General features: G+C 65.1%; 52 protein-coding genes and 5 tRNA genes (1 of these 57 running past the window's edge). 27 read left to right on the top strand and 30 right to left on the bottom strand.

Annotated elements, in window-relative coordinates; translation table 11 throughout:
• From dbpA to AC56LU_RS17685, 3 genes are all read left to right on the top strand, one after another.
• A protein-coding gene (gene dbpA / locus AC56LU_RS17695; RefSeq protein WP_497176932.1) for an ATP-dependent RNA helicase DbpA crosses the window boundary here: on the top strand, positions 1–1088 show its 3' portion. It extends 322 nt beyond the left edge of the window; only the last 1088 of its 1410 coding nucleotides appear in the window; the start codon falls outside the window, past its left edge; it ends in the stop codon at positions 1086–1088.
• 175 nt (positions 1089–1263) lie between these two features.
• Complete coding sequence (locus AC56LU_RS17690) at positions 1264–2400, top strand: serine/threonine-protein kinase (RefSeq protein WP_497176931.1); 1137 nt, start codon at positions 1264–1266, stop codon at positions 2398–2400.
• Positions 2397–2921 (top strand): TssQ family T6SS-associated lipoprotein, encoded by a 525-nt coding sequence (locus tag AC56LU_RS17685; RefSeq protein WP_497176930.1) that lies wholly within the window; start codon positions 2397–2399, stop codon positions 2919–2921. The genes AC56LU_RS17690 and AC56LU_RS17685 overlap by 4 nt, the downstream gene beginning before the upstream one ends.
• 12 nt (positions 2922–2933) lie before the next feature.
• Here AC56LU_RS17685 and AC56LU_RS17680 read toward each other — a convergent pair whose 3' ends face one another.
• Complete coding sequence (locus AC56LU_RS17680; RefSeq protein WP_497176929.1) at positions 2934–4544, bottom strand: amidase; 1611 nt, start codon at positions 4542–4544, stop codon at positions 2934–2936.
• 378 nt (positions 4545–4922) lie between these two features.
• On the opposite strand from AC56LU_RS17680, the gene AC56LU_RS17675 reads away from it, so the two are divergent.
• A complete protein-coding gene (locus AC56LU_RS17675; protein ID WP_497176928.1) occupies positions 4923–5540 on the top strand; it encodes a TetR/AcrR family transcriptional regulator in 618 nt (205 codons plus the stop codon).
• 80 nt (positions 5541–5620) lie between these two features.
• Here AC56LU_RS17675 and AC56LU_RS17670 read toward each other — a convergent pair whose 3' ends face one another.
• The 10 genes from AC56LU_RS17670 to AC56LU_RS17625 all read right to left on the bottom strand — a co-directional run bounded on the left by AC56LU_RS17670 (position 5621) and on the right by AC56LU_RS17625 (position 13706).
• Entirely contained in the window at positions 5621–6196 is a 576-nt protein-coding gene (locus AC56LU_RS17670; RefSeq protein WP_497176927.1) for an elongation factor P, read from the bottom strand.
• Positions 6197–6307: 111 nt separating this feature from the next.
• The gene (gene earP, locus AC56LU_RS17665) at positions 6308–7495 is read right to left on the bottom strand and encodes an elongation factor P maturation arginine rhamnosyltransferase EarP (protein WP_497176926.1); all 1188 of its coding nucleotides are present in this window, start codon (positions 7493–7495) and stop codon (positions 6308–6310) included.
• An 83-nt stretch (positions 7496–7578) separates the two neighbouring features.
• A tRNA-Glu gene (locus AC56LU_RS17660) sits at positions 7579–7654 on the bottom strand.
• A 49-nt stretch (positions 7655–7703) separates the two neighbouring features.
• Positions 7704–7779, bottom strand: a tRNA-Glu gene (locus AC56LU_RS17655).
• A 30-nt stretch (positions 7780–7809) separates the two neighbouring features.
• Positions 7810–7885 (bottom strand) — tRNA-Ala (locus AC56LU_RS17650).
• A gap of 76 nt (positions 7886–7961) precedes the next feature.
• Positions 7962–8037, bottom strand: a tRNA-Glu gene (locus tag AC56LU_RS17645).
• A 29-nt stretch (positions 8038–8066) separates the two neighbouring features.
• Positions 8067–8142 (bottom strand) — tRNA-Ala (locus AC56LU_RS17640).
• 99 nt (positions 8143–8241) lie between these two features.
• On the bottom strand, positions 8242–9645 hold the full coding sequence (gene gltX, locus AC56LU_RS17635; protein WP_497176925.1) for a glutamate--tRNA ligase: 1404 nt from the start codon (positions 9643–9645) through the stop codon (positions 8242–8244).
• A 72-nt stretch (positions 9646–9717) separates the two neighbouring features.
• Positions 9718–11073: an aminotransferase class I/II-fold pyridoxal phosphate-dependent enzyme gene (locus AC56LU_RS17630; RefSeq protein WP_497176924.1), complete on the bottom strand. Its 1356-nt coding sequence runs from the start codon at positions 11071–11073 to the stop codon at positions 9718–9720.
• A gap of 53 nt (positions 11074–11126) precedes the next feature.
• A complete protein-coding gene (locus AC56LU_RS17625; protein WP_497176923.1) occupies positions 11127–13706 on the bottom strand; it encodes a putative bifunctional diguanylate cyclase/phosphodiesterase in 2580 nt (859 codons plus the stop codon).
• Between the two features lie 182 nt (positions 13707–13888).
• Here AC56LU_RS17625 and AC56LU_RS17620 point away from each other — a divergent pair, with 182 nt between their 5' ends.
• The gene (locus tag AC56LU_RS17620) at positions 13889–15073 is read left to right on the top strand and encodes a sensor domain-containing phosphodiesterase (RefSeq protein ID WP_497176922.1); all 1185 of its coding nucleotides are present in this window, start codon (positions 13889–13891) and stop codon (positions 15071–15073) included.
• A 41-nt stretch (positions 15074–15114) separates the two neighbouring features.
• On the opposite strand, the gene apbC is transcribed toward AC56LU_RS17620, so the two are convergent.
• Positions 15115–16203, bottom strand: a complete 1089-nt coding sequence (gene apbC / locus AC56LU_RS17615; RefSeq protein WP_497176921.1) for an iron-sulfur cluster carrier protein ApbC — start codon at positions 16201–16203, stop codon at positions 15115–15117.
• A 146-nt stretch (positions 16204–16349) separates the two neighbouring features.
• On the opposite strand from apbC, the gene metG reads away from it, so the two are divergent.
• The 6 genes from metG (at position 16350) to AC56LU_RS17585 (ending at position 22976) form a co-directional block, all read left to right on the top strand.
• Entirely contained in the window at positions 16350–18530 is a 2181-nt protein-coding gene (metG, locus tag AC56LU_RS17610; protein WP_497176920.1) for a methionine--tRNA ligase, read from the top strand.
• Positions 18531–18744: 214 nt separating this feature from the next.
• Positions 18745–20061 (top strand): enoyl ACP reductase FabMG family protein, encoded by a 1317-nt coding sequence (locus AC56LU_RS17605; protein ID WP_497176919.1) that lies wholly within the window; start codon positions 18745–18747, stop codon positions 20059–20061.
• A 67-nt stretch (positions 20062–20128) separates the two neighbouring features.
• Positions 20129–20338 (top strand): DUF3460 family protein, encoded by a 210-nt coding sequence (locus tag AC56LU_RS17600; RefSeq protein ID WP_497176918.1) that lies wholly within the window; start codon positions 20129–20131, stop codon positions 20336–20338.
• Positions 20339–20356: 18 nt separating this feature from the next.
• Complete coding sequence (locus AC56LU_RS17595; protein ID WP_497176917.1) at positions 20357–21235, top strand: segregation and condensation protein A; 879 nt, start codon at positions 20357–20359, stop codon at positions 21233–21235.
• Positions 21236–21273: 38 nt separating this feature from the next.
• On the top strand, positions 21274–22113 hold the full coding sequence (gene panC, locus AC56LU_RS17590; protein WP_497176916.1) for a pantoate--beta-alanine ligase: 840 nt from the start codon (positions 21274–21276) through the stop codon (positions 22111–22113).
• Between the two features lie 92 nt (positions 22114–22205).
• Positions 22206–22976, top strand: coding sequence for a PilZ domain-containing protein (locus AC56LU_RS17585; RefSeq protein ID WP_497176915.1), 771 nt, complete (start codon positions 22206–22208; stop codon positions 22974–22976).
• Between the two features lie 74 nt (positions 22977–23050).
• Here AC56LU_RS17585 and AC56LU_RS17580 read toward each other — a convergent pair whose 3' ends face one another.
• From AC56LU_RS17580 to flhD, 15 genes are all read right to left on the bottom strand, one after another.
• Positions 23051–24256: an EAL and HDOD domain-containing protein gene (locus AC56LU_RS17580; protein ID WP_497176914.1), complete on the bottom strand. Its 1206-nt coding sequence runs from the start codon at positions 24254–24256 to the stop codon at positions 23051–23053.
• Positions 24257–24304: 48 nt separating this feature from the next.
• Positions 24305–24943 (bottom strand): protein phosphatase CheZ, encoded by a 639-nt coding sequence (gene cheZ / locus AC56LU_RS17575; RefSeq protein ID WP_497176913.1) that lies wholly within the window; start codon positions 24941–24943, stop codon positions 24305–24307.
• 1 nt (position 24944) lies between these two features.
• The gene (gene cheY / locus AC56LU_RS17570; protein ID WP_171081109.1) at positions 24945–25340 is read right to left on the bottom strand and encodes a chemotaxis response regulator CheY; all 396 of its coding nucleotides are present in this window, start codon (positions 25338–25340) and stop codon (positions 24945–24947) included.
• A gap of 121 nt (positions 25341–25461) precedes the next feature.
• Complete coding sequence (locus AC56LU_RS17565) at positions 25462–26523, bottom strand: protein-glutamate methylesterase/protein-glutamine glutaminase (RefSeq protein ID WP_497176912.1); 1062 nt, start codon at positions 26521–26523, stop codon at positions 25462–25464.
• A gap of 32 nt (positions 26524–26555) precedes the next feature.
• A complete protein-coding gene (gene cheD / locus AC56LU_RS17560; protein ID WP_497176911.1) occupies positions 26556–27152 on the bottom strand; it encodes a chemoreceptor glutamine deamidase CheD in 597 nt (198 codons plus the stop codon).
• A gap of 10 nt (positions 27153–27162) precedes the next feature.
• Positions 27163–28020 (bottom strand): CheR family methyltransferase, encoded by an 858-nt coding sequence (locus tag AC56LU_RS17555; protein WP_497176910.1) that lies wholly within the window; start codon positions 28018–28020, stop codon positions 27163–27165.
• 86 nt (positions 28021–28106) lie between these two features.
• Positions 28107–28592, bottom strand: a complete 486-nt coding sequence (locus AC56LU_RS17550) for a chemotaxis protein CheW (protein ID WP_497176909.1) — start codon at positions 28590–28592, stop codon at positions 28107–28109.
• Between the two features lie 27 nt (positions 28593–28619).
• The gene (gene cheA / locus AC56LU_RS17545) at positions 28620–30800 is read right to left on the bottom strand and encodes a chemotaxis protein CheA (RefSeq protein WP_497176908.1); all 2181 of its coding nucleotides are present in this window, start codon (positions 30798–30800) and stop codon (positions 28620–28622) included.
• Between the two features lie 157 nt (positions 30801–30957).
• The gene (locus tag AC56LU_RS17540; RefSeq protein ID WP_497176907.1) at positions 30958–31323 is read right to left on the bottom strand and encodes a response regulator; all 366 of its coding nucleotides are present in this window, start codon (positions 31321–31323) and stop codon (positions 30958–30960) included.
• A gap of 67 nt (positions 31324–31390) precedes the next feature.
• Positions 31391–31939: a chemotaxis protein gene (locus tag AC56LU_RS17535; protein ID WP_497176906.1), complete on the bottom strand. Its 549-nt coding sequence runs from the start codon at positions 31937–31939 to the stop codon at positions 31391–31393.
• A 19-nt stretch (positions 31940–31958) separates the two neighbouring features.
• Positions 31959–32903 (bottom strand): flagellar motor protein MotB, encoded by a 945-nt coding sequence (motB, locus tag AC56LU_RS17530; RefSeq protein WP_497176905.1) that lies wholly within the window; start codon positions 32901–32903, stop codon positions 31959–31961.
• Between the two features lie 52 nt (positions 32904–32955).
• A complete protein-coding gene (gene motA, locus AC56LU_RS17525; RefSeq protein ID WP_497176904.1) occupies positions 32956–33810 on the bottom strand; it encodes a flagellar motor stator protein MotA in 855 nt (284 codons plus the stop codon).
• A gap of 135 nt (positions 33811–33945) precedes the next feature.
• Positions 33946–34701 carry a class I SAM-dependent methyltransferase gene (locus tag AC56LU_RS17520; RefSeq protein ID WP_497176903.1) on the bottom strand — a complete coding sequence of 252 codons (756 nt, stop codon included), beginning with the start codon at positions 34699–34701 and terminating at the stop codon, positions 33946–33948.
• Positions 34698–35273: a flagellar transcriptional regulator FlhC gene (gene flhC / locus AC56LU_RS17515; RefSeq protein ID WP_497176902.1), complete on the bottom strand. Its 576-nt coding sequence runs from the start codon at positions 35271–35273 to the stop codon at positions 34698–34700. Before flhC ends, AC56LU_RS17520 begins: the two co-directional genes overlap by 4 nt.
• A gap of 57 nt (positions 35274–35330) precedes the next feature.
• Positions 35331–35648, bottom strand: coding sequence for a flagellar transcriptional regulator FlhD (flhD, locus tag AC56LU_RS17510; protein WP_497176901.1), 318 nt, complete (start codon positions 35646–35648; stop codon positions 35331–35333).
• Positions 35649–36174: 526 nt separating this feature from the next.
• On the opposite strand from flhD, the gene kynB reads away from it, so the two are divergent.
• The 4 genes from kynB (at position 36175) to AC56LU_RS17490 (ending at position 39665) form a co-directional block, all read left to right on the top strand.
• Positions 36175–36834 carry an arylformamidase gene (gene kynB, locus AC56LU_RS17505; protein WP_497176900.1) on the top strand — a complete coding sequence of 220 codons (660 nt, stop codon included), beginning with the start codon at positions 36175–36177 and terminating at the stop codon, positions 36832–36834.
• On the top strand, positions 36831–38096 hold the full coding sequence (gene kynU, locus AC56LU_RS17500) for a kynureninase (RefSeq protein WP_497176899.1): 1266 nt from the start codon (positions 36831–36833) through the stop codon (positions 38094–38096). Before kynB ends, kynU begins: the two co-directional genes overlap by 4 nt.
• A gap of 10 nt (positions 38097–38106) precedes the next feature.
• Positions 38107–38949 (top strand): tryptophan 2,3-dioxygenase, encoded by an 843-nt coding sequence (gene kynA / locus AC56LU_RS17495; protein WP_497176898.1) that lies wholly within the window; start codon positions 38107–38109, stop codon positions 38947–38949.
• Between the two features lie 158 nt (positions 38950–39107).
• Positions 39108–39665 carry an RBBP9/YdeN family alpha/beta hydrolase gene (locus AC56LU_RS17490; RefSeq protein ID WP_497176897.1) on the top strand — a complete coding sequence of 186 codons (558 nt, stop codon included), beginning with the start codon at positions 39108–39110 and terminating at the stop codon, positions 39663–39665.
• Between the two features lie 241 nt (positions 39666–39906).
• On the opposite strand, the gene htpG is transcribed toward AC56LU_RS17490, so the two are convergent.
• Positions 39907–41826, bottom strand: a complete 1920-nt coding sequence (gene htpG, locus AC56LU_RS17485) for a molecular chaperone HtpG (RefSeq protein ID WP_497176896.1) — start codon at positions 41824–41826, stop codon at positions 39907–39909.
• Positions 41827–41909: 83 nt separating this feature from the next.
• Positions 41910–42761, bottom strand: coding sequence for a 3-keto-disaccharide hydrolase (locus tag AC56LU_RS17480; RefSeq protein WP_497176895.1), 852 nt, complete (start codon positions 42759–42761; stop codon positions 41910–41912).
• 233 nt (positions 42762–42994) lie between these two features.
• Between AC56LU_RS17480 and AC56LU_RS17475 the strand changes: the two genes are divergently transcribed.
• The 10 genes from AC56LU_RS17475 to AC56LU_RS17430 all read left to right on the top strand — a co-directional run bounded on the left by AC56LU_RS17475 (position 42995) and on the right by AC56LU_RS17430 (position 53723).
• Positions 42995–43900, top strand: a complete 906-nt coding sequence (locus AC56LU_RS17475) for an AraC family transcriptional regulator (protein WP_497176894.1) — start codon at positions 42995–42997, stop codon at positions 43898–43900.
• A gap of 23 nt (positions 43901–43923) precedes the next feature.
• Entirely contained in the window at positions 43924–44532 is a 609-nt protein-coding gene (locus AC56LU_RS17470; protein ID WP_497176893.1) for a gluconate 2-dehydrogenase subunit 3 family protein, read from the top strand.
• A 12-nt stretch (positions 44533–44544) separates the two neighbouring features.
• Complete coding sequence (locus AC56LU_RS17465) at positions 44545–46284, top strand: GMC oxidoreductase (protein WP_497176892.1); 1740 nt, start codon at positions 44545–44547, stop codon at positions 46282–46284.
• Positions 46285–46312: 28 nt separating this feature from the next.
• Positions 46313–47167: a sugar phosphate isomerase/epimerase family protein gene (locus tag AC56LU_RS17460; protein ID WP_497176891.1), complete on the top strand. Its 855-nt coding sequence runs from the start codon at positions 46313–46315 to the stop codon at positions 47165–47167.
• Position 47168: 1 nt separating this feature from the next.
• Positions 47169–48668 (top strand): sugar ABC transporter ATP-binding protein, encoded by a 1500-nt coding sequence (locus AC56LU_RS17455; RefSeq protein ID WP_497176890.1) that lies wholly within the window; start codon positions 47169–47171, stop codon positions 48666–48668.
• Positions 48637–49659: an ABC transporter permease gene (locus AC56LU_RS17450; protein ID WP_497176889.1), complete on the top strand. Its 1023-nt coding sequence runs from the start codon at positions 48637–48639 to the stop codon at positions 49657–49659. The genes AC56LU_RS17455 and AC56LU_RS17450 overlap by 32 nt, the downstream gene beginning before the upstream one ends.
• A gap of 34 nt (positions 49660–49693) precedes the next feature.
• Positions 49694–50656: a substrate-binding domain-containing protein gene (locus tag AC56LU_RS17445; RefSeq protein ID WP_497176888.1), complete on the top strand. Its 963-nt coding sequence runs from the start codon at positions 49694–49696 to the stop codon at positions 50654–50656.
• 13 nt (positions 50657–50669) lie between these two features.
• Positions 50670–51722 (top strand): sugar phosphate isomerase/epimerase family protein, encoded by a 1053-nt coding sequence (locus AC56LU_RS17440; RefSeq protein WP_497176887.1) that lies wholly within the window; start codon positions 50670–50672, stop codon positions 51720–51722.
• Positions 51723–51735: 13 nt separating this feature from the next.
• Positions 51736–52932, top strand: coding sequence for a Gfo/Idh/MocA family protein (locus tag AC56LU_RS17435; protein WP_497176886.1), 1197 nt, complete (start codon positions 51736–51738; stop codon positions 52930–52932).
• A 308-nt stretch (positions 52933–53240) separates the two neighbouring features.
• Positions 53241–53723, top strand: a complete 483-nt coding sequence (locus AC56LU_RS17430; protein WP_497176885.1) for a VOC family protein — start codon at positions 53241–53243, stop codon at positions 53721–53723.
• 79 nt (positions 53724–53802) lie between these two features.
• Here AC56LU_RS17430 and AC56LU_RS17425 read toward each other — a convergent pair whose 3' ends face one another.
• Entirely contained in the window at positions 53803–54981 is a 1179-nt protein-coding gene (locus tag AC56LU_RS17425) for a Gfo/Idh/MocA family protein (RefSeq protein WP_497176884.1), read from the bottom strand.
• A 560-nt stretch (positions 54982–55541) separates the two neighbouring features.
• On the opposite strand from AC56LU_RS17425, the gene AC56LU_RS17420 reads away from it, so the two are divergent.
• Positions 55542–56165: an IS607 family transposase gene (locus AC56LU_RS17420; protein ID WP_497176883.1), complete on the top strand. Its 624-nt coding sequence runs from the start codon at positions 55542–55544 to the stop codon at positions 56163–56165.
• Positions 56159–57029: RNA-guided endonuclease InsQ/TnpB family protein (locus AC56LU_RS17415; RefSeq protein WP_497176882.1), on the top strand; the 871-nt coding region annotated here is incomplete at its 3' end. The genes AC56LU_RS17420 and AC56LU_RS17415, both read left to right, overlap by 7 nt.

Genomic DNA, 57029 nt, shown 5'->3' with positions numbered 1-57029 from the left:
CCGGCGGCGTGGCCATGCGCCCGCAGATCGCTTCGCTCGAGCACGGCGCCCACATCGTGGTCGGCACCCCGGGCCGCATCCGCGACCACCTCGGCCGCGCCACGCTGGACCTGTCGAAGGTACAGACCCTGGTGCTGGACGAAGCCGACCGCATGACCGACATGGGCTTCTTCGACGAGATCGCGGGCATCGTGTCGGCCTGCCCGCAGCATCGCCAGACCCTGCTGTTCTCGGCCACCTACCCGGACGACATCCGCTTCGCCACCGCCGCCTTCCTGCGCGATCCGCTCGAAGTCGCGGTCGAAAGCCAGCACAGCGCTGAAAAGATCGAACAGCGCTTCTACGAGATCGGCTTCGAGGAACGCGATGAAGCGGTGGCGCGCCTGCTCAAGCATTACCAGCCGGTCTCCACCCTCGCCTTCTGCAACACCAAGGCCCACTGCCGCGAACTGGCCGAACACCTGCGCGCGCAGGGCTTCTCGGCGCTGGCGCTGTACGGCGAGCTGGAACAATGGGAACGCGACGAGATCCTGGTGCTGTTCTCCAACCGCAGCTGCTCGGTGCTGGTGGCCACCGACGTCGCCGCGCGCGGCCTCGACATCCCCAATCTCGACACCGTGATCAATGCCGACGTATCGAAAGATCCGGAAGTGCATGTGCACCGCATTGGCCGCACCGGGCGCGCCGGCGAGAGCGGGCTGGCGCTGACCCTGGCCGCGCCGAACGAAAAGAAATGGGTGCGCCTGGTCGAGGAATACCAGGACGCACCGGCCGAGTGGCACAAGCTCGACGAACTGGGCGAACACCTTGAGGCGGCCGCGCCGGCGCCGATGCTGACGCTGCACATCGCCGGTGGCAAGAAGGCCAAGCTGCGTCCCGGCGACATCCTCGGCGCCCTGTGCGGCGAAGCCGGCCTGGGCAAGGAACAGGTCGGCAAGATCAACGTGGGCGAGTTCGCCAGCTATGTCGCCCTCGACCGCCATATCGCCCACGCCGCGGTCGCCAAACTCAGCGACCGCAAGGCGCCGGGACCGGAATTCGGCGCCATCAAGGGCCGTTATTTCAAGATGCGTTTCCTGGATGTCTGAGTCCCCGTTTCAGAATTTGTAGCAAGATGTAACAGCTGCGCACGGTTGGCTCAGCAACGCCGCCGGCGCGGCAAATCTGGCATTATTTGTCAAAATACAAATACCGTGCTTGTGACACATTCTGGACAGCTTCCAGAGACGTTTACCCTGTGTCGCGGCGCGGCTCGACGCCATGATGACCAGCACACCCGTAACCCAGCAACAGCAGACCGACGGCAGGACCGTGCGCGAAGTTGTCGAGTTCAACCAGGAACTCGTCAACGAGGTCTGGTGCCGGCGCATTTTCCGCCAGATACTGCAGTCGCTCGAACTGCAGTACGCGATGCAGATGCCGCACCGCCCCATCAGTCCCGACACCGTGCTGGTGCTCGACTCCGGCGACCCGATGCTCCTGCCCTCCCCGGATGTCGGCACGGCATGGTCTGAAGCGGGTGACATGCATGACCTGGCCGCGGTGGTCCATTACGCCATCACCCGTGAATACCCGCCGGTGGGGCCGCTGCAGGGACGCCTGGGTCCCGCCCAGAGCAACAATGGCAACGACTACAGCGACAGCTTCATCACCGCCGTCGACCGCTGCCTCTCGCCCGACCCGCAACAGCGCCCGCGCACCATCGACGCGCTGCGCAACCTGCTCGGGATCGTGCCGCTCGGCCCCGCCGTCCCGACCCAGCCCCTGTCCCCGCAGCCGGATCCGGCAGTGTCCTTCCACAAGGAACCGGCGCCCGTTACCGAAACGGGCGGCATGAAGCGCTGGCTCATGCTCGCCGGCGCGGCTACCGTACTCATGGTTGCGCTCGGCGCCCTGTTTGCCTTGCTGCACGGGGCGGATACGCGCGATAACGTCGTCCTGGCCTTGCCGGGCGACGCCGGGCCAGCGACCGAATCCCAGGACGTCACCGCTACGCCCCAGCCGATGACGCCGGCAGCAGGAAGCACCGACCCCGCGATCCTCGCCGCCACCGACCTGTCCGCCTTGCCCGCCACCACGTCGCCCGCCGATCCGTACACCGCCACGATCCCGCCGGCCGCGGCGGTGCCGGCGGCGCCCGGCCAGCCGGCGGCGAACCGCCGCTTGCCCGCCGGGGACGCGGCGTCGTACAAGCTGGTGATCAAACCCTGGGGCATGGTGCAGGTCAACGGCGTCGACTACGGCGCCAGCCCGCCGCTCAAGCGCCTGAACCTGGCGCCGGGGCAGCACACGATCCGCATCGTCAACCCGAATTTCCCCGAGCACAGCATCACGGTCAACGCCGTCAAGGGCGCTTCCTCGGTGATCGAAATGGACTTTACCGAAGAGGAGGTCGAGTGATCCCACGCATCCGGCAAACTGGCCTGCGCGCCTGCCTGCTCGGCGCGGTGCTGCTGCTGGGCGGCTGCGCCGAACTGAATTCGCAGCTCAATTCCATCCTGGGCAAGAATGAACCGCGGCCCCACTCGCGCGGCGACGATCGTCCGCGCCCGCGCACCGAGCGCGCAGAGCGCAACGAGCGGCCCGCCCCGCGCCCGGAGCGCCCGGCCGCCGACCGCGACGACAACGCCCTGCGCGATGGCATCGCCCTGTACCACGACGGCGACTTCAACGGCGCGATCAAGCGCCTGAACTCCGGCGACATGAACGGCGGCTCGCTGCGCAACCGCGTCAGCGCGCTCAAGTACACCGCGTTCAGCTATTGCGTCACCAACCGGCCGGGCCCGTGCCGGCAAGCCTTCGAACGCGCATTGCGCCTGGATCCCTCCTTCGACCTGGCGCCTGGCGAGCAGGGCCATCCGCTGTGGGGGCCGCAATTCGCCAAGGCGCGCCAGGGCGGCGCGCGCGAAGCGTCGCGCTGAACGGACAGCCTATTACAGTTTCGGATTGATCGTGGCCGGATACACCGGCGCACGACGGCGCTTCGACGCCTGTTCGTAGGCATAGGCCATGCCGATCAAGGAAGCCTCGCTCCAGGCGCCGCCCACGAACGACATCCCGACCGGCAGCCCACGCGTAAAACCGGCCGGCACCGTGATGTGGGGATAGCCCGCCACCGCGGCCGGGGTCGAGAAACTGCCACCGTAGTGGTCGCCATTGATGTAGTCGGTAAGCCAGGCCGGGCCGCCGGTGGGCGCCACCAGCGCGTCCAGCTTGTGCTCCTTCATGACCTGGTCGATGCCTTCGTCGCGCGAATAGCGCAGGTCATTGGCCAGGGCTTCGCGGTATTCGCGCGCATCCAGTCCCGGCTTGGCCGCGGCGGCCACCAGGTGTTCCTGCTTGAAGTAAGGCATTTCGCGGGCCGCGTTCTTTTCGTTGAACGCGATCACATCACCCATGTTCTTGACCGGCGCATGTGGCGCGTAGTTCTTCAGGTACGCTTGCAGGCCCGGCGCGAATTCGTACAGCAGCACCTGCAGTTCGCTGTCGTTGTACTTGTCGACATTCGGCACTTTCACGTCCACCAGGATCGCGCCCTGGGCCTTCAGTACTGCCAGTTCCTTCTCGATGATCGCGTCGACCGCATCATTGCTGCCGAAGAAATTGCGTGCGACACCGATGCGCTTGCCCTGCAGGCCATCAAGACGCAAGGCCGCCGCATAGTCGGCGAGGTGGTCCTTGCTGTCGGCGGTCGCCTTGTCGTCGGCATCCGGGCCGGCCATGGCGGCCAGCATCAGCGCCGCGTCCGCCACGCTGCGCGTCATCGGGCCGGCCGTGTCCTGCGAATGGGCGATCGGGATGATGCCGCTGCGGCTCAGCAGCCCCAGGGTCGGCTTGAAGCCGACGATGCCGCACGAGGAAGACGGCGAAACGATCGAGCCGTCGGTCTCGGTGCCCACGGTCAGCGTCGCCAGGCTCGCCGCCGCCGCCGCGCCCGAACCCGAGCTGGAACCGCTGGTGTTGCGGTCGAGCGCGTACGGATTCCTGGTTTGCCCGCCGCGGCCGCTCCAGCCGCTGGTCGACCGGGTCGAGCGCATGTTCGCCCATTCGGACAAATTGGTCTTGCCGATGATGACGGCGCCGGCATTGCGCAGCAGCGTGACGATGTGCGCATCCTTGACCGCACGCACGCCGTCGAGGGCCAGGGAACCCGCGCTGGTGCTCATGCGGTCGGCGGTGGCGATGTTGTCTTTCAACAGAACGGGGATGCCGTGCAGCGGTCCGCGCAGCTTGCCGGCGGCGCGTTCGCGGTCCATCTCGGCTGCAATGGCGAGCGCGTCGGGATTGGTTTCGATGACCGCGTTCAGGCGCGGACCGGCCTTGTCCACGGCGGCGATGCGCGCCAGGTATTGCTGCACCAGCGATGTCGAGCTCAGCTTGCCGGCGGCCATCTGGGCGCCCTGCTCGCGCACGCCGGCGTCGAGGACGCCGGCGGCGCCCGCGCCCGGCGCCCTGGCGGCAAAAGCGGTCTGCATTATCCCGGCGCTTGCCCCGACCACTACCCCCGCACCTGCTCCGAGCCGAACGAAATCCCTGCGCTTCATACAAGCCTCCGTGTCAAATAATGCATGAGCATAGCAGCAAAAGTTACTCATGTGACACGTTGCGCCGCTAGCTGCGTGGCCGGTCTTCGAAGGCCGGAGAGCGTCGACGGCCGGACATTGTCTGCTGCGGCGCAGGAGCAGTGTTGCCGGCCCGTTCCATTGTTCCGGAAGCTTTGTTCTGATGCGGGCAAGAAGTTTCCCGATCAGGTGTTCTCCTGTAGCGGCAGAACATGCATACTTGCGAGCTGGGCATGGCGACTCCTTTCGTCTATCTGGAACCGTGCCCACCCGACAGTCGCAAGACCTGATACCATGCACAAAGCGGAACACGATTCCGTATTATAATCGGAACCGCGTTCCGTTTAATAGATATTTTTTATGGATACCACACCCAAGCAAGAAGAAACCGCAGCCTCCGTGGACGGGCCAGCAGGTCGCTCCAAGCGAGTCGATGCCCAGCGCAACCTGCATTCGCTGCTGGAAGCAGCCATGGCGGTGTTCGCGCAATCGGGTGTCGATGCCCCCGTGCGGGAGATCGCCGATCGCGCGGGCGTGGGCGTCGGCACGCTCTACCGCCATTTCCCCCAACGGGCTGACCTGATCATTGCGGTCATGAAATCGCAGATCGATGCCTGTGCCGATGCCGCCGCCGTCTACGCTGCCGCGCATCCACCGGGTGAGGCGTTGGCTCGCTGGATGCAGCGCTACGTCGACTTCATCGTGACCAAACGCGGATTGTCGGGCGCCCTGCAGTCGGACAATGCCGCGTACGCGGCACTGCCCGATTATTTCTACAGCCGCCTGCGCCCTGCCCTTTCCGGCCTGCTGCAAACGGCGGTCGAGCAGGACGTGATACGGCCGGGTTTCGAGGCGGACGAGTTGTTGCGGGCAGTGGCGACGCTGTGCAAGGCGAATCCCGAGGAGGACACGGCAGCGACCAGGAAGATGGTGGGGCTGATGGTGGATGGCCTGCGCTGCCGGCCCGGAGACCGATAGCCGGGTTCGGTGAACGATGAACGAAAAAAAAACGCTGCCGAGGCAGCGTTTTTCTTGTCCAGCAGTCGTTCGCGTGAAGCTTAGTTGCGCACGACTTTCTTGTATTCGTTGGTACGGGTGTCGATTTCGATGACGTCGTCGGTGCTGACGAACAGCGGCACCATCACGATGTGCTGCTTGGCTTCGATGGCGTTCTCGATCTTGGCTTCCTTCAGGACGTTACCCGAAGTGTTGCCCTTGACGGCCGGCTCCGAGTACACCACCAGGCGTGCGATGGTGGTCGGCAGTTCGACCGAGATCGCCTTGCCGTCGTAGAACACCGCTTCGCATTCCATACCGTCTTTCAGGTAGTTGATGGCGTCGCCCATGTTCTCTTCTTCGATTTCGTACTGGTTGTACTCTTCATCCATGAAGACGTACAGCGGGTCGGCGAAGTACGAGTAGGTGACCGGCTTCTTGTCCAGCACGACCACGTCGAACTTGTCGTCGCCGCGGAACACGTTTTCCAGCGGTGCGTTGGTCAGAAGATTCTTCATCTTCCACTTGTAGGTGAAGCCCGTGCGGCTCGAGCCGTTCACGTCGGAACGCAGCACGATGAACGGCTTGTCTTCGACCATAATGATGTTGCCAACACGGATTTCTTTAGCGAATTTCATAGTAATTTTGCGTAAAAAGTAAGTTGCATTAAATCAGCGGTGGCCAGTGAGCGAAGAAAGCCTTAAAGCCTACGTTTGATCCTGTGTATTTCGTTACAGACTAACCGCGCATTATACCGGATTTTCCGCGGCCAACCTCAGGGCGCGGGCAAAATCCAGCAGGTTCGTCGCCAAATCGCCATGGGCCAGTACTTGCTGCTGCCATTCTTCCGTACGAACGGCAAGGCAGGGCAAGGCGGCTTGCAAGTCCTGCCAGGCCGCCGGCATCGAGGCGATCTCGAACGCGCCATTCCAGCCAAGCGAAAAGCGCTCGAGCGCAGCCAGATCGGCGCTGCCGGCATAGCGGCCGAGGAAAGCGCGCAGTTTCTTGTGATGCAGGTTCTCGTCCTGCGGATAGATGTGCCAGACGAAAGGCCGCCCCGCCCACTGGGCGCGCACGAAGGAATCTTCACCGCGCACGAAATTCAGGTCGCAGGCCCACAGCAGCCGGTCGTAGTCGGGTTGCGGCACGAAAGGCAGCACGCGCACAGTGAGTGCACCCCGGGTCGCGCTATCGCCCGCACGGGCCGCACTCCCCAGAAAGGCCCCGACCGCCTGTGCCGCCACACCCTCCGGCACCAGGCAGGTCAGCGGGCGACTGCCCGCCGCCCAGGCGTCCAGCAGTTCGCCGACCGGCGCGTGCGGATAACAGAACAGCGATACCTTCAGCGCATCCATCTCGCCCGCCTCGAGGCCGAAACCGGATAGAAAGCGCGCCATTGCCGCGCGGTCGGCCTGGAAGGCGCGGCGCTGCGCGTCGAGGCCCGCTTCGTGCAACAGTCCGCCGGTTTTTTCGGTGAAGCCGGGGAAGAAAAAATGCTTGGTCAGTTTCAGGCGCGGATGCATGGACGGCAGGCGGTGGCAGCCTTCCACCCACGCTTCCGCCGTCAAGCCTTCGAGGTTGAACCATACCGGACGCGGCGTGCGCTGCGCCATGGCCGCGACGTACGCAGGAGGAATGTCCACCGCGAAAAACTCGATCACGATGTCGGCGATCTCGTTCGGCGTGAAACGACCATCCTGGTCGCGCCAGTGGCGCACCAGCACTTCTTCGACCACCTGCGTGTCGGCAGTGGTGTCGACCGCGGGGCAGATGCGGCGGAAGCTGGCCAGGTCGTCGACCCACAGGGTCACGCCCACGCCATGCTCGCGCCACAGCTGGCGCGCCAGGCGCCAGCAGATGCCGATGTCGCCATAGTTGTCGACGACCTTACAAAAGATCGCGAGGGTCGGTGCTGGATTGACTGGATTGGATGGCATGTCGATCACGCAAAAGCGATGGACAAAAAGAAAAACCGGAGCACCTCTCCGCGCAAGCGCGTTGGTCTACTCCGGTCTTATACTGGCGTCCCCACGGGGATTCGAACCCCGGTACTCACCGTGAAAGGGTGATGTCCTAGGCCTCTAGACGATGGGGACCTAAAACTGATTTTACTACCGATTTTTGCTACAGCTGCTGCCGAATTCTTGGCGTCCCCACGGGGATTCGAACCCCGGTACTCACCGTGAAAGGGTGATGTCCTAGGCCTCTAGACGATGGGGACCCGGACTATAGAACTATTGTTTTTCCAACGTGGTGGAGGTAAGCGGGATCGAACCGCTGACCTCTTGCATGCCATGCAAGCGCTCTCCCAGCTGAGCTATACCCCCTACGGGAAAACAATATTCTAACATACTGCTAATGCATCTACTACTCGCTTACTACCGCGTGCCGCTGGTTGCACGCTGGCGTCCCCACGGGGATTCGAACCCCGGTACTCACCGTGAAAGGGTGATGTCCTAGGCCTCTAGACGATGGGGACCTGGAACTACCGTACTACACTTCAGAGTTTGGTGGAGGTAAGCGGGATCGAACCGCTGACCTCTTGCATGCCATGCAAGCGCTCTCCCAGCTGAGCTATACCCCCTCTTCACTGTACTGACTACCTACTGCTTCGTACCGTGTGCTGCTGAAGTGCGAGCATTATAGCGGGGGTTCTTGCATTACGCAAATAGCGATTTGCGAATCACAAAGCCTTGCCGATACGCGCCAGTACGGTCTCGCGCCCGAACAGTTCCAGCACCGCATCGATGGCCGGCGTCTGCAACTGGCCGGTCACGATCAGGCGCAGCGGCATGGCGATCTGCGGCATCTTGAGGCCGTGCGCGGCCAGCACTTCCTTGAACATGGCGGCAATCGCCGCCTTGTTCCACTCCACGTCCTTGCAGCGCTCGGCAAACGCAGCCAGCGCCGGGCGCACGGCGTCGGTCAGGTGCTGGGCCAGCAGTGCGGCCTCCGGCTGCGGTTCGCGGTAGAACAGCATCGCGGTGTCGGCCAGCTCGTTGATGGTGTTGGTGCGGTCCTTCACCAGCGCAATCACGGTCGGCAGCGCCGGGGCGCCGTCGAAACGCGCACCTTCGCGCTCCAGTACCGGACGGGCCAGCGCAGCCAGGCGTTCGTTGTCGGCCGCCTTGATGTAATGGTTGTTCAGCCAGGCCAGCTTTTCCGGATTGAACTGCGCCGCCGATGCGGTCAGGTGCTCCAGGTTGAACCACTCGGTGAACTGCTCCATCGAGAAGATCTCGTCGTCGCCGTGGCTCCAGCCCAGGCGCGCCAGGTAGTTCAGCATCGCTTCCGGCAGGTAGCCCTGCTCCGGGTACTGCATGACGCTGACCGCGCCATGGCGCTTCGAGAGCTTCTGGCCGTCCGCGCCCAGGATCATCGGCAGGTGGCCGTACTGCGGCAGTTCGGCGCCGAGCGCGCGCAGGATGTTGATCTGGCGCGGCGTGTTGTTCACGTGGTCGTCGCCGCGCAGCACGTGGGTGATCTTCATGTCCCAGTCATCCACCGACACGCAGAAGTTGTAGGTCGGGGTGCCGTCCGGACGCGCGATGATGAGGTCGTCGAGCTCCTTGTTGGCGATGGTGATCGGGCCCTTGACCACATCGTTCCAGGTGACTTCGCCGTCCAGCGGATTCTTGAAGCGCACCACAGGCTTGACACCCTCCGGCACGCTTGGAAGGGTCTTGCCCGGCTCCGGGCGCCAGGTGCCGTCGTAGCGCGGCTTCTCGCCGCTTGCCCGCATGCGCTCGCGCATCGCCTCGACTTCCTCCGGCGAGCAGTAGCACAGGTAGGCAGTGCCCTGCTCCAGCATCGACGCCACCACCTCGCGGTAGCGGTCCATGCGCTGCATCTGGTAGAACGGGCCTTCGTCGTGCGACAGGCCGAGCCACTGCATGCCGTCCAGGATGGCCTGCACGGCTTCCGGCGTCGAGCGCTCGAGGTCGGTGTCCTCGATGCGCAGGATGAAGGTGCCGCCGAAATGGCGGGCATAGGCCCAGGAATACAGCGCGGTGCGGGCGCCGCCCAGGTGGAGGTAGCCGGTCGGGCTGGGTGCGAAGCGGGTGCGGACAGGGGTGCGGGCGGTCATGGCGGGATGCAAAAGAGGTAAAGGAGCTATTTTACCTCGCCCGCGCCCGCCTTTGCCTCCCCTGCGCCTCCCCTACTCGGCCCCGGATGGCTTGATCAGCGGTCGCGGCGCATCGAGCGCACGCCGCACCGCGCCGGCCAGCTGCGGTGCCGCGCGCCGGATCTGGGCCGGCGTATGCCGGGCCATCAACTGCAGCCGCAGGCGCGCCGCGCCCAGTGGCACGCCCGGGAATTCCATCGGATTGACGAACACCTGCTCGCGCGCCAGCAGCATGCCGGCAATCCGCGTGGCCGACTCGCAACCCAGCATCAGCGGGACGATCGGCGACGGGTTGCCGATGCAGCGCATGCCGTCGTCGTGCAGCAGCGCGCGCAGCTCGACGGCGTTGCGCATCACGTCCGCGCGCAGGCGCTCGCCCTCGTCGCCGGCGGCGATGCGCAGGCATTCCAGCACCGTGGCCGCCTGTACCGGCGACAGCGCATTGGAGAACATGTGCGGCCCGGCGAACAGCTGCAACTGGCGCCGCACGCTGCGCTCCGAACAGGCGACGAAGCCGCCGTTCGAGGCGAAGGTCTTGGAAAAGGCGCCCATCACCACGTCGATCTTGCCCAGCATGCCCTGGGCGCCGATCACACCGGTGCCGCCCGGCCCCATCGCGCCAAGGTCGTGCGCCACGTCCACCAGCAGCGTGGCGCCGTATTCGCGGCACAGGTACTGCATCAGCGGCAGGTCGGGGCTGTCCGCATCCATGCTGAACAGGCCTTCGGTGACCACCAGGATCGCGCTGCCGGCATCCACCGCGCGGATCCCGGCCAGCAGTTCGCGCAGGTGGTCGCAATCGAGGTGACGGAACACCGAGACGTTGCGGGTGGCCGCGGCCGCGCCCTGGCGCAGCGAGGCGTGCGCGAGGGCGTCGATCAGCACATGGTCGCCGGCGTGCACCAGCGCCGTGACCGCGCCGAAGGCGGCGCCCCAACCGGTCGGGAACAGCACCACCTGCTGGCAGTGCAGCAGCCTGCCGATGGCCTGTTCCAGCGCGTTCGAATAACGGCTGTTCCCGAGCAGGATGGCCGAGCCGGCGCTGTGCGGGCCGCATTCGGCCAGCACGCGCATGGCGGCGTCGATGACATCGGGGTGGGCGCTCAGGGACAGGTAATCCTGCGACGCGAAATTGATGCCCTGCTGCGCCGCCAGGCCATCGCCCTCGACGGTGGCCAGCGGCGCCGGCGGCCCCTCGAGCGTGCGGCCGTAGGGCCAGACCCCGTGGCGGGCGCGCAGCGCGCACCATTCGTCGAGCGGCGCGGCGCGGCGCATCAGGTCGCGGCCGCGCGGCTGGCGGAACAGGGCGACGTTGCCGCCCAGCGCGCCAGAGGCGGCAAGCGCGTCCAGGTCGTGGGCGGGATCAAGGGGAATCGGTTCATTCAGCACGGCATCCTCCGGCATGAAAACACACATGGGAACAGGGAAAAGGGGAACAGGAATCAGGCTGGCACCAGCGGTAACGGGGGCGATGGCGGCGAAGGCGGCGCCGCCTCGGCCTGGCGCGCCAGCAGCGCCTCGACCCCGCTTGGCGGCAGCGGCCGGGCGAAGAAGTAGCCCTGGGCGGCGTCGCAACCCATCGCGCACAGGTCGGCCAGCTGCTCGGGTGTCTCGACCGCTTCGGCGATCACGCTCAGGCCGAGACGGTGCGCCATCGCCACGATCGCCTCGGCGATCGCAAAGGAGCGGCCGCCGGGCTTGCCATCGCTTGTGGCCGCGCCAAGCCGGCGCACGAACAGGCCATCCATCTTCAGGATGTCGATCGGCAGCTCGGACAGGTAGTTCAGGCTCGAATAACCGGTGCCGAAATCATCGATCGACACCAGCACGCCGGCCTGGCGCAGCCCGCTCATCAGGGCGCAATTACCGGCCAGGTCTTCGATCAGCATCCCTTCGGTGATTTCCAGGTCGAGGCAGCGCGCCGGCATGCCGGTTTCGCCGAGGATCGCCAGCACCCGCGCCGGCAAGTTCGGCTCCTTCAGTTGGCGCGCCGACAGGTTCACCGCGGTCTTGATCTCGGGGAGGCCGGCGGCGCGCCAGGCGCGGTTCTGCAGGCAGGCGGTGCGCAGCGCCCAGTCGCCGATCGGGACGATCATGCCGGTCTCCTCGGCCAGCGGGATGAAGCGGCTCGGCGCGACGCAGCCGTACACCGGATGCTGCCAGCGCAGCAGGGCCTCGACGCCGAGCACCTGCCTGCTGGCCAGGTCGATCTGCGGCTGGTACTCGAGGAACAGCTGGCCCTGCGTGAGGGCGTCGCGCAGGCCATTTTTCAGGGCCAGGCGCTCGCTCTGCGGCTGCACCGTATCGCCGGAGTAGACCTGCACGCCGTTCTCGCCCCAGCGCTTGGCGCCGCGCATGGCGATGTCGGCGCGCTTGAGCAACGCATCGAGGTCGCAATCGGCCGCCGGGTACAGGGCCACGCCCACCGCCAGCGTCACGAAGCATTCGCGCCCCGCCACCGTCAAGGGCAGGCCGAAGCGGTCGAGGACCTTCTCGGCCACCACCTGGGCGTCCGACTCGAAGCTCAGGTCTTCCAGCAGCGCGATGAATTCGTCGCCGCCCCAGCGCGCCACCGTGTCGGCGTCGCGCAGGCAGCGCCGGATCGCGGTCCCGGCCTGGCTCAGCAAATCGTCCCCGGCCTCGTAGCCGAATTCGTCGTTGATCTCCTTGAAGCCGTTGATATTCAGGAGCAGCAGGGCCACCAGCCGCCGGTTGCGGTTGGCGCGGGCCATCGCGTGGCGCAGGCGGTCGCGCAGCAGGTTGCGGTTCAGCAGCCCGGTGAGCTGGTCGCGCTGGGCGCCGTGGAGCCGCCGCGGCGCCCCCGCTCCGCCGGCGGCGTCGCCCTCACCTTCCCCGCTCTCCTGCGCCACCGGTAGGTGTTCGTCCTCGTCGTGGCACTGTACCCGGTTGCGCCCGAGCGACTTGGCCGCGTACAGCGCCTCGTCGGCGCGGGCGATCGCCTGCGCGACGGCTTCGCCCGGGCGGTACTCGGCCACGCCCACCGAGACCGTGAGGCTGATCTCGGCGCCGTTGTCAAGGCAGCGCAGGTCGGCGACAACGCGCCGCACCCGTTCGGCCAGCACCACCGCGTCCGGCGCCGGGGTCTCCGGCAGCATCAATAGGAACTCCTCGCCGCCATAGCGCCCGAAGGCGTCGCTGCCGCGGATCTGGTCCTGCACCGCCTCGGCGAAGCTGCGCAGCACCGCATCGCCCGCCGCATGGCCGTAGGTGTCGTTGATGCGCTTGAAGAAATCGAGGTCGAAAAGACACAGGCAGAACGGGCGGCCGTTGCGGTCGCTGCGCTCCTTTTCGCGGTCGATCAGGCCGAGCAGGAAGCGCCGGTTATGGCTGCCGGTTAGCTCGTCGCGGATCGCCAGCTCGTTGATGGTGGACAGTGCACGCTGCAGCTTGACGAAGCCGGCGGTCTTGGTCAGCTCGAACAGCAGCACGAACACCAGCACAACCACGTACAGGCCCAGGTTGCAGATCAGCTGCAGCAGCGGCATGTCGAGGCTTGGGGCGACTGGTGCGGCCAGGCCTAAGGCCGGCAGGGCCCAGATCGTGGCGGCGGCGACGCAGCTCACCGCCAGCCAGAACACGCCGCTGGCCACGCCGCCGAGGAACATCGACACCACCGGGGCGGTGATCAGCCAGCTGGCCGTGGGCGCATGGATGCCGCCCAGGTGCCAGGTCAGCCAGGTGAAGTTGAAGAACAGGGCGCACAGGAACAGCTCGCGCGCCAGCGCGATGCTGCCGGTCAGGCGCAGCACGGGCGGCGCCATCAGCATCAGCAGGCAGCAGGCCAGGATCTCGACCGCCGCCAGTTCCAGCCCGAGCAGCCAGTAGGCCAGCGCGTACAGCGGGCCGGCAGTGGCCGCCATCAGCGCCGCGTTGACCACGTTCTCCGCACGCGCCAGCACGGCGGCATCGTGCCGCAAGCTGCCGGGGACGAACAGATGGACGGCGTCGAGATAACGCCCGCGCCACCGCTGCGTGCTGCGCTGTGTGCCTTCCTCGCTCATTGGAATCCCATGGGCCACGCTCTAAATGTTGAGTGTAGGCACGGAATTTTGAGGTAATCTTATTTTTAAGCAGAAAGTTCGCCGAAATCTCGGCGCCCTGGAAAAGCGATCCGGGGTTGGCGACGTTGATGGGGGCGCGCACGAGCGCTAGAATTCAGTTCAACAAGGGGGGGGCGGCAGGCATGCCGGATGGAGAACACAAGCAAACATCGCTGGCGACGCTCGACGACATCATTCACTCGGCCGTCGACCTCGCACGCATCTGTCTCGGCATGGACGTCGCCTTCGTGTCCGAATTCAAGGACGGACGCCGGATCTTCCGCCATCTCGTCGCGCGCGACGGCGTCCTTCCGGTCCATGAAGGCCATTCCGACCCGCTCGACGAAAGTTATTGCCAGCATGTGGTGAATGGCACGATCCCCGCCATCGTCGACGACAGCCACATTTTTCCGATCCTGAAACGGCTCGACTGTACCGAGGCGCTGAAGATCCGCGCCCATCTGGGCGTGCCGATCCGCCTGTCGGACGGCTCGGTATTCGGAACCTTTTGCTGCTACAGCCGCAGTCCGTCCAGCAACTTGCGCGAGGTCGACGTGCGGGCCATGTCGCAGTTCGCCACCCTGATCGCCACCATGCTCGAAACCCGGGTGCTGGCCGAGCGGGCGGTCGAAAGTTCCTGCGCCCGCCTTGCCGAAGTCATGCGGGAGCGCAGCTTCCACATGCTGTACCAGCCCATCGTCGACCTGGAAAGCGGCCGCGTCGCCGGTTACGAGGCGCTGGCCCGGTTCCCCGTGCCGCCGGCGCGTGCGCCCGACAAGTGGTTCGAGGAAGCCCACCTGGTGTCGAAAGGAACGCAGCTCGAGCTGCTGGCCATCGAGATGGCCCTGGCCGGCATGGCGCAGTTGCCGCCCGAGGCCTACCTGGCATTGAATGTATCGCCCGCGACGATCCTGAGCGGCGCGCTGGACGCCTGCCTGCACGGCGCACCGCTCGACAGGCTGGTACTGGAACTGACCGAGCACGCGCCCATCGACGAATACGGCAGCCTCGCCGCGGCGCTGGAAGGCTTGCGGCAGGCCGGCCTGAAACTGGCGATCGACGACGCCGGCTCGGGCTACGCGAGTTTCCGCCACATCCTGCTGCTGCGACCCGAGATCATCAAGCTCGACCAGAGCCTGATTCGCGACATCGACCTCGACCCGGGACGCCGCGCGCTGGCCGCGGCACTCACGGGTTTCGCCAGGGACACCGGCAGTAAAGTGGTAGCGGAAGGCATCGAGACGGAACAGGAACTGGCGGTCCTGCGCTCGCTGGGAGTGCAGGCCGGTCAGGGTTACCTGCTGGGCCACCCCGGGGCGATCGCCTGACGCCGGGGGCTGGCCGGATTTTTACCGCTTGGTAAAAAACCTCAGTCGTTCTTGACCACGATGCTCGGGAACTTGCTGGTCATGTCCTTGGCCTTCTCGGCGACCTTGACGGCGACCTTGCGCGCGATCTCCTTGTAGACGCCCGCGACCGGGCCGTCCGGATCGGCCACCACGGTGGGGCGGCCGGAATCGGTCTGTTCGCGGATCGACAGGGTCAGGGGCAGCTTGCCGAGGAAGTCGACGCCGAAGTCGCGGCACATCTTCTCGCCGCCGCCTTCGCCGAAGATCGACTCGTGGTGGCCGCAGTTGGAGCAGATGTGGGTGCTCATGTTCTCGACCACGCCGATGATCGGGATGCCGACCTTCTCGAACATCTTGAGGCCCTTGCGCGCGTCCAGCAGCGCGATGTCCTGCGGCGTGGTGACGATCACGGCGCCGGTGACCGGCACCTTCTGCGACAGGGTCAGCTGGATGTCGCCGGTACCCGGCGGCATGTCGACGATCAGGTAGTCGAGATCGCGCCAGTTGGTCTGCTCGAGCAGCTGCTGCAGCGCGCCGGTGACCATCGGGCCACGCCAGACCATCGGCTCGTCCGGATCGATCATGAAGCCGATCGAGGACACCTGCACGCCGTGGTTCTCGAGCGGTTCCATGGTCTTGCCATCGGTGCTTTCAGGGCGCCCGTTAATCCCCAGCATCATCGGCTGCGAGGGGCCGTAGATGTCGGCATCCAGGATGCCGACGCTGGCGCCTTCGGCAGCCAGCGCCAGCGCCAGGTTGACGGCGGTGGTGGATTTACCGACGCCGCCCTTGCCCGAGGCGACCGCGATGATGTTCTTCACGTTCGGCATGACCTTCAGGCCGCGCTGGACCGCGTGCGACAGGATCTTGCTATATACCTTGACGGTCACGTTGCCGACGCCCGGCAGTGCTTTCAGGCCGGCGAGCACGCTGTCGCGGATAGCCGCGACCTGGCTGGCCGCCGGGTAGCCCAGCTCGACGTCCAGGGAGACGTCAGCGCCGCTGAGCTTGATGTTCTTGATCGATTTGGAAGAAACGAAATCCTTCCCGGTGTTAGGATCGATGACCGCCGACAATGCTGCCTTGACATCGTTCTCAGTGATGCTCATGAGTTTCTCCATGTAATAGGGCCGAAGTGTAGCGCAAAACGCCGCCGGCTTCTTGTTGCTTTGGCAAACCTGGGCCCTGGCCACTGCGCATCGGGGCCCTTCCGCTGTTAAAATGCTTCTTTCCAAAAACCTAAAGCGCTTCGACCATGACCCGCAAGCTGTTCGTCACCACCGCCCTGCCCTACGCCAATGCTGCCTTCCATATCGGCCACATGATGGAATACATCCAGGCCGACATCTGGGTCCGGTTCCAGCGAATGCAGAGCGACAATGGTACCCAGCGCCAGGTGCACTTCGTCTGCGCCGACGACACCCACGGCACCCCGATCATGATCGCGGCCGAGAAGGAAGGCATCACGCCGCAGGAATTCGTGGCCAAGATCGCCGCCGGCCGTCCGCAATACCTGAACGGCTTCCACATCGCCTTCGACAACTGGTATTCCACCGATTCACCCGAAAACGTCGAACTCTCGCAAGGCATCTACCGCAAGCTGCGGGATACCGGCCTGATCGTCACCAAGACCGTCGACCGCTTCTACGACCCGGTCAAGGGCATGTTCCTGGCCGACCGCAACATCAAGGGCGAGTGCCCGGTCTGCCACGCCAAGGACCAGTACGGCGACAACTGCGAAGTCTGCGGCGCGGCCTACCAGCCGACCGAACTGATCAACCCGTTCTCGGTATTCACCGGCTCGACCCCGATCCTCAAGCCTTCGGAACAGTATTTCTTCAAGCTGTCCGACCCGCGCTGCTTCGCCTTCCTGAAGGAATGGCTGAACACCCCCGGCCGCCTGCAGCCGGAAATGGTGAACAAGGTATCGGAATGGCTGGGCGAATCCGGCGAGAAGCTGGCCGACTGGGACATTTCGCGCGACGCGCCCTACTTCGGCATCCCGATTCCCGACGCGCCGGGCAAGTTCTTCTATGTGTGGCTGGACGCGCCGGTCGGCTACCTGGCCTCGCTGAAGAATTATTTCGACAAGCAGGGTCTCGACTACGACGCCTTCCTGAACGACCCGCAAGCCGAGCAGATCCACTTCATCGGCAAGGACATCGTGTCCTTCCACCTGCTGTTCTGGCCGGCGATGCTGAACTTCTCGCAGCACCCGATCATCGACAAGCTGAGGGTCGCGGTGCACGGCCACCTGACCGTGAACAACGAAAAGATGTCGAAGTCGCGCGGCACCGGCATTTCGCCGCTGCGCTACCTCGAGCTGGGCATGAACCCGGAATGGCTGCGTTATTACCTTGCCTTCAAGCTCAATGCGAAAGTCGAAGACCTGGACTTCAACGGCGACGACTTCGTGGCCCGCGTGAACAGCGACCTGATCGGCAAATACATCAATATCGCCAGCCGCTGCGCCGGCTTCATCGCCAAGAAGTTCGACGGCAAGCTGGCCGACAGCCTCTCCGCCACCGCCAAGGGCTGGATCTGCAAGGCCCTCATGAACGAGGGCGCCGAGCGCCAGGCCAGCATCGCGGCCAGCTACGAGGCACGCGATTACGGCCGCGCGATGCGCGAGATCATGGAGATCACCGACGTCGTCAACCAGTATGTGGACGAGAACAAGCCCTGGCTGCTGGCCAAGGACGAGACCAGGACGGCCGAGCTGCACGACGTCTGCACCACCGCGCTGATCCTGTTCCGCCAGCTGAGCATCATGCTGTCGCCGGTGCTGCCGCAAGTGGCGGCGCGGGTCGCCGAGTTCCTCGGCGATGGCGAGTTGAGCTGGCTTGATACCCATGGCGCCGCCGTCTACGAAACCATGCTGGGCCGCAGCATCGGCGCCTACAGCCACCTGATGCAGCGCGTGGATGCGAAGATGGTCGAGAACCTGTTCGACAAGCCGGCAGGCGGCCCTGCGGCCAGCGTCCCTGCTGCCGCGGCTGTCCCGGCGCCCGCCGTTGTGTCCGACGCCAGCCTTGCCGTTGCGGCGCTTTCGCCGGTGCAGGATGAGGATGCCGGCGATATCGAAGCCCTGGCGCCGGAAATCTCGATCGACGATTTCACGAAGATCGACCTACGCGTGGCGCGCATCGTCAACTGCGAACACGTCGAAGGCGCCGGCAAGCTGCTGCGCCTGACCCTGGACGTGGGCGAAGGCCGCTACCGTAACGTGTTCTCGGGCATCAAGTCGGCCTACAAGCCGGAAGACCTGGTCGGCAAGCTGACCGTCATGGTTGCCAACCTGGCGCCGCGCAAGATGAAGTTCGGCGTGTCGGAAGGCATGGTGCTGTGCGCCTCCGCCGCCGACGAGAAGACGAATCCGGGGCTGTACCTGCTCGATCCGATGCCGGGCGCGCAGCCGGGCATGCGCATCCGCTGATCCGTTTTGCCAGAGTCGGGGGAGCAGGGCCGATGGGCTCTTGCTCCCCCGATTTCTTTGTACGGAAGCCGCATGCGCGCACCGACGAAGCCCCCCCAAAATCAACGCCCACGCCCATCCACAGCGTTATAATGGCGTGTTTTTTCTGAAACTCGTGCCCCTACGGCCCTGCCGGCAGGCCTTCTTCAGACCCATAAAATAGGTAGATAACAAGATGACCGAATTGACTCCTCTCCGCCACATCCCCCAAGCCAACGTGTTCCGCAAAGGCGACGTGTTCGTCCTGTTCGGCGAACTGTTCGGCCGCGGCTATGTGAACGGCCTGATCGATGAGGCACGCAAGGCCGGCATGAGCATCGTCGGCATCACGGTCGGCCGCCGCGACGAAACGGGCGCCCTGCGCGCCCTCAACGCGGAAGAGCTGCTCGAGGCGGAAGAAAAGCTCGGCGGCAAGATCATCAACGTGCCGCTCATGGCCGGCTTCGACATGGACGCCCCGGAAGGCGAACAGAACCCGACCGAAATGCTGTCCGGAGTCACCCTCAAAAGCTGGCAGGAAGACAAGCTGGACTGGGAAAAGATCGAACGCTGCCGCGCAGCCGGCGTGCGCCGTTTTACCACTGCGGCGGCGACCGCCATGGCCGAGATCGACAAGCTGATCCCGGACGGCGCCAACGTGTTCTTCGCCCATACCATGGCCGGCGGCATCCCGAAGATCAAGGCCTTCCTGGCGATCGCCAACCGGATCTACAAAGGCCGCGGCGAGCGCTTCATGTCCTCGCGCGCCCTGCTGGACAGCGACCTGGGCAAGCTGATCCTGATGAACTTCGACGAGGTCACCGCCAACACCCTGAAGTACCTGATCGATGCCTCGGCCCCGATCCGCGAGCGCGTCACGAAAGCCGGCGGCGAAGTGCGCTACACCGCCTACGGCTACCACGGTACCGAGATCCTCATCAAGGGCGAGTACACCTGGCAGACCTACACCAACTACACCCAGGGCTATGCCAAGATGCGCCTGGAGTCGGTTGCCCAGGCCGCCTGGAAGTCCGGCGTCTACGCCACCGTGTTCAACTGCCCGGAAATCCGCACCAATTCGTCCGACATCTTCGTGGGCGTCGAGCTGTCGCTGTTCCCCCTGCTGCTCGCGCTGAAGAAGGAAGGCGGCGGCGAGTGGGCGGACAAGCAGTGGGCAATCTGCCAGGACCTGCTGAACGACGGCGTGTCCCTGCAGTCGCTGCTCGACACCATCGAGCACTACAACAACGACGCCACCAGCGCCGAATTCCGCAACTTCGAAGCCTGGCCGATGGACAACACGCCAGCCCTGGCCGAGGTCATGATCGGCACCTCGGAAGCGGCGACCGCGCTGCATAAAGACAAAAAGGCCCTGATCACGGACCACCTGTCGAGCCTGGTGCTGGAAGGCGCCGGCCCACTGATGTTCCATGGCGCTTCCGAAAAGATCGCACCGGTGCTGTGGCTCAGCCACGACATCATCGCCCGCCAGCTGAACGAGCTGCACAAGTAAACTTGACGCGAACGCGCCGGGGGCCAAGAATCGGCTCCGGACGTTTGTCACCTACTTTTTGGAAATCATGTTCTTCAAGAAACAACACTCGATGTACGAATCCGAGCATACCAGGTTCATCAAGGAGCTCAAGGCACAGACCCCTGGCATGGACGAGCGCCAGGTCGAAGGCCGCGCCCTGCTGTGGGACAAGGCCCCGCTCTCGCTCGACGAACAGGAGCGCATCAAGGCGTCGCGCCTGCGCCAGCAGGCCTACCCGTACCAGAGCAAGGTCTGAAGTACAGGTAAGCGTCCCATGCTGCCCGAGCAGGCCGAACCTGCGCAGGATGGGGCGCCGCCGCACCCCGAACAAGGCGCGCACGACGCGCACCTGAACGCCGCGGCCGATGTCGCCGAGGCGTCCATCGCACGCCTGTACGGCGAGCCCTTGATGCGCTTGCCCAACGACCTGTACATCCCGCCGGATGCGCTCGAGGTATTCCTCGACGCCTTCGAAGGTCCGCTCGACTTGCTGCTATACCTGATCCGCAAGCAGAACTTCAATATCCTCGACATCCCGATGGCGCAGGTGACCCTGCAATACCTGAAGTACGTCGAGCAGATCCGCCAGCGGAACCTTGAACTGGCCGCCGAGTACCTGTTGATGGCGGCCATGCTCATCGAGATCAAGTCGCGGATGTTGCTCCCCAAGAGGCAGGACGACCTGGTGGAAGACGCGGGCGACCCGCGCGCGGAACTGGTGCGCCGCCTGCTGGACTACGAGCAGATGAAATCGGCGGCCCTTGCGCTGGGCGCCCTGCCCCAGGAAGGCCGCGACTTCGTGCGCCCGCAGCTGTTCGTCGAACAGGGCCTGGCGCTCGCCCTGCCCGAGGTCGACCCCTGGGACCTGCAGCGCGCCTGGCTCGACGTGCTGCGCCGCGCCAAGCTGACCCAGCACCATCGGATCAGCCGCCAGGAGCTCTCGGTGCGCGAGCACATGTCGGCCATCCTGCGCACACTGCAGTCGCAGCGCTTCGTCGAATTCTCGGAACTTTTTTCGGGCCAGCACACGGTTCCGATTGTGGTTGTACACTTTGTCGCCATGCTCGAACTGGCGAAGGAAACCTTGATCGAGATCACGCAGGCCGAGCCCTTCGCGCCAATCTATGTGCGCCTGGCCTATTCCCCGGCTTGAAAGCCGCTACATTGAATGCATCATTGCAATAAGACTCCATGAAAATCATTTCCTCCATCGACGAACTGCGCGACCATCTGCGCGGCCAGCTGCGCACCGCCTTCGTGCCGACGATGGGCAACCTGCACGAAGGCCACCTGTCGCTGATGCGCCTGGCGCGCAGGCATGGCGACCCGGTGGTCGCATCCATTTTTGTGAACCGCCTGCAGTTCGGCCCGAACGAGGACTTCGACAAGTACCCGCGCACCTTCCAGGACGACGTCGCCAAGCTCGAGAAGGAAGGCGTGTATGTGCTGTTCGCGCCCACCGAGCGCGACATGTACCCGGAGCCGCAGGAATACCGGGTGCGCCCGCCCGATGGCCTGGGCAATACGCTGGAAGGCGAATTCCGCCCCGGTTTCTTCGACGGCGTGTGCACCGTGGTGACCAAGCTGTTCTCCTGCGTGCAACCGCGCGTGGCGGTGTTCGGCAAGAAGGATTACCAGCAGCTGATGATCGTCCGTAACATGGCGCGCCAGTTCGCGCTGCCGACCGAGATCATCGGCGCCGAAACCTTCCGCGCCGACGACGGCCTGGCGCTGTCTTCGCGCAACGGCTATCTGTCGAGCGCGGAACGGGCTGAAGCCCCCGTGTTGTACCAGCAGCTGAACGCGGTCGCCGAGGCGATGCGCGGCGGGGCGCGCGACCCCGTAACCGTCGAGCGCCAGGCGATGGACCACCTGGCCGCGCGCGGCTGGAAGCCGGACTACGTGTCGATTCGCAAGCGCATCGACCTGCAAGCGCCCGGCGTGGCCGACCTGGAAGCGGGCGTCCCACTGGTGGTCCTGGCCGCAGCCAAGCTCGGCGCCACCCGCCTGATCGACAACCTGGAAATCTGAACGTAGCAAAACCACATCTTTGATTGCGTAATTGCAATATTTAGAAGACTGGGCTTATACTTGGCAAGGAACTCTTGCAAGGACATGTTGCCGTGAACGAAACCGCTCCCCTCATCCGCAAGGGCCCGCCGAAGCAGGACGATGCGCTCAAGCGCATCGGCAGCACCGCCGAGCCCCATGAAATGCGCGATCCGTTCGACATCGGCGAGGCGCTGACCGCCCTGTCGTTGTCGGGCGAACCGGTGACGGTGTTCCCGGCCGGCTGGATCGAACCGCTGCTGGCGCGCGTCGAATCGGTCGACCCGGAGCTGCCGCACTTCGTGCTCGATTTCAGCGGCAGCGAGCGCCCGCCCGCAGGCAAGGCCACCCTGGTCGCTTCGCTCGGCGGCAACGCCAAGCTTCAGTTCGAGCTCGACCAGTCCTGGAAACCCCTTGCCGACAACCGCATGCACGTGGCGGCCGAATTCCCGCCGGCCTGCCTGGTGCTGAACCGGCGCGCCGCACGCCGCGTGGAGACGCCGGTCGGCGTCAACTACATGGCGAGTTTCCGCATCAAGGGGAGCTACATGGAACTGCCCCTGTACGATTTTTCACAGGGCGGCGTGGGCCTGCGCGCAACGCCCGAACAATGTTTCGGCCTGCATGTGGGGAAGAAGCTGGAAGGGGTGCGCCTGGAACTGGGACCGAACCTGGTGCTCATGGCCGACCTCGAAGTGCGCCTGCTGCGGCCCTTCCGCACCTTCCTGCTGGGCGAGCAGGTGCAGATCGGCTGCAGCTTCGCGAGCATCTCGATGCAGATGCAGCAGACGCTGGAACGCTTTGTAACGACCGGAACGGTGGATCGGCGGGCCGCGGCGCGGTGAGTCCCTGGCGTGACGCTGCTCAGGCAGCGATCACCGCGTGGGCGGGCAGCCCGCCCACGCTGCAGTGTCAACCGTTAGGCAGCGACGGATTGCGCCCAGGCCAGTGCCGACAGGTGCGCCTTGTTGACCTCCAGCGGACTGATATCGAGCGATTCCGCCAGCGAGGCCACCAGCCTGGAATTGAGCTCGCACGCTTCCGCCAGCGCCAGGTAGGGCCCGTAGCGGCCCTCGCGCCCCAGCAGGGCCTTGACCACTTCTTCCGGCAGCGGCACCGTCTCCAGCACCTCGCCCATCGGCAGTCCCAGCAGGCGGTCCAGCAGCGAGAACATGCCGGCGACGAACAGGTGTTCGCCCTCGCCGCGCAGTTGCGCCGCGCCAAGCAGCTCGGCCAGGCGTCCGCGCACCACCGCGGTTTCCATCAGCACCGGCGAAAAGCCGCTCGAGCTGGCCGTGGCCAGCAGCAGCACCAGCCAGCGGTACAGTGGCGCGTAGCCCATCAGGGCGATCGCCTGGCGCAGCGACTCTACCCTGCGCGCGGCGCCGAAGCCGGCTGAATTGATGTAGCTCAGCAGCTTGTAGGTGAGCGCCGGATCGCGCTTGAGCACGTTCTCGAGCTTCGGAACGTCCTCGTTGTTCTGGACCATCTGCATCAGCTGCAGGATGGTGCTCTGGGTCGGGTTCATACCCTTGACCGGATTGCCGGGACGCGGGGTCAGGTGCAGCTTGCCGACAAAGGCGTCCAGCCCGAGCGCGGCGCAGGCGTCGAAATCGGCCCAGGTGGCCACCGGCCGGCCCACCATGCGCATCTCCGCATGCTTGGCGGCGGCATAGGTGCGCGCCTGGGTGGCCACGTCGTCGCCGGCGAAGCGCACCTCGACATAGGAGGCGTAGGGCGTCAGGTTGCGGCCCAGCAGATTCAGGTCGGCGCCGCGGATCGACACCCCCACCCCGCCGGCGCGCACCGCCTGCACCGCCGCGCGCACGTCAGGGTTGGTCAGCCTGCGGATGTCGAGGGTGAGCACGGTGCGCTCGGGCGGCAGCGCATGCAGCGCATCGAGCGAGAGCATTTCGGGGACGGCGTCGAGGAACAGGATCTTGTCGCGCAGCAGCCAGCCGTGCTCTGCGTGGTTGACGTGCTCGGCGACGAAGGCGACCAGGTCTTCCAGCTCCTCTCCGGTCGGGACCTTGCCGTCGTGGTGCTGCCACGACAGCTCGTAGCCGATGACGCGCTGCTTCGGGTCGAGCAGCGGTTCGCGAACGATGAAGTTAGTTTGTTGCATGTGGGCGCGGAGTGGAAACTGGACGAGCACGCGGCCCGGGCGTATGTGTCAGAAACCGAGGCTGTCGAGCAGGTCGTCGACCTGGCCCTGGTCGGCCACGACTTCGCTCTTGCCTTCCGGCTTGATCTGCGGGCCGTTGAGCAGGCCATTGTCGAGCTCGCGCTTGATCTCGCTCGGCGCGAAGTCGATCAGCACCTGCACCAGCTGGTGCTCGAGGTTCTGGGCGATGCCGGTGATGCGGCCGATCACCTGGCCGGTGAGATCCTGGAAATCCTGGGCCATCATGATGTCCATCAGCTGGCCGCGGGTGGCGACGGCGCCGGCGCGCGACTCGTCAAGCCCGGCGATCGTGCGCTGGGCCAGTGCACGCCACTCGAGCTCCGAGGCGCCATTGTCCAGCAGCGCCTGCCAGGAACCCGCCAGTTCGCTCGACCGGGTCTCGATCGCATCCTGCACCGGGCCGGCGGCGTCGGTGGCGTCCAGCACACGCTTGGCAGCCTGCTCCGACAGGCGCGCCACGTAGTCGAGGCGGTCGCGCGCATCGGGAATGTCGCTTGCGGCCTTTTCGATCAGCTTGTCGAGGCCGAGGCCGCGCAGGCTCTCGTGCAGCGCGCGCGTCATGTGCCCGATTCGGCTCAGCACCTCCTCATGGGAGGCCTCCGCCGGGACGGCAGTCTGCTCCATCATCTCAGCCCGCCTTGTCCATCTTTTCGAAGATCTTGTTGAGCTTCTCGTCCAGCGTGGCGGCCGTGAACGGCTTGACCACGTAGCCGCTGGCGCCCGCCTGCGCGGCCGCGATGATGTTTTCCTTCTTGGCTTCGGCGGTCACCATCAGCACCGGCAGCTTGGCCAGCGCGGGATCGGCACGAATGTTCTGCAGCATGGTCAGGCCGTCCATGTTCGGCATGTTCCAGTCCGAGACCACGAAGTCGAACTGTTCGCTGCGCAGCTTGGCCAGGCCCATCACGCCGTCCTCGGCTTCGTCGACATTGGCATAACCCAGTTCCTTCAACAGATTCCGGACGATGCGGCGCATCGTCGAGAAATCGTCAACAACCAGAAAACGCATCTTTGGATCAGCCATGAATTACTCCGTTTTGAAACTTGTACTTTGGTTTATTGGGCGAAGACCGCATCACAGCCTCCAGAATAGCAGTTTTGTTGCCGTACGGCGATAAAATGGCAGCAATACGCTTGCATACGGATCAAACACGCAACGCCCGGCTGCCCTGCGCCGCCAGGTGCTCGAGCACCATGCGCGGCAGCGCCTGCAAACCGGCGACTTCGTGCGCCGCGCCAAGGGCAATCGCCTCGCGCGGCATGCCGAATACGACGCAGCTGGCCTCGTCCTGGGCGAAATTATGGGCTCCGGCGGTGCGCATGTCGAGCATGCCGGCGGCGCCGTCCTTGCCCATCCCGGTCAGAATAACACCAACGGCATTCTTGCCGGCCGCTTCCGCCGCACTGCGGAACAGCACGTCCACCGAGGGGCGGTGCCGGTTGACCGGCGGGCTTTGCTCGATTCTGGTCATGTAGTTGGCGCCGGAACGGCTCAAGAGCAGGTGCGAATGACCGGGCGCGATATACGCATGGCCGGGCAGCACCCGCTCGTTGCCCTCGGATTCCTTGACGCTGATCTTGCACAGCGAATCGAGGCGCTTGGCGAAGGAGCTGGTGAAGCCTTCCGGCATGTGCTGGGCGATCAGGATGCCCGGGCAGTCCGAGGGCATCTGCATCAGGAATTCGCGGATCGCCTCGGTGCCGCCGGTGGAGGCGCCGATGATGATCAGCTTTTCCGACGAGATCAGGGGGCTGCGCAGGGCCGACAGCTGCGGGGTCGGCACGGCGCCCGGCACGGCGCGCTTGATGCGGGCGCGGCTGGCTGCGCGGATCTTGTCGGCGATGAGTTCGGTGTATTCGCGCATCCCGGTCTGGATCGAGATCTTCGGCTTGGTCACGAAGTCGACCGCGCCCAGTTCGAGCGCGCGCATGGTGATCTCCGAACCGCGCTCGGTCAGCGAGGACACCATCAGCACCGGCATCGGGCGCAGGCGCATCAGTTTTTCCAGGAAGTCGAGGCCGTCCATCTTGGGCATCTCGACGTCGAGGGTCAGCACGTCCGGGTTGTGGCGCTTGATCAGGTCGCGCGCGACCAGCGGGTCGGGGGCGGTGGCCACCACTTCCATGTCGGGCTGGGAGTTGACGATTTCGCTCATCACGCTGCGGATCAGCGCAGAGTCGTCGACGATCAGTACCTTGATTGTCATACGTCGTCCTTTCAGGTCGTTTTTTCTTTTGGTCAGAACAGATCGATGTCGCCGCCGACCGGTTCGACCTTGAGCCGCTTGGCGTAATCGAGTTCGCGTTTGGCCAGCGTATCGTTCTGGGTCTGCATCAGCTTCTTCACCAGCACCTTGCCGGTCTTCGGGAAGAAGTACACCTTGCGCGGGTAAATGTCGTTCAGGTCGGAGGCCAGCACCGGGATCCGTTCGGTCTTCAGGAAACTGGTCACGAAGGCCGCGTTGCGCTCGCCCACGTTCATGGCCGTGAAGCCGCGCAGCACGGCGCCGCCGCCGAACACCTTGGCTTCAAGGTGCTCGCGGCGCGCGCCCGCCTTGAGCAGGTCGTTGATCAGGATCTCCATCGCGAAGCTCCCGTAGCGCATCGAGGCCGACACCGGGCTGCCGTTGTCGCCGCCGCCGTCGGGCAGCATGAAATGGTTCATGCCGCCCAGGCCGGTGATGCGGTCGCGGATGCAGGCCGACACGCAGGAGCCCAGCACGGTCACGATCAGCATGTTCTTGCCGGTGTAATAGTACTCGCCCGGCAGGATCTTGGCCGCGTCGCAATCGAAGGTGCGGTCGTAATAAACGTTGGTGGCGAACTGGTTGTTCATGATCTCGCCGCTAGCCGCGGCCCGCCTGGTCCAGCTCGTACACCGTCTTGCCGCGCAGGCGCAGCGAATCCGACACGTACAGGAAGTTTTCGGAATGCCCGGCAAACAGCAGGGCATGGGGCTTCATCAGGGGCACGAAGCGCGCCAGGATCTTGCGCTGGGTGTCCTTGTCGAAGTAGATCATCACGTTGCGGCAGAAGATGGCGTCGAACTGCCCCTTCACCGGCCACTCGCCGGCGAGCAGGTTCAGCGGGCGGAATTCCACCAGCTTGCCCAGCTCCGGCCGCACCCGCGCCATGCCGGCGTTGGCGCCCTTCCCTTTCAGGAAAAAGCGTCTCAAGCGATCCTGGCCCACCTTCTCCATCCGTTCCATCGGGTAGACCCCGTTGGCGGCGACGCCCAGCACGTTGGTGTCGATATCGGTGGCGACGATCTGCACCGGCGGCGTGAGCGTGTCGAAGGCCTCGCAGGCGGTCATCGCGATCGAATACGGCTCTTCGCCGGTGGACGCCGCAGAACACCAGATGGTGAGCGGCGCGCCGTCGCGGCGGCGCAGGCCGGCCAGGTGTTCGGCCAGCAGCGGGAAATGGTGCGCCTCGCGGAAGAACGAGGTCAGGTTGGTGGTCAGCGCGTTGGTGAAGGCTTCCCATTCGGTCGCCGAGCGCCCGGCTTCGAGGTCGTCGAGGTAGCGCGCGAACGACTGGATGCCGGTGGCGCGCAGGCGCCGCGCCAGGCGGCTGTAGACCATTTCCTGCTTGCTGTCGGCCAGGGAGATGCCGGCGCGCTGGTAGATCAGCGCGCGCACCCGTTCGAAATCAGCTGTCGTGAAATCGAATTCCTTGGCCGTATCGGTTCTTTGCTGCGGCACGTTGTTGCCTCTTCGTTGCTGTTGCTCTGTGTATTACGCGTGCCGGGTCGTGCATGGGATGGCGGACGTCCGCCCATCCCATCACATCATGCTGCCAGCTTGTCCATCAAGCCCATCTCGCCCGACGACATCAGCTTGTCGATGTCCACCAGGATCAGCATGCGCTCGTCGATGGTGCCCAGGCCGATCATGTAGTCGGAATTGAAGGCGGTGCCCATTTCCGGCGCCGGCTTGATCTGGTCCGGGGTGAGCGTGGTCACGTCCGACACGCTGTCCACCACCATGCCCATGATGCGCCCGCCGATGTTCAGGATGATCACCACGGTGAACTGGTCGTACACCGGAGTGCCCAGCTGGAACTTGATGCGCATGTCGACCACCGGGATGATGATGCCACGCAGGTTGATCACGCCCTTGATGAATTCCGGGGCATTGGCGATGCGCGTCACGGCTTCGTAGCCGCGGATTTCCTGCACCTTGAGGATGTCGATGCCGTATTCCTCGGAACCGAGGGTGAAGGCCAGGAATTCGCTGCCGGCGCCTTCGATGCCGGTGTTCTGTACAGTAGACATGTTCAGGTCCTCTTGGTTGATGATTTGTTAGATGCTTTTCGAGACGACCGGGTCGTCCAGCAGCTGACGCGACGAGCGCACCAGCGCGGCCACGTCCAGGATCAGGGCCACGCCGCCGTCGCCCAGGATGGTGGCGCCCGAGATGCCGGCCACCTTGCGGTAATTCGCTTCCAGGTTCTTGACCACCACCTGCTGCTGGCCCACCAGTTCGTCCACGAACAGCGCGGTCTTCTTGCCCTCGGTCTCGAGGATCACCACGATGCCCTCGGAAGGGTCGGTGATGCGCGGGGAGATCTCGAACATCTGGTATAGCGGAATCAGGGGCAGGTACTCGCCGCGCACCTTCAGCACCTGGCCGCGGCCCGCGATCTCGCGGATGTCCTGCGGCGCCGGCTGCAGCGACTCGACCACGAACGAGAGCGGCAGGATATAGATCTCGTCGCCGCTGCGGATCGACATGCCGTCCAGGATGGCCAGCGTGAGCGGCAGCGAGATCGAGATCGTGGTGCCGAAGCCGCGCGCCGAGCGGATGTCGACCGTGCCGCCCATCGCGGCGATATTACGCTTGACCACATCCATGCCCACGCCGCGGCCGGACACGTCGGTCACCTGCTCGGCGGTCGAGAAGCCGGGCGCGAAAATCAGCTGCCAGACGTCCTCGTCGCTCATGCTGTCACTCACCGGCAGCCCGCTCTGGGCCGCCTTGGCCAGGATGCGTTCGCGGTTCAGCCCACCGCCGTCATCGGACACTTCGATGACGATGTTGCCGCCCTGGTGGCCGGCCGACAGGAACAAACGCCCCGCTTCCGATTTGCCGGCGGCGACGCGCGCGGCCGGCATCTCGATGCCATGGTCGATCGAATTGCGCACCAGGTGGGTCAGCGGGTCGACGATGCGCTCGATCAGGCCCTTGTCCAGTTCGGTGGCGGCGCCGTTGGTGATGAAGTCGACCTTCTTGCCCAGCTTCGAGGCCAGGTCGCGCACCATGCGCGGGAAGCGCGAGAACACGAAGTCCATCGGCATCATGCGGATCGACATCACGGCTTCCTGCAGTTCGCGCGTGTTGCGGCCCAGCTGGCTGATCGAATTGAGCAGGCGCTCATGGGCCATCGGGTCGAGGTTGCCGCTTCTCTGCTCGAGCATGGCGTTGGTGATCACCAGTTCGCCGATCAGGTTGATCAGCTGGTCGACTTTCTCGACCGAGACCCGGATCGAGGACGATTCGCCCTGCGGGTCCTTCTTGGCTGCCTTCTTCTCGGAGGCCAGTTCGCTCGCCAGTTCGGACAGCTCGATCGGGTCCGGGCCCTTCGGGCGGGCGGCCTGCGGCGCCGGCTCATTGGTGATGCCGGCCGCGGCGCGGATCTGTTCGATCGGCTGGAAGAAGCCGTAGCCGCGCTCGTCGTCCGAGAGCTCGTCGGCGCCTGCTGTGGCAGCGGCGCCGTCGTCGTCGATGTCGAAGAAGCCGTAGCCCTGCTCGTTTTCGATACGCGTGCGCTCGGCCGCCTCGATGGCGCGCTGCTCCGGGGTCAGGGCCGGGGCTTCGAAGATCTTCAGGTCTTCCGGATCCAGCACGAAGGAGCAGATCGCGATGATGTCGTCCAGGCTCTCGTGGGTGGTGATGATGATGGCGCTGCGCCCGCCGTCGAGCGGCGTGACCTTCACCCGGCCCATCAGGCCGAGTTCATCGACCAGGGCGCTGATGTCACGCTGTTCCACCGGCGGCAGTTCGATCTTGTAGCGGTGCGCGTTCTCAAGCGGATGCTGCACCTTGCTTTCCGCCGTGAGGTAGGACGGCGCCACCACGGGCGCCTGCGGCACCAGGCCCTCGGCCAGGTCGTGCAGCACCATGCGGACGTTGGCGACCGCCTCCTGGTCGACGGCCGCGCCGTGGCGGTGGCCGTCCAGCTGCATCTTGAGGCTGTCCTTGGCCGCCAGGAAGGCGTCCACGTGGTTCGCCGTCAGCGCCATCTCGCCCTTGCGGATGCGGTCCAGCAGCGACTCGAGCACGTGCGTGACGTCGCTCATGTCGGTCAGGCCGAAGGTCGACGCGCCGCCCTTCACCGAATGGGCCGTGCGGAAGATGGCGTTCAGGTCTTCGGCGTCGGGCGCCGCCACGTCGACGGCGAGCAGCAGCCGCTCCATTTCGGCGAGCAGTTCCTCTGCCTCGTCGAAAAAGACCTGGTAAAACTGGCTGATGTCGATCGTCATGATGGAATTCCCTGAAATGCTTGGTGCTTCATCGCAGGGCGCATCGAAAAACCGTAGCGAGCGGAAGCAGTCGCGATCGAGAAGCGCAGCCGTACGAACGTACGGTGAGCATCGCAGACCGCGAATGCGACGCGCAGTAGGTTTTCCGATGCGCCCATTAGCCGATGACTTTCTTGACGACTTCGATCAGGCGCTGCGGATCGAAAGGCTTGACCAGCCAGCCGTTGGCGCCGGCGGCGCGGCCCTTGGCCTTCATCTCGTCGGACGATTCGGTGGTCAGCATCAGGATCGGGGTCTTGGCGTAGGTCGGCAGCGTGCGCAGCGTCTTGATCAGGGCCAGGCCGTCCATGCGCGGCATGTTCTGGTCGGTCAGGACCAGGTCCACGCTCTGCAGCTTCGCCTTCTCGAGACCATCCATGCCATCGACGGCTTCGACCACGTTGTAGCCGGCCGCCTTCAGGCTGAAGGCCACCATCTGGCGCAGCGAACTGGAATCGTCAACCGCGAGAATCGTTTTTGCCATGTTTTGCTCCTGCTGTTTTAAGTCCGGTATGTTCCGGTGTTGAGTGGCGTATGGATGGACAGCGGACTCAGAAGAGTTCGATGTCGCCGCTTTCGAGGTGATGCTGCTCCACCGACTTGCGCAGCATGCTGCGCAGTTCGAGCGACTGGATCGCCAGCGCCATGCTGACCTTGCCGAGGCGTTCGACGATCTCGTCGCTGTCGGTCTCCGGCGCGATCTCGGCGCCATGGTCGCTCAGCGTGCCGAGGAACTCGCGCAGCCCGGCCACGCGCCGCAGCGTGCGGTCGATCAGCTGGCTGGTCATGTCCTGGAACTGCATGCTGGTGATTGCCGAGTTCACGTGCAGGCCGATCTCGCCCGACATGTCGGCCAGGTTCGCGCTGTCCTCGGCGCTCGGCGTCTCGCCCGCCAGCAGGCGGTTGATCGCTTCCTGGCGCGTGCCGACCGCCGTGTGGATGGCCATGAAGCTGCTGGTCAGCTTGTCGATGGCTTCTTCCAGCAGCAATTCGGTCTGCAGCAGGTCGGTCTCGACCTCGTTCAAGTGACGGCGTCCGTGGATGGCCACCCCCGACAGCAGGCGCTTTACGTGCGAACCGAGTATCTTTTTTCTTTTCATTCCAGTCTCCAGTCCTGGATCATTTGGCGGCGGGCACACCGCCGGCCGCGGCAACTGCCTCGGCCACCGCTGCGGGCTGTTGCGCCGGCACCTCGAGCGAAGCGGCGTCGCGCTGGACGGCTTCCTCGGTGCGCTTGTTCATGACGATGATGCTGATGCGGCGGTTGATCGGGTTGAACGGATCCGTGCGGTCGAGATGGGCGGCCGCGGCCAGGCCCACCACGCGCAGCACCTTGTCGTCGGGCAGGCCGCCGCGCACCAGTTCGCGGCGCGAGGCATTGGCGCGGTCTGCCGACAGCTCCCAGTTGCTGTAGCCGGCGTCGCTGAAGTACGGGGTGGCGTCGGTATGCCCCGACAGGCCGATCTTGTTCGGCACTTCGCCCAGCACCATGCCGATCACGTTCAGGATCTCTTTCGTATACGGCTGCAGCTCGGCCTTCGCCAGCGCGAACATCGGGCGGTTCTGCTCGTCCACGATCTGGATCCGCAGGCCTTCGCTGGTGATGTCCAGCAGCAGCTGGTTCTTGTACTTCTTGAGCAGCGGGTTGACCTCGATGACCGACTCGATTTTCGACTTGAGCGACTGCAGGCGGTCGGCTTCGGCCTTGGCCACCTGGGCCTTGGCCGCTTCGAGGTTGTAGGTCTTCGAGCTCGGGTCGATGTCGCCCTTCTTGACCTGGCCGTTGCGGCGGGTCAGGTCGGTGCCGCCGCCTTTGATCACCGACGACGAGTCGCCGGCGCCGGAGCCGCCCGCCATCGCCACCTTGAGCGGGGTCTTGAAGTATTCGGAGATGCCTTCCAGGTCGCCCTTGGCGGTCGAGCCCAGCAGCCACATGAGCAGGAAGAAGGCCATCATCGCGGTCACGAAGTCGGCGTACGCGATCTTCCAGGCGCCACCGTGATGGCCGCCTGCCACCTTCTTGATGCGCTTGACGACGATGGGGCGCATGTTTTCGTCAGCCATGCTTCCTCCCTGCGTCGGGCGTCAAGTGATTGGACAATGCGGACATGCCTGCTTACTTCTTCTTCTTGATGTGCTCTTCGAGCTCGGCGAAGCTCGGGCGCTCGGTCGAATACAGCACCTTGCGCCCGAACTCGACGGCCAGTGCCGGCGCGTAACCGTTCAGGCTCGCCAGGAGCGTCACTTTCACGCACTGGAACATCTTGGTCGATTCCTCCAGCTTCTGTTCCAGCACGTTCCCCAGTGGCGATACGAAGGCATACGCCAGCAGGATGCCCAGGAAAGTACCAACCAGCGCCTTGGCGATCAGGATGCCCAGCTCGGCCGGCGGCAAACCGACCGATTCCATGGTGTGAACCACGCCCATCACGGCCGCCACGATACCGAAGGCCGGCAGGCCGTCACCGATCTTGGCGATCACGTGCGCCGGAATCGCGCCCTCGTGGTGGTGGGTCTCGATCTCGTTGTCCATCAGGTTTTCGATCTGCATCGCGTCCATGTTCCCGGAGACCATCAGGCGCAGGTAGTCGGTCATGAATTCGACGATGTGGTGGTCGGCCAGCACCGCAGGGTATTTCGAGAACAGCGGCGATGCTTCCGGCGCCTCGATATCGCCTTCGATCGACATCAGGCCTTCCTTGCGCACTTTCGAGAGCACGTCGAACTGCAAGGCCATCAGCTCCATATACATGTCCTTCGTGTATTTGGAACCCTGGAAAATGGTCGGCAGGGCCTTGCCGGTCGCCTTGATCGACTTCATGGTATTGCCGACGAAGAGCGCGCCGACCGCCGCGCCGCCGATCATCAGGAGCTCGATCGGCTGCCACAGCGAAGCAAGGTGACCGCCAGCCAGCGCGAAGCCGCCGAAGACGCAGGCACAAACGAACACGTAACCGAAGATGACTAACAAAGAAATGCTCCAGGCAAGCCGGGGATCAAGCTCACCGGCGATACTCAAATTAAGTGATTTCAAGCAAAGTTGACGCAGGGAACCACTCTAGCGGGAGAACGTCCCATCGGCAAGCAGAAAGGCCGGTTTTGTCGCCTAAAAGTGCCAGATATGGAGGGCTGGGCCACCCTCTGTGGGATAGACGGTACGGTTCGGTAAACGATCGTCAATGACGAATTCGTAACTAAGCAGGAGGGACCCGGGACGCATCTCGCGCGCCGCCTTGCGCCACAGGGCGCCCATGGCGGCCGGCGAAAGATAGGCGAACACCAGGTCGTAGTCGGCGAAATTCAGGGCGTTGTAGTCGCCGCGGATGAAGCGCGCCCGGTTTGCGCGCATGCTCCCGCTCCATTGCGCGCGCAGCCGGCTTACCAGCCAGGGCAGCGGCGCCAGCTCGATGCCGGTCGCTTCGATACCGGGGCCGCGGCGCGCCAGGTCCAGCACCAGGCCGCCGAGGCCGCTGCCGATGTCGATCACGCGCACCGGTCGTTGATCGGGCAGCAGGCCGGCCACGGCTTCCCACACGTGCCGGCCGGACGGGTAGTACGGCACCTGGGTGCGGTAGGTGGACCAGTACAGCAGGAGCAGGAACAGGAAGACGACGAGGAAGACAAATGGCGGGATCGCCAGTTGAAAGGCGCCGAACAGGGCCAGCGGGAACAGCAGCTGGATGGCGCGCCACCAGCTGGCCAGGCCGCGCCACCATGTGAGGCCGGCGGCGATCAGGCCCTGGATGAGGGCAATGCTGAGGTAAGACATCGGCACGCCGGCAGTCGCGAGCAGCCAGGTCGCGGCGAGCGTCAGGGGACAGGCGGCAAGCTGCAGGAGCAGCGCCGCAATCGCGGGTTTCACTGGCCCTGCTTGGCGGCGGCCTCGGCCGCGTCCCTGGCGTCTTTGGCGTCCTTGGCCTTGCGCGTCTTGCCCGCCCGCGAAGGCATGTGGCACAGGCCGCACAGGTAATCCGCATTCAGGTCGAGGGCGTTGACGATGAACTTGCCCTGGCATTTATTGCAAGGCGCCAGCAGCAGCATGCCGCTTTGGAAGAAGCGCACCAGGGTCCAGGCGCGCGTCAAGGAAAGCAGCGGCTCTTCGCCCGGCTCCGGCGGAAGTTGTTCGAGGTAGAGTTTATACGCCTTCATCACCGCCTGGATGCCGGTGGCGCCGGCATGTTCGACCAGGAAGTTATGGATATTGATGAACAGCGAGGAGTGGATGTTCGGTTGCCAGGTCAGGAACCAGTCGGTCGAGAATGGCAGCATGCCCTTGGGCGGAGAGACGCCCTTGAGTTCCTTGTACAGCTTGAGCAGGCGCTCGCGCGAGAGCGAGACTTCGGTTTCGAGCAACTGGAGGCGCGCCCCCAGGTTGATCAGTTCGATCGCAAGCTGGATTTCCTGCGCTTCCGACACGACACTTTTCTTGCTCATCCCTGCTCCCGCCGGTTACCGATGTGCGATCCCGACGGGACCGCGTCTAGCGGGATTTTATACGATCTCTTCCACCGGCTGGCCGGCCATCAGGATGGCGGCGTGCGACTGAGCCAGGCTGCGTTCCTTGGTGTGGCTGGTCAGCATCGACAGGATGGCGGTGTCGTCGAAGCGGAAGCGGGCCAGCATCATGTTGCCGCTTGCCAGTTTCAGGATCTGGGCATTGCTCATGCTTTCGATCAGCTCGGCGATATCGGCGGAGATGCCGAGACGGAAGATGGCGGTCACCTTGTCGGCGCGGATCATTTGCTGGGCCAGCATCAGGTAGCTCAGGTTCGCGTCGCGGATTTCAGCCATCATGTCGTTCATCGTCATTTCCATCTCTCCGTATCCGTTGAATCGGCCCTCATTCGCTGCTGAGGTGTTGCCGTTGAGATAGATTCTGACTGTGGAGAAACTTTTTAGATATTGGACGAACTCTGTATTTTGCGTCCGCGAATGACGGACAGGACCCGTAGGAGTTTGTCTGACAAACCCTGCTGGATCACTCTGGCGCCCCTATGGAAAGGGGGTTCTGGAAGGTGTCGAGAATCGACTGAATTGTGTGCGCCCAACATTCCATCTGTCGTGCACTTGCTACGATTTACGTCAAGCTTTCGGGGAACTTTAGGGTTTTCGCAAAATATTTTTGAATTTCTTTCGCCAAGACCCTTTGCCGCGCTTCTGGAAAGGGTAACGGCGGCGCTTCCGGGAACTTTAGGGTTCTTGAGAAAAATTTTTAAAATATTTTCTGTGGTCGAAATAGTTGCCTGAAAGACAGCAAACCGGGACAGCAGCCACTGGAACTTGTTACACTGCGAGACTGGCAACAGCTTCAAGCTTCAATTAATTCAAGGCGCGCATGGAATCTTTACGCATCTGGGATATCAGTCCGACGATCTCGGGCGGCATCCCTGTCTGGCCCGGCGACACCCCGTTCGACGCCAGCCCGACCTGGGAAATCAAGGATGGCTGCCCGGTCCGCGTCAGCCGCATGACGATGACGACCCACCTCGGCGCCCATACCGACGCGCCCAGCCACTACGACCCGGACGGAAAATCGATCGACCAGGTCGATCTGCGGCCCTATATCGGCGCCTGCCGCGTGATCCACTGCCTCGGCGCGACTGCGGTCGAACCGCGCCACCTCGAGGGAAAACTGGATGGCGTCCCGCCGCGCGTGCTGCTGCGTACCTACGCCAGCGCGCCTCGGGCCGCGTGGGATCCGCTGTTCCCGGCAGTTACTCCTGCCGCCATTACACTGCTGGCCAGCAAGGGCGTGCTGCTGGTCGGCACCGACACCCCCTCGCTCGACCCGCAGGATTCCAAGACCCTCGATGCCCACCACGCCGTGCGCCGCGCCGGCATGGCGATCCTGGAAGGCATCGTCCTCGACGAGGTCGCCGAGGACGACTACGAACTGGTCGCCCTGCCCCTGAAATTCGCCGGCATGGACGCCAGTCCGGTGCGCGCCATCCTGCGCCAACTGCCGGGCGAACACACTGCCAAGGAAGCTGCATGAGCACTGCAATGACACGCGAGGCCTGCGTCGCCCGCGACCAGTCCGACCCGCTGCGCGCCCTGCGCGAGCGCTTCGACCTGCCCCAGGGCATGATCTACCTGGACGGCAATTCGCTCGGCGCCCGGCCCAAGGCCGCCCTCGCGCGCGCCCAGGAAGTGGTGGCCCAGGAATGGGGCCGGGACCTGATCAAGAGCTGGAACACGGCCGGCTGGTTCGACCTGCCCAAGCGCCTTGGCAACCGCCTGGCCCCGCTGATCGGCGCCCAGGAGGGCGAAGTCGTGGTTACCGACACCACCTCGCTCAACCTGTTCAAGGCGCTGGCCGCGGCCTTGCGGCTGCAGGCCGGGGCGCTGGATGCGGCGACCCGCGCGCGCCGAACCATCGTCACCGAGCGCAGCAACTTCCCGACCGATATCTACATGGCCGAGGGCCTGGCCGAATGGCTGCAGCAGGGCTACCGCGTCCGCCTGGTCGATTCGGTGGAAGAGATTCCGGCGGCGGTCGACGCCGACTGCGCGGTGCTGATGCTCACCCACGTCAACTACCGCACCGGCTACCAGCACGACATGGCCCTGCTTTCCCGCCATGCGCACGCGGCCGGCGCGCTGACGGTCTGGGACCTGGCCCATTCGGCCGGCGCGGTGCCGGTCGAGCTGCATGCGGCGGAGGCCGACTTCGCGGTCGGCTGCACCTATAAATACCTGAACGGCGGCCCCGGCGCGCCGGCATTCATCTGGGTGCCGCGGCGCCACCAGGCGGCCTTCGCCCATCCGCTCACGGGCTGGTGGAGCCATGCAAAACCGTTCGCGATGGCGCACGGCTTCGCGGCATGCGAGGGTATCGGCCGCGCGCTGTGCGGCACCCAGCCGGTGCTGTCGCTGGCGCTGGTCGAGTGCGGGCTCGCCGTCTTCGAGGAGACCACGATGGCGGCCATCCGCGAGAAATCGCTGCAGCTCACCGACCTGTTCATCGCACTGGTCGAGTCGACCTGCGCAGGCCATCCGCTCGGCCTGGTGACGCCGCGCGAACACGCGCGCCGCGGCAGCCAGGCCAGCTTTACCCATCCGCACGGCTACGCAGTGATGCAGGCGCTGATCGCGCGCGGCGTCATCGGCGACTATCGCGAGCCGGAGATCATGCGCTTCGGCTTCACGCCGCTGTACACCAGCTACGCCGACGTGTGGGATGCGGTAGCGGTCCTGAAGGACATCCTCGACCGCGAAGCCTACGACACCCAGGCCGAACGCAGCGCAGTGACTTGAAGGGGCAGCCATGAACGATGACGCAAACACCAAGTCCGAATGGCATGGCGCCAAGCTGGACTTCAAGGAGTCGATGAGCTACGGCGACTACCTGGGCCTGGACCAGATCCTGTCGGCCCAGCATCCGCTCTCGCCGAACCACAACGAGATGCTGTTCATCATCCAGCACCAGACCAGCGAGCTGTGGATCAAGCTGATGCTGCACGAGCTGCAGGCGGTGCGCCGCCACATCCGGGAAGACAACCTGCCGCCGGCCTTCAAGATGCTGGCGCGGGTGGCCCGCATCATGGACCAGCTGGTGCATGCCTGGGACGTGCTGGCGACGATGACGCCGCCCGAGTACACCGCGATCCGCCCTTACCTGGGCGCCTCCTCGGGCTTCCAGTCCTTCCAGTACCGCGAACTCGAATTCATCCTCGGGAACAAGAACCCGACCCTCTTGGGCGTGCACGAGAAGTCACCCGAGGCGCATGCCATCCTCGAACGCGAACTGCATGCGCCCTCCGTCTACGACGAGGCGGTGATGCTGCTGGCGCGCAGCGGCTTCACGATTGCGCCGGAACGCCTGGCGGCCGACTGGACCCGGCCCACCGCCGGCGACGACAGCGTCAAGGCGGCCTGGCTGGCGGTCTACCAGGACACCGAGCACCACTGGGCGCTGTACGAGCTGGCCGAGAAGCTGGTCGACCTCGAAACCGCCTTCCGTTTCTGGCGCTTCCGCCATGTGAGCACGGTCGAGCGCATCATCGGCTTCAAGCTGGGGACCGGCGGCACCTCCGGCGCCAGCTACCTGCGCAAGATGCTCGACGTGGTGCTGTTTCCCGAATTGTTCGCGCTCAGAACGGCACTGTGATGCCGGCAGGGCGGTCGGCCGATGTACGATCGCCGCCTGCTGGCGCCGCGCCGAACCGGCGCCGAGCCGGTCGCCGAAGTCGAGAAGTCCGGGGCCTGATGGCCGCGTCGCTTTCGACGTACAATCGCCGTTGATAATTTCCCAACGGTGGAGGCGCGATGAAGTGCGACGTACTGATCCTGGCAGGCCTGTGGAATTCCGGCCCCGAGCACTGGCAGAGCCAATGGCAGGCGCGTTACCCGGCATGGACCAAGGCCCGGCACCGCGACTGGAACTGTCCGGACCGCGACGAATGGGTGGCCGAGCTGGATGCGGCGATCGGCGCTTGCAAGGGCGCCCCGATCCTGGTCGCACACAGCCTTGGCTGCATGCTGGTGGCGCACTGGGCGGCCAGCCGTTCGCCCTTGATGGTGGCCGGCGCCTTCATGGTGGCGCCGAGCGACGTCGAGGCGCCGAGCTACCCGGTGCCGGTCAATGGCTTCGCGCCGATCCCGCTCGCTCCCCTGCCCTTCCCGAGCATGGTGCTGGCCAGCGGCGACGATCCGTATATCGCGCCGGAGCGCGCCGCCGCCCTGGCCGCGGCCTGGGGCAGCCGCCTCGTGCACATCGGCGACGCCGGGCACGTGAATGCGGAGTCGGGCCATGGTCCCTGGCCGGAGGGGGAACGCCTGCTGCAGGAATTCTGCGATGAACTGGGGCACCAGGTGGGCAGGTAAACAGTAGGGTGGGCGGCTCCACCCTGGAGTTCGATCGGCGGTTGCACCCGCGCCGCCCACGCGTTCAATCCAAGCTTGCCGGCCGGTGGCGCGCTTCGAGAGGCAAACGCTTGTTGGACGCGTGGGCGGCGCAGGCGCGTCAGGCTGAGTGAGTGTTTCGGTGGAGCCGCCCACCCTACGAAAGACAGAAACAAGAACCGGGGCGCGAGGCCCCGGTTCGGTGTACCACTTACTCTGACGCTTACTTCGCCGTCGCCAGCAGCATCTCGTTCAGGCGCTTCACGAACGAGGCCGGGTCGCTCAGGCTGCCGCCTTCGGCCAGCATGGCCTGGTCGAACAGGATGTGCGACCAGTCGGCGAAGCGTGCGCCCTCCGCGTCTTCGTACTTCAGGCGCGTTACCAGCGGATGGCTCGGGTTGATCTCGAGGATCGGCTTCGATTCCGGTGCGTCCTGGCCGGCTGCCTTCAGCATGCGCAGCAGGTTACCCGACAGCTCGTTCTCGTCCGCGACCAGGCAGGCCGGCGAATCGGTCAGGCGGAAGGTCACGCGCACATCCTTGGCCTTGTCGCCCAGGGCGCCCTTCATTTTCTCGACCAGCTCCTTGTAGCCGGCTTCCGTCTCTGCGTGCTCCTTCTTCTCGGCTTCGTCTTCCAGCGCGCCCAGGTCCAGGCCGCCCTTGGCGACCGATACCAGTTCCTTGCCTTCGAACTCGCTCAGGAAGGACAGCATCCATTCGTCGACGCGGTCCGTCATCAAGAGCACTTCGACGCCCTTCTTGCGGAAGATCTCCAGGTGCGGGCTGTTCTTGGCGGCGTTGAAGTTGTCGGCGGTGACGTAGTAGATCTTGTCCTGGCCTTCCTTCATGCGGCCGATGTAATCGGCAAACGAGACGGTCTGGGCGTCGGACTCGCCGGAAGTCGAGGCGAAGCGCAGCAGCTTGGCGATGCGGTCCTTGTTGCCCGTGTCCTCGCCGATGCCTTCCTTGAGCACCTGGCCGAACTCCTTCCAGAAGGTGGTGTACTTGTCGCGGCCTTCCTGCTCGTCGGCGTTGGCCATCTCTTCCAGCATGCCCAGTACGCGCTTGGTCGAGCCTTCGCGGATCACCTTCACGTCGCGCGACTCCTGCAGGATCTCGCGTGAGACGTTCAGTGGCAGGTCGCTCGAATCGATCACGCCCTTGATGAAGCGCAGGTAGGTCGGCATCAGCTGCTCGGCGTCGTCCATGATGAACACGCGCTTCACGTACAGCTTAATGCCGGCACGCTTGTTGCGGTCCCACAGGTCGAACGGGGCGTGCGCCGGGACGAACAGCAGCTGGGTGTATTCGCTGCGGCCCTCGACCCGGTTGTGGGTGTAGGCCAGCGGGTCCTGGAAGTCGTGCGAGACGTGCTTGTAGAACTCGTTGTACTGTTCCGCGGTGATGTCGCTCTTCGAGCGTGCCCACAGCGCGCTGGCCTGGTTGACGGTCTCTAACTCATCCTTCAGGACGGTCTGCTTCGCCTCTTCGTCCCACTCTTCCTTCTGCATCACGATCGGCAGCGAGATATGGTCCGAGTACTTGCGGATGATCGACTTCAGCTTCCAGGACGACAGCAGCTCTTCCTCGCCGGCGCGCAGGTGCAGGATCACCTCGGTGCCGCGGCCCGGTTTCTCGATCTGCTCGACGCTGTAGTCGCCCTCGCCGGTCGATTCCCAGCGCACGCCATCGGAGGCGAAGGCGCCGGCACGGCGGGTGTTGACGATGACGCGGTCGGCCACGATGAAGGCCGAGTAGAAGCCGACGCCGAACTGGCCGATCAGGGCCGCGTCCTGCTGCTGGTCACCCGACAGCTTGCTGAAGAACTCCTTGGTGCCCGACTTGGCGATGGTGCCCAGGTGCGAGATGACTTCGTCGCGGCTCATGCCGATGCCGTTGTCCGAAATCGTCAGGGTGCGGGCATCCTTGTCGAAGCTGACCTTGATCTTCAATTCATGGTCGTTACCGTACAGGGCGTCGTTGTTGATCGCCTCGAAGCGCAGTTTGTCGGCCGCGTCGGAGGCGTTCGAGATCAGTTCGCGCAGGAAGATCTCCTTGTTCGAATACAAGGAGTGAATCATGAGCTGTAACAGCTGTTTTACTTCCGCCTGGAAGCCAAGGGTTTCTTTTTCGGCGCTTGCCATCTTGTTCCTCGTTAAATAACATGGGTGGTTGAACTCGGAGGCATATAAGGCTCCTTGCGAGGATTTCAAGAGGCATTTTCTGTTCAGAAGCGCGCGGTGCCCGCCGGCCCGGACAGCGGCCGGACCTGGATGTTGCGGTAGAACGTTTCGGCGCCCTCCGACTGCAGCGAGAACTTCCCGCGCGTGTGCGGCACCATCCGGCCGCCGACGTTCTGGCGCGGATTCTCGGCGCGCAGCACTTCAACACCGTTGACGATGTGGATCAGGGTCTTGCCGTCGGCGATCACTTCCATCGTATTCCATTCTCCCGTCGGCTTCTCGAAGTTCCCGCGCTTGAGGATGCGGGCCTTGAGTCCGGTGCGCAGCGGCAGCCCTGGATCGTAGCGATGGAACTTCCAGTCGCCCTCGTTGGCGTCGCCCACGCGCGCATCGACCGTCACGCCGTCCAGGCTGTGGTAGTCGCCGCAATCGCCTTCCTGGATCTGGAACTCGTGACTGCGCATCCAGTGCCCGCTCTCGGCGCCCTCAGGCCCCACCGCGTAGTACAGCAGCCCGCTGTCGCGCGGCGCATCCAGGCGCGGCGCCCATTTCTTGCTCCCCCACTTGAATTCGAACTTCAGGTGGAAGTTCTCGTAGTCGCCGACGGTGGTAACGGCGCCCCACTCCTCGCCCGACACCCGCAGCATGCCGTCGACCACCGAGAACACATTGCGCGGATCCTGGTTCAGGCCGCGCACCGAGGTGGGCGCCTTCATGTTCGGGGAGGTCGGCTGCATGCTGACCCAGGTCGTCCAGCCGGACAGGTCGCGGCCGTTGAACAGCGAGGTCCACCCGGCGTCGGCGGCGTGCAGCGGCGCGCACAGCGTCAGGGCGGCGGCCAGCAGGCCGAGGCGGGCAAGATTGGCGGCGCTGCGCGCCGCAGGAAAACGGGCCATGGGTGTCTCCTCATTATAAATACGGGCCATCGAAAAAGCGCTGCTGCGAATCTAGCACGGCTAACTCTGTTAGCGCTACCACCGAAACCCAGCTTGCCGAATTCGTTATAAATTTTTCCGATTTATTGACACTCTTAAACTTTTCAGAATGCTACTATCAAGTCATAAAGAACCCGGCACGCGATTGAAAAATGGCTGCACGTGGTCCCACCACAAGAACGGAGACAGCCAGGATGAGCACGATTGTCGTCGGCAGGGGCATGGTCATTGCCATGGGTTCGCGCAGCGAACGCTGTGAGCGCAATCAGCGCGACCAGCGCACAAGTGCCGGGCCTACCGCAGCCGTTACGGCGTCCGCCGCCGCTGCCTCGCGCGAGGAATGCGCCAATTTTTATGCCGCGCATGGCATCTCGACCCCGAGCACCCTCTTCGACACGCTCTCCGACACCTATTATTTTGCGAAGAACCGGACCGGCCAGTTCGTCTGGGGCAATCGCCTGCTGCAGGAACAGCATGCGCTGGCCAACGTGAAGGACATCCTCGGCAAGACCGACCATGATTTCTTCCGGCGCGACATCGCCGACCGCATCCGCGCCGACGATCTGTCGGTGATCGAAACCGGCATCACCGTCAAGAACAAGCTGGAAGTGATCGATGGCGGCAACGGCGAGCTGACCTGGCTGTTTACCACCAAGGCGCCGCTTCGCAACCGCGAGGGGGCGATCGTCGGCATCGAAGGCTTCTCGCGCGACGCCCGCCGTTCGCAGGACACGATCGCGCCCTTCCACGAATTCAAGACCTGCATCGAGTACGTGCAGGAACACCTGGGCGAGAACATCAGCATCGACCACCTGGCCAGGCTGTCGTGCATGTCGCTGTCGACCTTCGAGCGCAAGTTCAAGGAGCACTTCTCGCTCACGCCCAAGCAATACGTGCTGCACATGAAGGTGCACGAAGCCTGCCGCCTTCTCCCGGGCGCGACCAGCATCGCCCGGGTGGCGCTGGAGACCGGTTTCGGCGGGCAGAGCTACTTCACCAAGCAGTTCCGCAGCATCGTCGGGATCACCCCCAAGCAGTACCAGCTGGCGCTGGCGGCCGGGCGCCTGACCTGGCCGCGCCAAGCCCTACGCCGTCCATGAGCTTTTCACACAACGAGGAACCCATGTCGAAGCCCCTCAACCCCGCCGGCCAGCCGCGGCGCTCGGCCCTGCTGCGCCTTGGCGCCCTGTGCGGGCTGGCCGGATTGTCCACGCTGGGCTCCAGCGGCGAGGTGCTGGCCGCAGTGAGCGCGGCCGGCAGCAGCGCTGCCTACGAACCCGTCCTCCTCACCCGCGACGAACTGCGGCTCACCGGCGTACTGGCCGAACTGATCATCCCCCAGACCGACACCCCGGGCGCGCTGGCGGCCGGCGCGCACCGCACCATCGACCACCTGCTCAAGGTGGGCGCCCTGGCGCCCGAGCAGGCGCATTTCAAGGCCGGGCTGGCGCGCATCGAGGCGGTGGCGCAGGCGCAGGAAGGGAAGCGCGCTGGTGGATTCCGCGCCCTGCCGGCGGCGCGCCAGACGGCGCTGCTGCACGCCCTCGACGCCGGGCGCGCGCCCTTCAGCGCAGACGACGCGCGCTTCTTCCGCCAGCTGAAGGGCTACGTCGCCTTTGCCTATTACACCTCGGAAGCCGGCGCCACGCGCGAACTGACCTACCTGCCGATACCCGGCGGCTTCAAGGGCAACTACAAGCTCACCCGATCCACCCGCAGCTGGGCAACCTGACACGAAGCGACCATGGCATCCCTCTCCTCGTTCTACATCAAAAGCAGCCCGGAGCAGTTCGACGCGATCGTCGTCGGCTCGGGCATTACCGGCGGCTGGGCCGCCAAGGAATTGACCGAACGCGGGCTCAAGACCCTGATGGTCGAGCGCGGACGTCCGGTCGAGCATGGGGTGGATTACCCCGGCGAATTCAAGGACCCGTGGGCCATGCCCAACCGCGGCAAGGTCGATGCCGTCGTGGCCAACGAGCAGTACCCGGTCCAGCGCCAGTGCTACGCGTTCGACGAGCACACCAAGCAGTTCTTCAACAACGACCGCGACATGCCCTACTCGACACCGGGCGACCGTCCATTCAGCTGGATCCGTGGCAACCAGCTGGGCGGCAAGTCGCTGATGTGGGCGCGCCAGTCCTACCGCTGGAGCGACCTGGACTTCGAGGCCAACCTGAAGGACGGCCACGGCACCGACTGGCCGATCCGCTACGCCGACCTGGCGCCCTGGTACAGCCATGTCGAGCGCCATATCGGCGTCAGCGGCAGCAAGGAAGGCCTGGCGGTGCTGCCGGACGGCGAATTCCTGCCTCCCTACGAATTCAACACGGTCGAACTGGCGCTGAAACAGAAGTTCGACGCCAAATACGCACCGGCGCGCATGATCATCGGCCGCACCGCCAACCTGAACAAGGCAAGCGCGGCCCACCTCGCGCAGGGCCGCGGCCCATGCCAGGCACGCAGCCAGTGCCACCGGGGCTGCTCCTTCGGCGCCTATTTCTCGACCCAGAGCTCGACCCTGCCGGCCGCGCTCAAGACCGGCCGCCTGCGCATCGCCACCGACAGCATCGTGCACAGCGTGATCTACGATCCGAAGACCAACCGCGCCACTGGCGTGCGCGTGATCGATGCCGCGACCATGGAAACGCGCGAGTACCACGCCAAGGTGGTGCTGCTGTGCGCATCGACGCTGGCCTCCACCGCGATCCTGCTGAACTCGACGTCGAGCGCCTTCCCGAACGGCCTGGCCAACTCCTCCGGCGTACTGGGCCACTACCTGATGGACCACCTGTGGGCCGCCGGCGCCAGCGGCCGGGTCGAGGGGTTCGAGAACGACTACTATCGGGGCCGCCGTCCGACCGCGACCTACATCCCGCGCTTCCGCAACGTGCTCGACCGGCACCCGGCCTTCCTGCGCGGCTACGCGCTGGCCGGCGGCGCCTCGCGCGAGGGCTGGCAGTCAGCCGCCTGGAAACCCGGCTTCGGCAAGGACTTCAAGGCCATGCTGCGCAAACCCGGCGCCTGGCATTTCAGCCTGGGCGGACAAGGGGAGATGCTGCCGCGCTTCGAGAACAGCGTCAGCCTGCACCCCACCAAAAAGGACAAATGGGGCATGCCGCTGCTGCACATCGACGTCACCCATGGCGACAACGACCGCAAGATGCGCGAGGACATGGCCGATACCGCCGCCAACATCCTCGAAGACCTCGGCCTCAAGGACGTACGCAAGAGAGCGCTGACGGAACAGGAATACCCGCCGGGGCTGGCGATCCACGAAGTGGGCACGGCGCGCATGGGGCGCGACCCCAAGACCTCGGTGCTCAACGGCTTCAACCAGGCGCACGACGTGCCGAACCTGTTCGTCACCGATGGTTCCTCGCTGGCCTCCAGCGCCTGGCAGAACCCGTCGCTGACCTTCATGGCGCTGACCGCGCGCGCCTGTGCCTACGCGGTGGACCAGCTCAAGGCCGGCAAGATCTGAGCACGAACACCAACGAAACGGAGACAAGATGAACAAGCAAACGATGCTGTGCGCCGTGCTGGCCACAAGCCTGGGGGCGGTTTCCCATCCGATGGCCGCCGAGTCCAACCCGCGCATCGGCGTGCAGCTGTGGTCCGTCAAGGACGAGATCAAGCAGGATTTCGAAGGCACGCTGACCAGGATCGCCGGGCTTGGCTTCCAGGGCGTGGAGTTCGCGGGCGAGTTCGGTCCCTACAAGACCAACCCGGCCGGGCTGAAGACCTTCCTGGACAAGAACAAGCTGCAATGCGCGGGCGCCCACGTGCACTTCGACGCATTGGCGGACGCCCGCTTCGACGCCACCACCGCCTTCTACAAGACGCTCGGCTGCACCAACCTGGTCATTCCGATGGATGCGCGCGGCGCCAGCGTCGATGGAAGCCTCGCGATGAGCCGCGAGCTGAGCGCCCTCTCCGGCAAGCTGGCCGCGAAAGGCATGCGCATCGGCTACCACAACCACGCGGAGGAGATGGCAGGTGCAATCGGCAGCACCCCCTGGGACGTCATCGCCCAGAACACGCCGAAGGAGTCGATCATGCAGCAGGACGTGGGCTGGACCACGCACGCCGGCAAGGACCCGGTGGCCTATGTCTACAAGTATCCGGGACGCACCGTGAGCACCCACTACAAGGCCAAGTTCGCCCCGGGCTCCAGCGGCACGCCGATCATCGGCCAGGACAAGACCGACTGGGCGGGCCTGACGCGCGCCCTGCGCCAGGCCGGCGGCACCGACTGGATCATCGTCGAGCAGGAAGAATACCCGAACGGCATGGGCCAGCTCGACAGCGTGGCGGCGTCCTTGAAAGGCTTGAACGCCGTGCTGGCGAAGATGCCGGCGAAATGACATGAGCCTGTCCGTCTGCTTCAAGCACATCGTCAAGGAGTTCGGCCCGGTACGCGTGCTGCACGGGGTCGACTTCGCGCTGGAACCCGGGCGCGTGGTCGGGCTGCTGGGAGAAAACGGGGCCGGCAAATCGACCCTGATGAAGATCCTGGCCGGCTACGAACGCGCCACCGGCGGCCAGCTGGAGATCGACGGCGTCGCACGCAGCTTCGCCAATGCGCGCGAGGCCGAAGCGCTCGGCATCGCCCTGATCCACCAGGAATTCAACCTGGCCGAGCACCTGAGCATCTCCCAGAACATCTTCCTCGGCCATGAGAAGACCCGCCGCGGCCTGCTCGACCGCCAGGCCATGGCGGCGGAGGCTGCCGCCTGCCTGGCGCAGGTGGGGCTGGAGCGCGCCCCCGATACCCGCGTGGCCGACCTGATCGTCGCCGAAAAGCAGCTGGTCGAGATCGCCAAGGCCCTGTCGCGCAATGCGCGCCTCCTGATCATGGACGAGCCGACCGCCAGCCTGTCGGCGGGCGAGACGGCCAAGCTGTTCGCCCTGATGGCGCGGCTGAAACAGGAGGGCGTGACCATCGTCTACATCTCGCACAAGCTCGACGAGATGGAAGCGCACACCGACGAAGTCGTGGTCATGCGCGACGGGAAGTTCGTCACCCGCGCCCTCACCCGCGAAGTGAACCGGCGCCAGATGGCCAACCTGATGGTCGGGCGCGACGTCTCGGATATGTTCCCGCCCAAGCACCCCGCAGCGCAGGATGCGCCGGTGCTGCTGCGCGTGGCGAACCTGAACGTCCCGGGCTGGGTCGAGCATCTCGGTTTCGAGGTACGGGCCGGTGAAATCCTCGGCTTCGCCGGCCTGGTCGGCGCCGGCCGCACCGAGGCCTTCGAGGCGATCCTCGGCCTGCGCCCGCGGCGAGGGGGCAGCATCGAGATCGGTGGGAACGCGGTGGACATCCGCAGCCCGCGCGACGCCATGCGCCACGGCCTGACGTATTTGAGCGAAGACCGCAAGGGCAAGGGCCTGCACGTCGACCTCGGCCTGCGCGAGAACCTCACCATGATGACCCTGGAGCGCGACGCCCGTCCCTGGGTCGACCTCAAGGCGGGCCGCGCGGCGCTCGATCGAGCCATCACGGACTTCGGCATCCGCCTGCGCGACCCCGATTGCGCGGCGCGATCCCTCTCCGGCGGCAACCAGCAAAAACTGGCGCTGGCCAAGTACCTGCATTCCGATCCGCGCGTGATCGTGCTCGACGAACCGACCCGCGGCGTGGACGTCGGCGCCAAGCGCGACATCTATGCGCTGATCCATCGCCTCGCCGGCGAGGGCCGCGCGGTGATCGTCATCTCGTCCGAACTGATCGAGCTGATCGGCCTGTCGCACCGGGTCGCGGTGCTGCACGGCGGGCGCCTGCAGGCCGTGCTCGGTCCCGACCAACTCAGTGAAGAAAACATCATTTCCCATGCAACCGACACCCAACATACCCGCCACTGAGCCCCCCTTCAAGAGGGGCCTCCCTTCGCTGCCCCTGGCGCGCCTGAAAGGCGCCGGCCCGGTGCTGGCCCTGGTCCTCCTGTGCATCGCGGGCGGCCTGCTGAACCCGGATTTCGCCACCTTCGACAACCTGATGAACGTGCTGACCCGCACCGCCTTCATCGGCATCATCGCGGTCGGCATGACGTTCGTGGTCGTATCCGGGGGCATCGACCTGTCGGTGGGCTCGATGGCGGCGCTCATCGCAGGCGCCATGATCGTGGCGATGAACGCCCTGGCGAGCGGCGCGAATCCGCCCGGCGCGGCCACCATCGTGCTGCTCGGCGTCGGGCTGGCGCTCGCCTTCGGCGCGGTGTTCGGCATCCTGCACGGCTTCCTGATCACGCACGGCCGCATCGAGGCCTTCATCGTCACGCTCGGCACCCTCGGCGTGTTCCGCGCGGTGCTCACCTGGCTGTCGGACGGCGGCGCCCTGACCCTCGACTTCACGCTGTCCGACACCTATAGCCCGGTGTACTACCAGAGCGTGCTGGGCGTGCCAATCCCGGTGTGGGTGTTCGGCGTGGTGGCGTTGCTGGGCGCCCTGATCCTGAACCGCACCGCCTACGGCCAGCACGTGCAGGCGATCGGCTCCAACGAACAGGTGGCGCGTTATGCCGCCATTCGCGTCGACCGCGTCAAGGTGCTGACCTACCTGCTGCTGGGGGTGTGCGTGGCGATCGCGACCATCCTGTACGTGCCGCGCCTGGGGTCGGCCACGCCCACCACCGGCCTGCTGTGGGAACTCGAGGCCATCGCCGCCGTGGTCGTGGGCGGCACCTCGCTCAAGGGCGGGTCGGGGCGCGTCATGGGCACCGTGGTCGGCGCGATCCTGCTGTCCGTGATCGGCAACATCCTCAACCTCACCAGCATCATCAGCGTGCACCTGAACCCCGCCGTACAGGGTCTGGTCATCATTGCCGTGGCCTACCTGCAGCGCGGCCGCCGCTGAACCGCTTGGCTTATCAATCAAACAAGGAATCTTCATGCACACATCCGTTCGACATTTTGGCAAACTCGCCCTCGCCTGCCTGCTGGCTGTTGGTGCCGGCCAGGTCCTGGCCGCGGACAAGCTGACGGTCGGCGTGGCCATCCCCACCGCCACCCATGGTTTCACCGGCGGCATCGTCTGGTGGGCCAACCAGGCCAAGCGCGAGCTGGAAGCTGCCAACCCGGGCTTGAAGATCATCGTCAAGACCGCCGCCAGCACGCCCGAGCAGGCCAACCAGGTGCAGGACCTGCTGGTGGTGAACAAGATGAACGCCCTGGTGATCCTGCCGCTCGAGTCGGCATCGCTGACCCAGCCGGTGGCCCAGGTCAAGAACAAGGGCGTGTACGTGACCGTGGTGGACCGTGGGCTGACCAACCCGGCGGCCCAGCATGCCTATGTCGCCGGCGACAACACCGCCTTCGGCAGGCTGCCGGCCGAGTACCTGGCCAAGCGCCTGAACGGCAAGGGCAACATCGTGGTCCTGCGCGGCATGCCGAGCACGATCGACAACGAGCGCGTGAACGCCTTCAATGCCGAGATCGGCAAGCACCCGGGCATCAAGGTGCTGGATGCCAAGTACGGCAACTGGAACCGCGACGACGCCTTCAAGGTCATGCAGGATTACCTGACCCGCTTCAAGGGGATCGACGCCGTGTGGGCGTCCGACGACGACATGGCGATCGGCGTGCTGAAGGCGATCGAGCAGGCCAGGCGCAGCGACATCAAGGAGGTGTTCGGCGGCGCCGGCGCCAAGTTCGCGGTCAAGAAGGTCATGGACGGCGACCGGCTGGTGCAGGCGAACGTGTCCTATTCGCCCAAGTTCATCTACGACGCCATCAAGATGACCGTCAACGCGCGCCTGAAGGGCCAGGCCTTGCCGGGCAAGACCATCATTCCATCGGTCCTGATCACGCGCGCGAACGCCAAGCAGTTCTATTTCCCCGATTCGCCCTACTGATACCGCTGCCATCATGAAAACCATCAAGGGACCGGCGATCTTCCTCGCCCAGTTCATGGGCGACCAGCCGCCCTTCGACACCCTCGCCAACCTGGCCGCCTGGGCCGCAGGCCTGGGCTACGAGGGCATCCAGCTGCCGACCGACAAGCGCCTGTTCGACCTCGACATCGCTGCCGACAGCCAGACTTACTGCGACGAGATCGCGGGCGTGCTGGGCGAACACGGCCTGGCGATCACCGAGCTGTCGACCCACCTGCAGGGCCAGCTGGTGGCCGTGCATCCGGCCTACGACACGCTGTTCGACGGCTTCGCCGCGCCGCATGTGCGCGGCAAGCCGCAGGCGCGCCAGGAATGGGCGGTCGACCAGATGAAAAAAGCCGCGCGCGCTTCTAAACGTCTCGGCTTGACGACCCATGCGAGTTTCTCGGGCGCGCTCGCCTGGCCCTACCTGTACCCGTGGCCGCAGCGCCCGAGCGGCCTGGTGGAAGAAGCCTTCGGTGAACTGGCGCGGCGCTGGCTGCCGATCCTGGATGCGTTCGAGGACGCCGGGGTGGATGTCTGCTATGAGCTGCACCCTGGCGAAGACCTGCACGACGGCGTGACGTTCGAGCGCTTCCTGGACGGCGTGGGCGGCCACCGGCGCGCCAACATCCTGTACGACCCCAGCCACTTCATGCTGCAGCAGCTCGACTACCTGGCCTTCATCGACATCTATCACGCGCGCATCAAGGCCTTCCACGTCAAGGATGCGGAGTTCCGTCCGAACGGGCGCCAGGGCGTCTACGGCGGCTATGGGTCCTGGCTGGAGCGCGCCGGGCGCTTCCGCTCGCTGGGCGACGGCCAGATCGATTTTTCGGCGATCTTCTCGAAACTGGCGCAGTACGACTATGCCGGCTGGGCCGTGCTCGAATGGGAGTGCTGCCTCAAGCATCCCGAAGACGGCGCGCGCGAAGGGGCGGAATTCATCCGCCGCCATATAATCCGGGTGGCGGAGCGCGCGTTCGACGATTTCGCCGGCAGCGGCGCCGACCAGAGCGCCCTGCGCCAGCTGATGGGGATCGCATGATGGGAGCGGAACAATGACGGCAATCGGACAGAATGGAGCAAACAGCGGCGGCCAGCCCGCACGCAGGCTGCGCCTCGGCATGGTGGGCGGCGGCGACGGCGCCTTCATCGGTGCCGTGCACCGCATCGCGGCGCGCCTGGACGACTGCTACGAGGTGGTGGCCGGCGCCCTGTCCAGCAACCCGGAGCGGGCATCGAGCAGCGGCGCGGCGATCCGGCTCGACCCGGCGCGCAGCTACACCGACTACCGCGAGATGGCGCGCCTGGAAGCGGCACGCCCGGACGGCATCGACGTGGTGGCGATCGTCACGCCCAACCACCTGCACGCCCCGGTGGCGACCGCCTTCCTGGAGGCCGGCATCCACGTCATCTGCGACAAGCCGCTCGGCATCTCGCTGGCCGAGGGCGAGGCGCTGGCCGCGCTGGCGCGCTCCAGGAACCGGGTGTTCGCGCTCACCCACACCTACACCGGCTATCCGATGGTGCGCCACGCACGCGAACTGGTGGCATCCGGCGCGATCGGCGAGGTGCGCCTGGTCCACGTGGAGTACGCGCAGGACTGGATGGCCGACGCAGCCAACCAGGACCCCGGTTTCCAGGCCACCAACTGGCACAACGATCCGCAGCGCGCCGGCCCGACCGGCTGCACCGGCGACATCGGCACCCACGCCTTCCAGCTGGCCGGTTTTGTCGCCGGCATCCAGCCCAGCGAACTGCTGGCCGAGCTGCACGCGTTCACGCCCGACCGGGTGTTGGACGACCATGTGCAGGTAATGCTGCGCTACCCGAACGGGGCGCGCGGCATGCTGTGGTCGAGCCAGATGGCGACCGGCTGCGAGAATGCGCTCACGCTGCGGGTGTTCGGCAGCAAGGCCAGCCTCGCCTTCGCGCAGGAGAGTCCGAACGAACTGCTCCTTACGCCCCAGGGCGGCTGCGCCCAGCGGCTCACGCGTGGCCGGGTACGTGGCGCGGCGGCCGAGCATGCCACACGCGTCCCCAGCGGCCATCCGGAAGGCTACCTGGAAGCCTTCGCCCAGCTGTACCGCGACGCGGCCGCGCAGATCCATGCCGTGGAGGCCGGCCAGCCGCTGCCCGCGGCAAGCGCCATCCTGCCTACGGTCGAGGACGGTGTCGCTGGGCTGCGCTTCATCGACGCGGTGCTGGCCAGCCATGGCGGCGGCTCGCGTTGGGTGAAACTGGACAATAGGTAAATGCGGGTCACTCGAGAGCCGCCGGGTTGTCGTAGGGTGGGCGGCTTCACCTGTCACGACGGCGTGCCCGCATCACGCGCGCCGCCCACGCGTTCAAACTCCATTTGAACAGCGAGTTGGCTGCGCGCCTTCCGTTTGAACGCGTGGGCGGCGCCCGGCAAAAGGGGCTGACCAGATCGCCGGGTAGAGCCGCCCACCGTACGATTCGCTCGGCACTAACTGGTTTTTTATGCGGCGCGTGTCGATTGGCCGCCTCCCCGTTCGTCGTAGTGGCAGCAACACCCCACAACCAGAACAGGAGGTCCATCATGAAGCAGGCAGCACGTCCCATCCCCGAAGGTTTCCACAGCGTCACCCCGCACCTGGTCTGCGAAGGCGCTGCCAAGGCCATCGCCTTCTACCAGCAAGCCTTCGGCGCGGTCGAGGTCGACCGCATGCCGGGTCCCGGCGGCAAGATCATGCACGCCACGGTGCGCATCGGCGATTCGCTCGTCATGCTGTGCGACGACTTTCCCGAGTTCGGCAGCCCCGGGCCGCTCGCCCTGAAGGGCTCGCCCGTAGTCGTCCACCTGTACGTGCCGGATGCCGACGCCGTGTGGGAACGCGCGCTGGCGGCCGGCGCCAAGCCGATCATGCCGCTGGGCGATGCCTTCTGGGGCGACCGCTACGGCCAGTTGGTCGATCCCTTCGGCCACCGCTGGTCGATCGCCACCCACCAGCGCGACATGACGCCGCAGGAAATCCAGGACGAGATGGCCAAGGCGATGCCGTGCGGCTGCGGGAACGCTTGACAGCGTGCGATCCTGGCTGCGCCCGTCGCCGGCGCAGCCAGTTGTGATCCCGGGCATTCTGCCAAGGGCCGGCCGCGCATCATGCCGCTAGCGGCCGCGTCGCATTCTTCTGCGCCTTCAAGACCAGTTCGGCCGCCAGCAAGGCCTGGTCCTGATCTTGTGCCGTCTCGGTCCGGTTGAACAGGTCCGCAACGAAATCGCGCCCGAACGGCAGGTCGAGTTTGCTGCAATCCATGTAACGCGCTTCCTTTCGATCGACGATCAGCAAATGGTTGCCGCCCTGTCGCCCGAGCGGATCGATGGTCTTGCGCAGTTCGATATAACCTTCGGTGCCGAGGATGAACAGACGGCCGTCACCCCAGCTCGCCAAGCCATCGGGCGTAAACCAGTCCACACGCACATAGCCGGTACCGCCATTGCCCGTCAGCAGCATGTCGCCGAAGTCGTCGAAATTCGGGTATGCCGGATGGGCGAGGTTGCCGGTCTGGGAAGCGACCACGCTTGCCTTGGTCGATCCGGTATAGAACAGGAACTGGTCGGCCTGGTGCGAGCCGATATCCGTCAGGATGCCGCCGAAACGCCGCCGATCGAAAAACCAGGCTGGTCGCGACGATGCCCTCAGGCGGTGCGGCGCCAGGTTCACCGTTTGAATGACCTTGCCGATGGCGCCGGCCTGCACAAGCTCTCCTGCTTTCACGGCTGCCGGTACTTCCAGCCGTTCGGAATACATGATCGCGAACTTGCGCCTGGTCTCACGGATCGTCTTGCGCACTGCCGCCAGTTGGGCAAGGCTGGTGACGGCGGGTTTGTCGCTCAAAAAATCCTTGTCGGCTTTCATCACCCGGATGCCCAGCGGGGCGCGCTGGTCGGGAACCGGTGCCGCAATCACAAGTTGGATAGAACGGTCCTGCAGGACGGCATCCTCGCTGGCTGCTTCGCGTACGTCGCCGAAGCGCGCGCGGAACTCGGCGAGCTGCCGGTTCTTCAGACCGTCCTGATTCGTCGACAGGACGCAGACGAGTTGCCCGCCGCCCCGCAGGACCGCCGCGGTCATGCTCATGATGTGGGCGTGATCCAGTCCGATGACGGCAAAGCGGATGGCCTGGACACGCGCCGGGACGGCTGGTTCGGGTTCGAGCACCTGGTGCCGGATGTTTTCCGACGCCGCTTGGGCGAAGCCAGTGCCGGTGCCGACAATGGAAGCGGAGCCGGCAAACCCGGCCACATGGAGAAAGCGTCTGCGATCGAACGCGTTCATGTCGCCGCCCCCTGCGCGGCGCGACCAAGCCATCCGGTGTCGGCGGACGTCCAGTCAGCGGCGTGGCAAGCGGCCGGCATCGTGCCGCCAGCGGTGGTGGCTGAGGTATTCTCGCCCCAGTCGATAGTTAGCGGAGCGGTCAAAGCTGGAATGTCTGCAGTCAAGGTGAACTCCACGTGGTGCTTGCGCAAGCGGTAGTAGATGGTGACAGGAGACAGCCGTCACGGCAACTCCGGATGAGCATTGTCGGCGGTCCGTTCCTGGCCAACTTCCGCCGGTCGGGACCTGCACCAGCCGAGCCGATTTCAGACAGCCAAATACCTGGATATGAATAAGCGAGGAGACTATAGGGTGCATTACAACATCATTTGCAAGAACGCTTCTTGCCGAGTGCTTCTATTTGCTCTGAAGTCATAGTACGAGGCATCGGATCGTCGAGAGGAAAACCGTCGGGACCCAGGGCCGCTCGCTTGGGCGGAGGCTCGTCAGGACAGGCTGGGATCGAAACGGGTTTTTACTGTTAGCCAGGAACCTTCTCACTCATTCCCAGTCTTACTCATATGAGTAAGTTCGTACCCATCACTACGGCGGCAAAAGCCCTGGGCGTTTCGGCAACCACCTTGCGCCGCTGGGAAGCGTCTGGGAGGCTGGTCCCGGCCAGGACCGCCACCGGGCAGCGCCGCTACGACCTGGCCGCCCTGCGCCCCGGGCAGTTGCACGGCGCACCGGGGCCGCGCGCGACCCTGGCGTACGCCCGCGTCTCGAGCCACGACCAGAAGGGCGATCTCGAACGCCAGAAACAGGTGCTCGAGCTGTACTGCGCCAGCCAGGGCTGGACCTTCGAGGTGATCGCAGACCTCGGCTCGGGCATGAACTACCACAAGAGGGGTTTGAAAAAACTGCTCGACGCGATCCTCGCTGGCGGCGTCGGCCGCATCGTGCTCACCCACAAGGACCGCCTCCTGCGCTTCGGCGCCGAGCTGGTGTTCGCCCTGTGCGAGGCGAAGCAGGTCGAGGTTGTCATCATCAACCAGGGCGAGGAAGGCAGCTTCGAGGAGGAGCTGGCCACGGACGTGCTCGAGATCATCACCGTGTTCTCCGCCCGGCTGTACGGCAGCCGCAGCCACAAGAACCGCAAGCTGATCGACGGCGTGCGCCAAGCCGTGCAGGAGGCGCAGTGCTAGCGGCGCACCGGATCCGGCTCGCTCCGAACAAGGCGCAGGCGACCCACCTGGCGCGCGCCGCCGGCACTGCCCGCTTCGCCTTCAACTGGGCGCTGGCCGAATGGCAGAAACAGTATCTGGCGCGCCAGGACGACCCGGCGCTCCCGGCCCCTTCGCAGTTGTCGCTGCGGCGCCAATTGAACGCCGTCAAGCGCGACCAGTTCCCCTGGATGCTCGAGGTAAGCAAAAACGCGCCACAGATGGCGATCATCCAACTGGGCCAAGCCTTCGAGAATTTTTTTGCGAAACGGGCCCGCTACCCGCAGTTCCGCCGCAGGGGGCGCGACGACCGTTTTACCTTGTCGAACGACCAGTTTGCCGTCGAGGGCCAACGCATCCGCATCCCGAAGCTCGGCTGGATCCGCATGCGCGAAGCCTTGCGCTTCACCGGGCGCATCGTTTCGGCCTGCGTCGCGCGCCGCGCAGGTCACTGGTACGCCAGCATCACCGTCGACACCCTTGAGGATCTACCCTTACCGCCTGCCGAAAACCAAGGCACGGTCGGGGTCGACCTGGGGATATCGACGCTGGCGACGCTATCGACTGGCGAGAAGTGGCCTGGCCCGAAGGCGCTGCGCACCCTGCTGGCACGGCTGCGCCGCCTGTCGCGGGCGCTGTCCCGGAAAGTGAAGGGGTCAAGCAACCGGCGCAAGGCAAAGGACAGGCTGGCGAGGCTGCATGTCCGGATCGCCAACGTCCGCGCCGACTCCCTGCACAAGCTTACTACCAGCATCACGCGCCGCTTCCATTCAATCGGGATCGAGGACCTGAACGTGAAGGGCATGCTGGCCAACCGCCACTTGGCGCGAGCGGTGGCCGACATGG

It is taken from the genome of Telluria sp. PB2R4 (assembly GCF_059685695.1).
Note: the sequence above shows the minus strand (reverse complement) of the source record. Positions and strands in the feature narration are given on the sequence as shown.

Coding starts and splice junctions, on each gene's coding strand:
- AC56LU_RS17490 (WP_497176897.1), top strand. CDS start 39,108: ATGAAGTGCGACGTACTGATCCTGGCAGGCCTGTGGAATTCCGGCCCC.
- AC56LU_RS17420 (WP_497176883.1), top strand. CDS start 55,542: ATGAGTAAGTTCGTACCCATCACTACGGCGGCAAAAGCCCTGGGCGTT.
- AC56LU_RS17475 (WP_497176894.1), top strand. CDS start 42,995: ATGAGCACGATTGTCGTCGGCAGGGGCATGGTCATTGCCATGGGTTCG.
- htpG (WP_497176896.1), bottom strand. CDS start 41,826: ATGGCAAGCGCCGAAAAAGAAACCCTTGGCTTCCAGGCGGAAGTAAAA.
- AC56LU_RS17535 (WP_497176906.1), bottom strand. CDS start 31,939: ATGAAAAGAAAAAAGATACTCGGTTCGCACGTAAAGCGCCTGCTGTCG.
- motB (WP_497176905.1), bottom strand. CDS start 32,903: ATGGCTGACGAAAACATGCGCCCCATCGTCGTCAAGCGCATCAAGAAG.
- cheY (WP_171081109.1), bottom strand. CDS start 25,340: ATGGCTGATCCAAAGATGCGTTTTCTGGTTGTTGACGATTTCTCGACG.
- AC56LU_RS17550 (WP_497176909.1), bottom strand. CDS start 28,592: ATGTCTACTGTACAGAACACCGGCATCGAAGGCGCCGGCAGCGAATTC.
- AC56LU_RS17600 (WP_497176918.1), top strand. CDS start 20,129: ATGTTCTTCAAGAAACAACACTCGATGTACGAATCCGAGCATACCAGG.
- cheA (WP_497176908.1), bottom strand. CDS start 30,800: ATGACGATCGACATCAGCCAGTTTTACCAGGTCTTTTTCGACGAGGCA.
- AC56LU_RS17625 (WP_497176923.1), bottom strand. CDS start 13,706: ATGAGCGAGGAAGGCACACAGCGCAGCACGCAGCGGTGGCGCGGGCGT.
- cheZ (WP_497176913.1), bottom strand. CDS start 24,943: ATGATGGAGCAGACTGCCGTCCCGGCGGAGGCCTCCCATGAGGAGGTG.
- earP (WP_497176926.1), bottom strand. CDS start 7,495: ATGCCATCCAATCCAGTCAATCCAGCACCGACCCTCGCGATCTTTTGT.
- cheD (WP_497176911.1), bottom strand. CDS start 27,152: ATGAACAACCAGTTCGCCACCAACGTTTATTACGACCGCACCTTCGAT.
- AC56LU_RS17470 (WP_497176893.1), top strand. CDS start 43,924: ATGTCGAAGCCCCTCAACCCCGCCGGCCAGCCGCGGCGCTCGGCCCTG.
- AC56LU_RS17440 (WP_497176887.1), top strand. CDS start 50,670: ATGAAAACCATCAAGGGACCGGCGATCTTCCTCGCCCAGTTCATGGGC.
- AC56LU_RS17435 (WP_497176886.1), top strand. CDS start 51,736: ATGACGGCAATCGGACAGAATGGAGCAAACAGCGGCGGCCAGCCCGCA.
- AC56LU_RS17445 (WP_497176888.1), top strand. CDS start 49,694: ATGCACACATCCGTTCGACATTTTGGCAAACTCGCCCTCGCCTGCCTG.
- AC56LU_RS17690 (WP_497176931.1), top strand. CDS start 1,264: ATGACCAGCACACCCGTAACCCAGCAACAGCAGACCGACGGCAGGACC.
- AC56LU_RS17540 (WP_497176907.1), bottom strand. CDS start 31,323: ATGGCAAAAACGATTCTCGCGGTTGACGATTCCAGTTCGCTGCGCCAG.
- AC56LU_RS17460 (WP_497176891.1), top strand. CDS start 46,313: ATGAACAAGCAAACGATGCTGTGCGCCGTGCTGGCCACAAGCCTGGGG.
- AC56LU_RS17675 (WP_497176928.1), top strand. CDS start 4,923: ATGGATACCACACCCAAGCAAGAAGAAACCGCAGCCTCCGTGGACGGG.
- kynB (WP_497176900.1), top strand. CDS start 36,175: ATGGAATCTTTACGCATCTGGGATATCAGTCCGACGATCTCGGGCGGC.
- kynA (WP_497176898.1), top strand. CDS start 38,107: ATGAACGATGACGCAAACACCAAGTCCGAATGGCATGGCGCCAAGCTG.
- AC56LU_RS17455 (WP_497176890.1), top strand. CDS start 47,169: ATGAGCCTGTCCGTCTGCTTCAAGCACATCGTCAAGGAGTTCGGCCCG.
- gltX (WP_497176925.1), bottom strand. CDS start 9,645: ATGACCGCCCGCACCCCTGTCCGCACCCGCTTCGCACCCAGCCCGACC.
- AC56LU_RS17595 (WP_497176917.1), top strand. CDS start 20,357: ATGCTGCCCGAGCAGGCCGAACCTGCGCAGGATGGGGCGCCGCCGCAC.
- AC56LU_RS17565 (WP_497176912.1), bottom strand. CDS start 26,523: ATGACAATCAAGGTACTGATCGTCGACGACTCTGCGCTGATCCGCAGC.
- AC56LU_RS17580 (WP_497176914.1), bottom strand. CDS start 24,256: ATGCAACAAACTAACTTCATCGTTCGCGAACCGCTGCTCGACCCGAAG.
- apbC (WP_497176921.1), bottom strand. CDS start 16,203: ATGAGCATCACTGAGAACGATGTCAAGGCAGCATTGTCGGCGGTCATC.
- AC56LU_RS17620 (WP_497176922.1), top strand. CDS start 13,889: ATGCCGGATGGAGAACACAAGCAAACATCGCTGGCGACGCTCGACGAC.
- AC56LU_RS17425 (WP_497176884.1), bottom strand. CDS start 54,981: ATGAACGCGTTCGATCGCAGACGCTTTCTCCATGTGGCCGGGTTTGCC.
- metG (WP_497176920.1), top strand. CDS start 16,350: ATGACCCGCAAGCTGTTCGTCACCACCGCCCTGCCCTACGCCAATGCT.
- AC56LU_RS17480 (WP_497176895.1), bottom strand. CDS start 42,761: ATGGCCCGTTTTCCTGCGGCGCGCAGCGCCGCCAATCTTGCCCGCCTC.
- AC56LU_RS17430 (WP_497176885.1), top strand. CDS start 53,241: ATGAAGCAGGCAGCACGTCCCATCCCCGAAGGTTTCCACAGCGTCACC.
- AC56LU_RS17450 (WP_497176889.1), top strand. CDS start 48,637: ATGCAACCGACACCCAACATACCCGCCACTGAGCCCCCCTTCAAGAGG.
- AC56LU_RS17605 (WP_497176919.1), top strand. CDS start 18,745: ATGACCGAATTGACTCCTCTCCGCCACATCCCCCAAGCCAACGTGTTC.
- AC56LU_RS17680 (WP_497176929.1), bottom strand. CDS start 4,544: ATGAAGCGCAGGGATTTCGTTCGGCTCGGAGCAGGTGCGGGGGTAGTG.
- panC (WP_497176916.1), top strand. CDS start 21,274: ATGAAAATCATTTCCTCCATCGACGAACTGCGCGACCATCTGCGCGGC.
- flhC (WP_497176902.1), bottom strand. CDS start 35,273: ATGAGCAAGAAAAGTGTCGTGTCGGAAGCGCAGGAAATCCAGCTTGCG.
- AC56LU_RS17465 (WP_497176892.1), top strand. CDS start 44,545: ATGGCATCCCTCTCCTCGTTCTACATCAAAAGCAGCCCGGAGCAGTTC.
- kynU (WP_497176899.1), top strand. CDS start 36,831: ATGAGCACTGCAATGACACGCGAGGCCTGCGTCGCCCGCGACCAGTCC.
- flhD (WP_497176901.1), bottom strand. CDS start 35,648: ATGACGATGAACGACATGATGGCTGAAATCCGCGACGCGAACCTGAGC.
- AC56LU_RS17670 (WP_497176927.1), bottom strand. CDS start 6,196: ATGAAATTCGCTAAAGAAATCCGTGTTGGCAACATCATTATGGTCGAA.